This is a genomic window from Roseovarius salinarum, from assembly GCF_002834145.1.
GTDB classification, from domain to species: Bacteria; Pseudomonadota; Alphaproteobacteria; order Rhodobacterales; family Rhodobacteraceae; genus Roseovarius; species Roseovarius salinarum.
The window spans coordinates 56995-113170 of record NZ_PHNT01000010.1; the positions used below are offsets into that span (position 1 = coordinate 56995).

Here is a 56176-nt window from a genome sequence, read left to right on the forward strand (position 1 = left end):
TCGACGTGGCCCCCGGCGGGGCGGTCGCGCAGGGGCTGGCCGAAGACGCCGCGGGGGCCGACCTGGGGGCATTGATCGCGCGGGTCGAGAGGGTGCTTCAGCAGCCCCATTTCGCGGCGCTCGACCTGGTGGAAGCGCGCAACCTGACCCTGCGCTACGAGGACCGGCGCGCCGGCCGCGCCTGGACGGTCGACGGCGGACGGATGGAATTGACGCGCGATGGCGCCAGGGTGCGCCTGCATGGCGATTTCGCGCTGCTTGGCGCACGGGGCTATGCGACGACGCTGCAGATGGATTACGAAAGCCGCCTGGGCGAGCGTGCCGCGCGCTTCGGCTTCAGCTTCGAGGACATGCCGGCCGGCGACATCGCCGGCCAGTCGCCGGCGCTGGCCTGGCTGGGGGCGCTGCAGGCGCCGATCTCGGGGGGGCTGCGGGCGTCTGTCGACGAAAGCGGCGCGCTGGGGCCGCTCGAGGCGACGCTGCGGATCGGCGCCGGCGTGCTGCGCCCCACGCCCGCCACGAAGCCCGTCGCCTTCGACTCGGCCGAAAGCCGGTTCACCTACGACCCGCAAACGCAAAGCATGCATTTCGAGGAGGTCGCGCTCGAAAGCCCCTGGGTCAGAGCGCGGGCCGAGGGGCGCGCCGTACTGCGGGGCATGGAGGGCGGCTGGCCGGACGAACTGCTGGCGCAGATGAAAGTGTCGCGTATCCGCGCCAACCCGGACGATCTCTATCCGGCGCCGGTGGCGATCGAGGGGGCGAGCATGGACATGCGCCTGCAGCTCGATCCCTTCGTTCTCACGCTGGGCGAAATGAGCATTTCTGACCAGGGCGAGCGGCTGGTTCTCGACGGTCGTGTCGAGGCGCGCGAACAGGGCTGGAACCTGGCGCTCGATGGCCGGATGGGGGGACTCGATCCCGACCGGCTGCTCGACCTCTGGCCGCAGCGGCTGAAGACGAAAACCCGCTCCTGGATCGCCGAGAACGTGCGAGAGGGCCGCCTGGAGAACATCGAACTGGCCGTGCGGTCGCAACCGAAAAGCCGCCCCGACCTGTTCCTGACCTTCGACTACGCGGATCTGACCACGCGCTTCATGAAGAAGATGCCCCCCATCACCGGCGGCGCGGGCCACGCCGCCTTGATCAACGGGCGCTTTGTCATCACCGCGCGCGAAGGAGCGGTCACCGCGCCGCAGGGCGGTCGCGTGGACATCACCGGCACCAGTTTCATCGTGCCCGACGTGCGCATCAAGAAGGGGCCGGCCAAGGTGATGCTGAACACGCGGTCGACGATCACGGCCACGCTGTCGCTGCTCGATCACGACCCCTTCAATTTCCTGACGAAGGCCGGGCGCCCGGTCACGCTGGCCGACGGGCGCGCCGCGCTGACGGGGCGGCTGGATTTCATCCTCAAGCGCAAGATCCAGCCCCGCGAAGTCGCCTTCGACATCGCCGGAACGCTTTCGGATGTGCGCAGCGACAAGCTTGTCGATGGTCGCACCGTCGCTGCGCCCGAGATCGCGGTGCAGGCCGTCACCGACGAGTTGCGGCTCAGCGGCCGGGGGCGCGTGGGGGCGGTGCCGGTGCAGGCCGAGTGGTCGGCGCCGCTGCGGCAGGAGGGCGAGCGGCGCAGCACGCTGGAGGGCTGGATCGAGCTTTCGGACCGTTTCGTCGAGGAATTCCGTATCGGGCTGCCGCCCGGCAGCATGAAGGGTGCGGGCCGCGGTGATATCCGGCTGGACATGGCGCGTGGCGCGCCGCCCGAATTCACGCTGCGCTCCGATCTTTCCGGCCTTGAGCTCGAGCTCGAGCCGCTGGGCTGGCGCAAGGCCGCGGGGCGGACCGGCACGCTGGAGGTCGCCGGCCAACTCGGCGATGCGCCCCGCATCGACCGCCTGAGGCTGGAGGCGCCGGGGCTGGAGGCCACGGGCGGCCGCGTCACGCTGACGCAGGAGGGGCAACTGGAGCGTGCCAGCTTCGAGCGTGTGCAGGCGGGGCGTTGGCTGGATGCGCCGGTGCAGCTTGTCGGGCGCGGGGCGGGCGCCCCGCCGCAGGTGGTCCTGGACGGCGGCACCGCCGATCTGCGCTATCACACCCTGAACGCGGCGGGCGGCGAGAGCGGGACATCGCCGGAGGGCAGCGGCTCTCCGGTGACGCTTGCGCTCGACCGGCTGCAGATCTCTGAAAGCATCGCGCTGACCGACATGCGCGCCGAGCTCGAAACCGGCGGGGGCCTCGACGGCACCTTCTCGGGGCGCGTCAACGGCGGTGCGCGCGTCGCGGGCCGCGTGGTGCCGCGCACCGGCCGGAACGCGTTCCGCATCCGGTCGCAGGATGCGGGTGGAGTGTTCGCCGCCTCGGGGCTGCTGCAAAGCGCCGAGGGGGGCAGCATGGAGCTGGTGCTCGTGCCCGCCGGTGCGCCGGGCAGCTACAACGGTCAACTCGAGGCCGAGGACGTGCGCCTGCGCGATGCCCCGGCGCTGGCCGCGCTTCTCAACGCGCTGAGCATCGTGGGTCTGCTGGAACAGATGGTCAGCGGCGAGGGTATCCTGCTGGGCCAGGTGATGGCGCGGTTCGAACTCACGCCCGATCAGCTTCGCCTGCTGTCGTCCAGCGCCACCGGGCCGTCGCTGGGCATTTCCATGGACGGCTACTATGATATGGGAACGGGGATGATGAACATGCAGGGCGTGTTTTCGCCGCTGTATTTCGTCAACGCCATCGGCAGCATCTTCACCCGGCGTGGCGAGGGGCTGGTGGGCTTCAACTACAACCTGACCGGCCCGGCGGAATCGCCGCGGGTCGAGGTGAACCCGCTTTCCCTCTTTACCCCGGGGATGTTCCGCGAGATGTTCCGCCGCTCGCCACCCCAGCCCACGCAATAGACGCACCGGGAAATGAAGCTCAGCGATTTCGATTTCGATCTGCCGGAGGACCGGATCGCGACGCGGCCCGTTCGCCCGCGCAGCGCCGCGCGGCTTCTCGTGGCCGAGGGCGACACGATCACCGACGCGCATGTCGGTGATCTCGTCGACTGGCTGCGTCCGGGCGACCGGCTGGTTCTCAACGATACGCGGGTGATTCCCGCCCGGCTGGACGGGACGCGCACGCGCGTGGGCGCGCAGGGCGAAAGCCGCGCGCGGATCGAGGTGACGCTTCTGGAGCCCACGGCCGAGGGCGATTGGCGCGCACTGGTCAAGCCGCTGAAAAAGCTGCGCGACGGCGAGGTGGTGCGCTTCGCCGCGGGGCTGGAGGCCGAGCTTCTGCGCCGCGAGGACGGGCAGGGCGTGCTGCGGTTCAACTGCGCGGGCGATGATTTCCAGGCCGCGTTGGAGCAGGCCGGCGCGATGCCGTTGCCGCCCTACATCGCGGCACGCCGGGCGGCGGATGCACGGGACGCCACCGACTACCAGACCGTCTTTGCCCGCCGCCCCGGCGCCGTCGCCGCGCCCACGGCCTCGCTGCATTTCGACGAGGACCTGCTCACGGCGCTCGAGGCCAGGGGCGTGCAGTTCACCCATGTCACCCTGCACGTGGGCGCGGGCACCTTCCTGCCGGTGAAGGTGGACGACCCGCGCGAGCATCGCATGCACGCCGAATGGGGCGAGGTGCGCGAGGCGGCGGCGGCCCAGATGCGCGCCAGCCGTGCCGCCGGCGGGCGCGTCATCCCTGTTGGAACCACGGCGCTGCGGTTGATCGAGACGGCCGCGCGCGACACCGGCGAGATCGCGGCCTGGAAGGGGGCGACCGATATCTTCATCTACCCCGGGTTCGAGTTCCGCGTGGCCGACGCGTTGATGACGAATTTCCATCTGCCGCGTTCGACGCTGATGATGCTGGTCTCGGCCTTCATGGGGACCGAGCGGATCCGGCGGATCTATGCCCACGCGGTCGCGCAGCGGTACAGGTTCTTTTCCTACGGCGATGCCTCGCTGTTGATCCCGCGCTGAAAACACGGCATCGGGTGGAAAGCGACGCGCGGCATGTCGCGGACGCCGGCGCGGCCCCGTGCGGCCTGTGCGAAGGTGACACCGCGTACCTCGGGGACGGGCGATGATTCAAGTTCTTTCAGGCGCCTGGGCGCTTCTGTTGGGCATGATGCTGCTGCAGGTCGGCAACGGCATGCAGTCCACGCTGCTTGGCATCCGCGGCGAACTCGAGGGGTTCTCGGCCTTCGAGATGTCGCTGGTGATGGCCGGGTATTTCGTGGGGTTCCTGTTCGGATCGCGGATGGCGCCCGAGATGATCCGGCGCGTCGGCCACGTGCGGGTCTTTGCCGCGCTGGCCTCGCTGATCTCGGCGGTGATGATCCTTTATCCGGCGCTGCCCGACATCTGGGCCTGGGGCGCGGGGCGCGTGCTGATCGGGTTCTGCTTTTCCGGTGTCTATGTCACCGCCGAAAGCTGGCTCAACAACGCCGCCACCAACGAAACGCGCGGCAAGGCGCTGTCGCTTTACATGATCGTGCAGATGGTGGGCATCGTGTCGGCGCAGGCGCTGATGCTGGTGGCGGACCCGGCCGGGTTCATACTGTTCATCATCCCCTCGGTCCTGGTGTCTCTGTCCTTCGCACCGATCCTGCTGTCGATCAGTCCGACCCCGGCCTACGGCACGGCCAAGCCGATGTCGCTTGCGCAGATCATGCGCGTGTCTCCGCTGGGCTGCGTGGGCATGTTCCTGCTGGGCGGGGTGTTCTCGGCGCAGTTCGGCATGGCGCCGGTCTTCGGGGCCGAGGCCGGGCTGAGCGTCGCGCAGATCTCGACCTTCGTGGCGACCTTCTTCGTCGGCGCGGTGGTGTTGCAGTATCCCATCGGCTGGCTGTCCGATCGGCTGGACCGCCGCGTGCTGATCCTCGCCACCGCGGTGATCGCGGGGGGTGGTGCGCTGGTGGGGCTGCTGCTGGGCGGTTTCTTCTGGGCGCTACTGCTGGCCGGATTCATGATCGGCGGGATGTCGAACCCGCTTTACGCGCTGCTGATTGCCTATACCAACGATTTCCTGACGCATGACGACATGGCTGCCGCGTCGGGCGGCATGGTGTTCATCAACGGGCTGGGTGCCGTGGCCGGCCCGCTGGTGACGGGCTGGCTGATGGGCATGATCGGACCGCGCGGATTCTTCCTGTTCATCGCCGGGCTGATGCTGGCGATGGCGGGCTATGCCGCCTACAGGATGACCCAGCGCGCCGCGCCGGCGCCGGACGAAACCGAAAGCTACGCACCTGTCGTGCCCTCGGCATCGCCCGTTTCGGTTGAGCTCGCGCAGGAATATGCAACCTGGGCCGCGCAGGACGATCAGGATGACCCCGGACCCCGTGACGCAGGGTCAAGCACGGCGGTATAATATGTCGTTTTTGAAGCATTTTTTTACTGTTCATGACCGCTCGGATGTAATTAACATTTTTGTAACCATTAGGCGAAAGGCGAGGAGGTTTCGATGGTTGCGCCCGAGGAGGTGTTGAGGTTCTGGCTCGACGAGGTCGGGCCGAAAGGCTGGTATCAGCCGACCGATACACTCGACCAGACGATCCGCGAGCGGTTCGAGGCCGCCTGGCAGGACGCGCGTGAAGGCGCCTACGCCCTCTGGCTGACCTATCCCAGCGGAACGCTGGCCTACGTCATCCTGACGGACCAGTTCCCGCGCAACATGTTCCGCGGGCAGGGGCAGGCGTTCGAGACCGATGCCGCGGCCCTGGCCGCCGCCAAGGCCGCGATCCATCGCGGCTGGGACACGCGCATCGACGAACCGGCGCGCCAGTTCTTCTATCTGCCGCTCATGCACTCGGAAAACCTCTGCGACCAGGAACGCTGCGTGCGCCTGATCTGCGAACGGCTGCCCGAGACCGGCGGCGACACCCTGCTGCACGCGCGCGCCCACCGCGAGGTGATCCGCATGTTCGGCCGCTTCCCCTACCGCAACCCGGCGCTTGACCGGGCGACGACCGACGCCGAGCAGGTCTACGTCGACGGCGGGGGCTACGGTGCAACCGTGCGCAAGCTGCAGCGCGCCGCCGCCGCCTGACCACCGGTCACTCTCGTCGCCGGTTCGATGGGCCGGCGGGCTTGCCGCGCGGCACCGGCCGGGTCGCGTTGTGCCCTTCCCCGGGATAGTTTAATGTCAAACTAATTTCGGAATCGGAGGGGCACATGGCGGCGACAACCTATGACATGATCGTGATCGGGGCCGGGCCCGGCGGCTACGTGGCCGCGATCCGGGGCGCGCAGCTTGGGCTGAGCGTCGCCGTGGTCGAACGCGAGCACATGGGCGGCATCTGCCTCAACTGGGGGTGCATTCCCACCAAGGCCATGCTGCGCTCGGCCGAGGTCTTTCACCTGATGCACCGCGCAAAGGAATTCGGGCTCGAGGCCAGCGGGCTGGATTACGACCTCGACGCGGTGGTCAAGCGCTCGCGCGACGTGGCCGGGCAGCTCAACAAGGGCGTGGGGCACCTGCTGAAGAAGAACAAGGTCACCGCGATCATGGGCGAGGCCAGGCTGACCGGGCCGGGCAGGGTCAGCGTCACCACCGAGAAGGACACGCAGGAACTTGAGGCGAAGAACATCGTCGTGGCCACCGGCGCGCGCGCCCGGGAACTGCCGGGGCTGGAAGCCGACGGCGCCCGCGTCTGGACCTACAAGCATGCGCTCAAGCCGCCGCACATGCCGCAGAAACTCCTGGTCATCGGCTCGGGCGCGATCGGCATCGAGTTCGCGAGCTTCTACAACACGCTGGGCGCCGAGACGACCGTCGTGGAGGTGGTGGACCGCATACTGCCCGTCGAGGACGAGGAGATCAGCGGCATGGCCCGCAAGGCCTTCGAGAAGCAGGGCATGACCATCCGCGCGAATTCCACCGTCAAGCAGCTCGACCGCGGCAAGGACAAGGTCACCGCGCATATCGAGTCGGGCGGCAAGACCGAGACGATCGAGGTCGATACCGTGATCTCCGCCGTCGGCATTACCGCCAACACCGAGGGCCTGGGGCTGGAGGACATGGGCGTCAAGCTCGACCGCTCCTTCGCGGTGACGGACGCGTACTGCCGCACCGGCGTGGACGGCGTTTACGTCATCGGCGACGCCACGAACGGGCCTTGGCTGGCGCACAAGGCCAGCCACGAGGGCGTGATGGTGGCCGAGGCGATCGCCGGGGGGCATCCCCACCCGGTGTCGCCCGACAGCATCGCCGGCTGCACCTACTGCCACCCGCAGATCGCCAGCGTCGGCCTCACCGAGGCACAGGCCAGGGACGCGGGCCACGAGATCAACGTCGGTCGGTTTCCCTTCATCGGCAACGGCAAGGCGCTGGCGATGGGCGAGCCCGAGGGCATGATCAAGACCGTCTTCGACGCCACGACGGGCGCGCTGCTGGGGGCGCACATGATCGGCGCGGAGGTGACCGAACTGATCCAGGGCTACGTCGTGGGCCGTCAGCTCGAGACGACCGAGCAGGAACTGATGGACAGCGTGTTCCCCCATCCCACCCTGTCGGAAATGATGCACGAATCCGTGCTCGATGCCTACGGCCGCGTGATCCACATCTGACGCGGGCGCGGCGAGGGACGCACCAAGGGGACCGTGGCCAGCCCGAACCGGGTCAGCATGCGGCGCAGCACGCGCCGGTGGATTGCTCGCGCTGGTCCGCGCGCGGGCCGAAGAACCTGCTGGTCGAGGCCAAGTAATGGGGCAACCGGGCGGCGGCACTGCGCAACCTGGAACGCCCCTGACCGCCGCGGTTCGACCGCGCCACGGACGATCTGACCAACGATCCCGATTTCACGTTATGCGCGGCAATGGCGCGGACATGAGACGCGCGTGTCTCCCGGCACGCCTGTTCACGGTCCGTTCACAGATTTTTCTTGGAACTCCGCAGCCGCTCCATTATCTGTTGTGACGGCATGACCGGGGGGCTGATGGCCGAGCTCAAGACGATCGAGGTGCGCGGCGCGCGCGAGCACAATCTGGATTCGGTCGACGTGGACATCCCGCGTGACCGGCTGGTGGTGATCACCGGGCTTTCGGGGTCCGGAAAGTCCAGCCTGGCCTTCGACACGATCTATGCCGAGGGGCAGCGCCGCTACGTCGAATCGCTGTCGGCCTACGCGCGGCAGTTCCTCGACATGATGGAAAAGCCGGACATCGATCACATCAGCGGACTGAGCCCCGCGATCTCGATCGAACAGAAGACGACCAGCAAGAACCCGCGTTCCACCGTCGGCACGGTCACCGAAATCTACGACTACCTGCGCCTGCTCTTCGCGCGCGCGGGCACGCCTTATTCGCCGGCGACCGGCCTGCCCATCGAGGCGCAGCAGGTGCAGGACATGGTCGACCGTGTGATGGCGATGGCCGAGGGCACGCGCGCCTACCTGCTGGCGCCCGTCGTGCGCGACCGCAAGGGCGAATACCGCAAGGAGATGCTGGAGCTTCGCAAGCAGGGCTTCCAGCGGGTGAAGGTGGACGGGCAGTTCTTCGAGCTCGACGAGCCGCCCGAGCTTGACAAGAAATACCGCCACGACATCGACGTGGTGGTCGACCGCATCGTGGTCAAGGAGGGGCTCGAGACGCGCCTCGCCGATAGCTTCCGCACCGCGCTGGACCTTGCCGACGGCATCGCCGTTCTGGAAACCGCCCCGCGCGAAGGCGCGCCCGAACGCCACACGTTCTCCGAAAACTTTGCCTGCCCCGTGTCCGGTTTCACGATTTCCGAGATCGAGCCGCGGCTGTTTTCCTTCAACGCGCCCTTCGGCGCCTGCCCGGAGTGCGGCGGTCTGGGCGCGGAACTTTTCTTCGACGAGGCGCTCGTGGTGCCCGACGCCAACCTGTCGCTTCAGGGCGGCGCCATCGCGCCGTGGCGCAAGGGCCGCTCGCCCTATTTCACCCAGACGATCGAGGCCATCGCGCGGCATTACGGCGTGGACCCCAAGGCGCGCTGGAAGGATCTGCCCGAGATCGTGCAGCAGGTGTTCCTTCACGGCTCGGGCGACGAGGAAATCGCCTTCCGCTATGACGAGGGCGGGCGCGTCTACAACGTCACCCGCGGGTTCGAGGGCGTGATCCCCAACATGGCCCGCCGCTACCGCGAGACCGACTCGAGCTGGATCCGCGAGGAATTCGAGCGCTACCAGAACAACCGGCCCTGCGGCGCCTGCGGCGGCCACCGCCTGCGACCCGAGGCGCTGGCCGTGAAGATCGCCGGCCGCCACATCGGCGAGGTGGTGGCCATGTCCATCGGGCAGGCGCACGACTGGTGCGCCACCGTGCCCGACCACCTGACGCCGCAGAAGAACGAGATCGCCCGCGCCATCCTCAAGGAAATCCGCGAGCGTCTGGGGTTCCTCAACAACGTCGGGCTCGAATACCTGACGATGAGCCGCGCCGCCGGCACGCTGTCGGGCGGGGAAAGCCAGCGCATCCGCCTCGCGAGCCAGATCGGCTCCGGGCTCACGGGGGTGCTCTACGTGCTCGACGAGCCCTCGATCGGGTTGCACCAGCGCGACAACGGCCGGCTCCTGGACACCCTGAAGAACCTGCGCGACCAGGGCAACACGGTGATCGTCGTCGAACACGACGAGGAAGCGATCCGCAGCGCCGATCACGTGCTCGATATCGGCCCCGGCGCCGGGGTGCACGGTGGGCGGATCGTCAGCCAGGGCACGCCCGAGGAGATCGCGGCCGACGCGGGCTCGATCACCGGCCAGTACCTTGCCGGCACCCGCCAGGTCGCCGTGCCCGACGTGCGACGCGACGGCAACGGCAAGGCCGTGACGGTGGTCGGCGCCACCGGCAACAACCTTGACGGCACCACTGCCCGCTTTCCCCTGGGCAAGTTCGTCTGCGTGACCGGCGTTTCGGGCGGGGGCAAGTCCACGCTGACCATCGAGACGCTGTTCAAGACCGCCGCGGTGCGCCTGAACGGCGCGCGCCACACGCCCGCACCCTGCGAGACGATCAAGGGGCTGGAGCATCTCGACAAGGTCATCGACATCGACCAGCGGCCCATCGGGCGCACCCCGCGGTCCAACCCGGCCACCTATACAGGCGCCTTCACGCCGATCCGCGACTGGTTCGCGGGTCTGCCCGAGGCCAAGGCGCGCGGCTACAAGCCCGGGCGCTTTTCCTTCAACGTCAAGGGCGGGCGCTGCGAGGCCTGCCAGGGCGACGGGCTGATCAAGATCGAGATGCACTTCCTGCCGGACGTTTATGTCACCTGCGAGACCTGCAACGGCGCCCGCTACAACCGCGAGACGCTGGAAATAACGTGGAAAGGCAAGAGCATCGCGGACGTTCTTGACATGACGGTCGAGGACGCGCAGGAGTTCTTCAAGGCCGTGCCGGCGATCCGGGAAAAGATGGACGCGCTGATGCAGGTGGGGCTGGGATACATCAAGGTTGGCCAGCAGGCCACGACCCTGTCGGGGGGCGAAGCGCAGCGCGTGAAGCTGTCTCGCGAACTGGCCAAGCGGGCGACGGGGCGCACGCTGTATATCCTCGACGAGCCCACGACGGGGCTGCACTTCGAGGATGTCAGGCAGTTGCTGAAGGTGCTTCACGATCTGGTCGAGGCCGGCAACACGGTCGTTGTGATCGAGCACAACCTCGACGTCATAAAGACGGCCGACCACATCATCGACATCGGCCCCGAGGGCGGCGACGGCGGCGGCGAGATCGTGGCCGAGGGCACGCCAGAGCAGGTCGCCCGATCCACCCGCAGCCACACCGGCCGGTATCTCAAGGCGATGCTGCCGGCCGGCCGGGTCGCGGCGGAATAGCGCCGTGCGGATCGGGCTTGCACTCGGGGCAGGCGGCGCGCGCGGCTGGTGCCACATCGGCGTTTTGCGCGAACTGCAAGAGCAGGGGATCGTGCCCGACGTGGTCGCGGGCTGTTCGATGGGCGCGCTTGTCGGCGCGGCCTGGGCGTCGGAGCGGCTGAATGCGCTGGAAGACTGGGCGCGCGCCCTGACGCGGCAACGGTTCCTGACATACGTCGACCTGCGCCTGAGCGGTGGCGGGCTTGTGCGCGGCCGCACGGTCCTGGAACTGCTGGGCGATCTCGGCGTGGCCGAGGATTTCGAGGGGCTCGACCGTCCGTTCCTCGCCGTGGCCACCGACATGGCGACCGGGCACGAGGTGTGGCTGCGCGACGGGTCGGTGCGTGACGCGGTGCGCGCGTCGATCTCGATCCCGGGCGTGGTCGCGCCCCACCGCGTGAACGGCCGCTGGCTTCTGGACGGCGGGCTGATCAACCCGGTGCCGGTCTCGGCCTGCCGCGCGCTCGGCGCGGACCTGACCATCGCGGTGAACCCCAATGGCAAGCCCGGCCCGGTGCTGTGGCGGCCCCGGAAGGCCGAAAGCGGGTTCTGGGAAAAGCTGGGCCAGCCCGAGTTCATCTCCAAGCTGACCGACCCGGTGCGGGACATGCTGCCGCGGAACGGCGGCGACGATGCGCCCGAAGCGCCGCCGCCGCATTACCTCGATGTCGTCTCGACGGCGATGGACATCATGTCGGAATACCTGCGCAAGACGCGCGAGGCCGGCGATCCGCCGCACCTGTCGCTGTCGGCGAACCTGACGAACATGGCGGTTCTGGAGATGCACCGCGCCGAGGAGGCGATCGAGGAAGGACGCCGCATCGCCAAGGGCGCGGGGGCGCGGCTCGAGGAATTGCGCGCGATGATGTGATGGGCCGGCGTGCCGGCCCATGTGCTCAGCAGGTCACTTGGTCTTGTCGGAGGAACAGGTGTTCAGGCCGATGATGCTGTAGAGCGGGCAGGACGACATGAGTCCGGTCGCGAGGGGGATGATTCCCAGCAGGTAGAGCCAGCCGTAGGCTGCGCCCTGGTTGAGGAAGAAGCCTGCGATCAGGGCAAGCCCAACGACGATGCGCAGGACGCGGTCGATCGTGCCGATGTTCTTGGTCATGGTTTTCGTCCTTTCATGAATCGATCTGCGGCAGATCATACCGCCCCTGCAAGCGCCCGTCTGTGACCGCGTCACGTATCCGCGCGCGAAAGGCGTTCGAGGGCGTCACGATCCAGCAGCGTGACCGTGCCCCGGCCCGTGCGCACCCATCCCTTCTGGCCCCAGGCATCCAGCCGGCGCGAGATCACCTCGCGTGCGCTGCCCACCTGCGCGGCCAGGTCGGCCTGCGTGACGCGCACCGTGCCCGCGCCGTGATCGAGCATCAGAAGCCGTTCCGCCAGGCGGCATTCAACGCGCTGAAATGCAACGCGTTCAAGAAGTTGCATCATGGATTGCATGCGCTGCGCGAAGGCGTGAAAGACAGTGCCGCGGAACGTGGCGGAGCTGTCGATCAATTCAAGGAACATCGCGCGCGGCAGCATCACCAAACGGGTCTCGGCCACGGTGCGCGCCTCCGCGGTGTAGTCATCGCCGCCCAGCAGGCCCATGGTGCTCTGGATGCAGGACTGCCCCGGCTCCACGGCGTAAAGCAGGATGCCGCGGCCCGTGGCACCCGTCAGGGTCACGTCCACGCGCCCCGACAGGACCACCGCGTATCCCTGCACCGCGTCGCCGGGGCGGAACAGGGTGGTGCCGAGCGGCAGGCGTTGCGGACCAAGCGTTTCGAGTCGCGCGCGCGCCTCGAGCTCCAGACCGGCCAGGGACGGCGTCTCGTCGACCCAGCTCATGCCCCGCGGTGGCGTTTCTCGAAACGCGGCAGCATGGCGGAGAAATCCTTGCCCTTGCCGTCCTCGGCCTCGACGAAGCGTTCGTAGAGCTTCATCGCGGTCTCGCCCACGGGGGTGTCTGCGTCCGCCCCCTCGGCCGCCTGCATCGCGAGCCGCAGGTCCTTGAGCATCAGGTCCGCGGCGAAGCCGGGGGTGTAGTCGTTGTCGGACGGGCTCTCGGGGCCGATCCCCGGCGCGGGGCAGTAGGTGTTCATCGACCAGCTGGAGCCGGACGACGTCGAGACCACGTCGAACATCGCCTGCCGGTCCAGCCCCAGCCGGTCGGCCAGCGCGAAGGCCTCGCAGGTCACGATCATCGTGGCGCCGAGGATCATGTTGTTGCAGATCTTCGCGGCCTGCCCGTTGCCCGACGGGCCGCAGTGCACGGCCTTCCGCCCCATGATGTCGAACAGCGGTTTCGCCTTTTCAAAGCCGGCCTCGTCGCCGCCGACCATGAAGGTCAGCGTGCCGCCCTGCGCGCCGCCCACGCCACCCGACACGGGCGCGTCCAGCGCCGACAGCCCGGCGGCCCGTGCCTTTTCGGCGACGGCGCGCGCGCTGTCCACGTCCACCGTCGAGCAATCAAGGTGGACGGCGCCCGCCTCCATGGCCGGGATGATCTCCTCGGCCACCTTCTTCAGGATGTCGCCGTTGGGCAGCATGGTGATGACCACGTCCTTGCCCGTCGCGGCCTCGGCCGCGCCGGAGACCATCGTCACGCCCTCGATCTCCACGTCCGCGGTGTCGAAGCCCGTCACGTCGTGGCCGGCCTTGGCAAGGTTGGCGGCCATCGGGCCGCCCATGTTGCCCAGTCCGATGAACCCGATCTTCATGGCCTAGTCCTCCCTTTCGAATGTCAGTGCGCGCTCTCCCAGCGGCTCCAGCATCCGCGCGGCCGCCGCCATCGGGGGGGCGTCGAGCGTATGCTGCCAGCGCGGATTGCGGTCCTTGTCGATGATCGCCGCGCGTATCCCCTCGAGCAGGTCGCCGTGCTCCATCGCGCGGTGCGTGAAACGGTATTCGAGGCCGAGCGCCTCGCGGATCCCGGCATCCATGTCGCGCAGGCGGTGCTGCATCTCGATCGCGCAGGCCATCGACAGGGGCGAGTTGCGTGCCATCGCCGCCAGCGTTTCCTGCGCGAAGTCGCTGTCGTCGGCACGCAGCGACGCGACGATATCGCCAAGGGTGTCGCCCGCGAAATGCGCGGCCACATGCGGCTCCAGCGCCTCCAGCTTTCCCTGGGCCGGGGTTTGTGCGGCTTGCGTCACCGCGTCGGTACGCCCCGTGCGCGCCAGTTCGGCCTTGACCTCGGCCCAGCAGGCATCGGGCAGGTAGTGGTCGGCGAAGCCCACCCGGATCGCGTCGGCGGGCCCCATCCGGGTGCCGGTGGTGCCCAGGTATTCGCCCAGATGCCCGGGCGCGCGCGCCAGGATCCAAGAGCCGCCCACGTCCGGCACCAGCCCGATGGAGCACTCGGGCATGGCGATGCGGCTGGTATCGCAGACCACGCGGTGGCTGCCGTGGCACCCCAGCCCGACGCCGCCGCCCATGGTGAAGCCCTGCAGGAAGCTGACCACCGGCTTGGGGTATTCGTGCATCTTGGCGTTCATGCGGTATTCGTCGCGCCAGAACCGCTGGCCATAGGCGAAATCGCCCCTGGTTCCGGTCTCGTACAGTTCGGCGATGTCGCCGCCCGCGCAGAACGCCTTTTCGCCCTCGGCGTCGAGGATCACCAGGTCCACCGCGTCGTCGTGTGCCCAGGCGTCGATCGCATCCTCCACGGCAAGGCACATCCTGTAGGACAGCGCGTTGAGCGCCTTGGGCCGGGTCAGGGTGATGCGGCCCGCGCGGCCGTCGGTGCGTATGTCGATGTCGCTCATTTGTCCGCCAGCATCTGCCGCGCCACGATCAGGCGCATGATCTCGTTCGTGCCTTCGAGGATCTCGTGCACGCGCAGGTCGCGCACCAGTTTCTCGATCCCGTAGTCGGCCAGGTAGCCGTAGCCGCCGTGCAGTTGCAGGCACTGGTTGACGATCCTCGAGCCTGCCTCGGTCACGAACTTCTTGGCCATGGCGCAGAACTTGGTGGCGTCCGGTGCACCGGTGTCGAGCTTCCACGCCGCCTGCCGCAGGAAGGTGCGGGCCGCCTGAAGCTCGATCTCCATCTCGGCCAGCCTGAACTGCAGGCCCTGGAACTGGTCGATGCTCTGGCCGAAGGCCTTGCGTTCCCCCATGTAGGCCACGGTCATGTCCAGCGCCTGCTGCGCGGCGCCCAGGCTGCAGGCGGCGATGTTCAGCCGCCCGCCGTCCAGCCCGGCCATGGCGTAGGAAAAGCCGCGCCCCTCCTCGCCGACGAGGTTTTCGGCGGGCACCTGGCAATCGTCGAACTGCACCAGCCGCGTGGGCTGCGATCGCCAGCCCATCTTGTCCTCGAGCCCGCCGAAGGACAGCCCCGGGGTGCCGTCCTCGACGTAAAGGGTGGAAATGCCGCGCGGGCCCGCGTCGCCGGTGCGCACCATCACGACGTAGGCGTCGGAATACCCGCCGCCCGAGATGAACGCCTTGGTTCCGTTCAGGACATAGCCGTCGTTGGTGCGCGCGGCGCGGGTCTTGAGCGCGGCGGCGTCCGAGCCCGACCCCGGTTCGGTCAGGCAATACGACAGGACCGTCTTCATCGGGATCACGTCCGGCAGAACCCGCGCCTTCATCTCGTCACTGGCGAAGGTGTCGATCATCTTGGCGCACATGTTGTGGATCGACAGGAACGACGCGACGGATGGACAGGCCATGCTGAGCGCCTCGAAGACCAGCGTGGCATCGAGCCGCGACAGCCCCGCGCCGCCCGAGTCCTCCGATACGTAAAGCCCCCCGAAGCCCAGTTCGCCCACCTCGGGCCACAGCTCCCTGGGGATGGTGCCCTGCGCCTCCCAGTCGCGGGCGTTGGGCGCGATCCGGTCCTGCCCGAAGGCGTGGGCCATGTCGAAGATGGCCGTTTGTTCCTCGGTGAGGGCGAAATCCATGGGTCTCCTCCGCGCGGCGTGAAAATGAACGCTTGTTTAATTTCCAATCCTTGCAGGAATTTTGCAAGGGCCGGCGATGCCGATCAAAGGTCGGCGTGGAATTCCTCGATCAGGTGGCGGACCACCGCCTGCAACGCGTGATCGCGGTCGTCGCCGGCTTCCAGGGCCTCGACGAAGACACGTCTTTGCCGCCCGGCGCTGGTGCCGCTGCGCAGCATCTCGCGCGCGCGCTCGATCTCGGCGACCGAGGCGAAGAATTCGGCGTCCTGTTGCAGCAGCGCCAGCAATTCCTCCACCAGGTCGGCCATCGGCACGATCTCGCCACGGCCGAAGTCGATCAGCCCGCGGCCGACGCCGTAGCGCTGTGCGCGCCAGCGGTTCTCGGACACCAGGAACCGCTCGTAGAGGCGCCAGCGCTGGTTCTGGATCGCCAGCCGGAACAGCATCCGGGCCAGGGCCTGCATCAGCGCGGCCAGCGTCAGCGCGTGTTCCAGCCGCGGCTGGACGTCGAAGATCCGCGCCTCCAGCGTCGGGAACTTCGACGACGGCCGCAGATCCCACCAGATCTTGCTGGCGTCCTCGATCACCTCGAGGTCGGTCAGGATCTGCACCGAGCGTTCGAATTCGCCGTAGCTTTCCATGCGCGGCGGCAGACCGGTGCGTGGCAGGTTGTCGAACACCGTCAGCCGGTAGCACGACAGCCCCGTGTCCTGCCCCTGCCAGAAGGGCGAGGAACACGACAGCGCCAGAAGGTGCGGCAGGAAATAGGCCATCTGGTTCATCAGGTCGATGCGCCGGTCGGGCGGGTCGATGCCGACATGCACGTGCATCCCGCAGATCAGCAGCCGCCGCACCACGCCCGCAAGGTCGTCGGACAACGCGTTGTAGCGTTCCTTGTCGGTGTGTTCCTGCTCGCGCCAGTCCGAGAACGGGTGGCAGGATGCCGCGATCGGGGCGAGGCCCCAGCGCGCCGCGTTGCGGGCCACGGTGCTGCGCAGGCGCCTGAGGTCCTCGCGGGCCTGCGAGACGGTCGCGCAGGGGCGCGTGCCGATCTCGATCTGGCATTTCAGGAATTCCGGCGCGACCTGATCCTCGAGGTCGGCCTCGCAGGCGGCCATCAGCTCCGGCGGGGCTTCCGCCAGCGCCAGGCTGTCGAGATCGACCAGAAGGTATTCCTCTTCCACGCCGATGGTGAAGTCGGGATGTATCAGGGCCATCCGGCGCGCCCCCGTTGCAGAACCGTCACCGGCCAGATGAGCATGGCCGGGCCGCGCCGGGCAAGAACAAAGCCACGCGTTTTCAAGTCATGGCGCGGGCGGCATCCTCGATCAGCAGTCGAAAACGGACCTCGGCGGGCCCCTCCGGTGCGAGCGCCGCGGTCTGGCCGTAAAGCGAGAAATGGTGCCGGTCGGCATCGGCCGCCTGAAGCGGGGCGGTATAGTGATACATCAGCGGGAACGGCGCCGGTTCGACACGCGCCATCGCGTCCAGCCACGGCGTGCGGTGGGCGCGGGCCGGCCGCCCCGAGACGGCGCTGCTGATCCGCGTGCTGTCATCGGTGCCGGCGCGCGCGGCGTTCGCGTGGTGCGGCTTGGGCGTGGCCTCGGGCGCGGTCAGGAAGGCGGTGCCGATCTGGACCCCGGCTGCACCCAGTGCGAAGGCGGCGGCGATGCCGCGCCCGTCGGCGACCCCGCCGGCGGCGATCACGGGCACGTCGACGGCGTCAACCACCTGCGGCAGCAGCGCGAACAGGCCGATCTGTGCGTCGTGCGCGGGGTCAAGGAACACGCCACGGTGGCCGCCCGCCTCCCAGCCCTGCGCGATGATGGCGTCGGCCCCGCGCTCGGCCAGCCAGCGGGCCTCGGCCACGGTGGTGGCCGAGGACAGGATTCGGCAACCGCGTCCCTTGAGCGCCGCGATCGCTGCCGCGTCGGGCAGGCCGAAATGGAAACTGGCCACCGCCGGCGGTTGCTCGAGAAGGTAATCCAGGTGCGCCGCGCCGAACGGGGCGAAAGGCGCGCTCGGGGCGCCCTCTGGCGGGGCAACGCCGGACGCGGCGTAGTGCGGCGCGAGCGCATCCATCAGCGCCGCGTGCCGGTCCGCGTCCATCTTGGGTTCAGCGTGGCAGAAGAAGTTCAGGTTGACGGGGCGGTTGGTCCGCTCGGCCAGCGCGCGCATCTCATCGCGGAGGCGCTGCGGCGGCAGGGTGGCGCAGCCAAGCGAGCCCAGCCCGCCCGCGTTCGACACCGCCGCTGCCAGGGCGGGGCCCGACGTGCCCGCCATCGGCGCCTGGATGACCGGGTGATCGAGTCCGAGCAATTCGCAAAAGCGCATGTCGGGCCACATGGCATGGGTCTCCCTCGAGCGCGGCGCACAATCGCCGCCGGCGAGGGGGAGCCTACGGCCGGACCTGCGCCCCGTCCAGCGGCATGGTCGGCAAGCGCCCGAAGATGGTCACGACATCGCCGCGATTTCGACGCATCAGCTACATGCAAAGGTTGATTTCCCGGTCACAATGACCGGCAAGACCTCAATCAGGGGCAGACTCGGGAGCAGTACGCCAGAATGGCCCAGTCGGGGATCGCCGTCACGCCGTACGAGGGCGCGCTTCTGGCCACGGATCTGCTGGCCGGTTCGACCAATGTCGTGCTCGGAAACTTCGGGGCGTCCGAGACGGGCACGCTGGTGGACAACGACGGAACCCTGTCGACCGCGGACGACGGCAAGTCGACCTTCAACGGCGACCCGGTTACCTACATCGGCAGCGGGCAGGTCACGCCGGGGATCGAACAGCTCGGTATTTTCCTGCCCCTCGGGCCCTCGAAGGACGTGGTCGTCTTCGAGGCTGGCGGGCAGGCTTATTTCCACTATCCCGAAGGTCCGCCCTCGGCGACGGGGTCGATCGTGCTCAACGTCGACATCACGAGCGAGGCCCATAGCGTTTTCACGCCGCCGTGCTTTACCAGCGGCACGCGGATCCTGACACCGGCCGGCCCGCGCCCTGTGGAGGCGCTGGTGACCGGCGATACCGTGCTGGACGAACACGGCACCATTCAGGAAATCATCTGGACCGGCGCGCGGCGCCTGCGAATCCCGGAACTGCCGGCCTACGACAAGTGGCACCCGGTCCGCATCGCCCCCGGCGCCTTCGGGCCGGGCCGGCCAACCCGCACGACATGGCTGTCGCAACAGCATCGCGTGCTGGTCGAGGGCTGGAAGGCCGAGCTGCATTTCGGCGAGCCGCGCGTTCTGGTCGCGGCCAAGGCGCTGGTCAACGACCGCGACGTCGTGATCGACCGCACCCAGGTCGAGGTGGGTTATCATCACCTGATGTGCCGCGAGCATGCCGTGCTGCTGGCGGACGGGTTGCCGGCCGAAAGCCTCTTTCCCGGCTGCGTGGCGCTTGATGGACTTGCGGCCGAGGCACGTGACGAGATCCTCGAGATCTTCCCCGAGCTTGGCCGGGGCGAGATCCCGGCGGACATCGAAACCGTGCTTCCGGTGGTCACGCCCAAGGCGGGACAGGTCCTGGCCGGATGAGGCGCCGCATGGCGCCCTTTGCCAAACCGTGCACCGGGGGGCGTGAAATTTTCGCCGGGGCGCAAAGCACCACGATCCAGATCAATTCGGGAATCGGAATATCAGGGCAGGGTGGGCGCACCCGTTGACCGATCAAGGAGGATAGAATGCGGTTTGGACTACTCAAACTGGTGCTGGCGCTTGCGCTGGTGCTCGCCCCGATTGCGGCCAGTGCCGAAACGGACAAGCGCGGGCTTTTCGTTAACCTGACGACCGACGACACCTGGTCGGCGGCCAAGGCGATCATGTTCGCGCACGAACGATCCCTGAAGAACGGCCACGACACGGCGATCTGGCTGAACGTGCGGGCCGTCTACCTTGCCGACAAGGACCGGCCCAGCCACGTGCACGGGCTGATGGCCGACAGCGGCACGTCCGTGCAGGACATGCTGCGCGCCTTCATGGCCGACGGCGGAACCGTCATCATGTGCCAGGCGTGTTCGAAGGCCGCGGGGCTGGGCGAGGACGACTACATCGACGGTGTCGAGATGGGCAACTGGCCGCTGGTGGAAAGCTGGCTGTTCCGCGAGGGGATGCAGACGCTGGCCTGGTGAAACGTCGCGTCCAAAAGAAAAAAAGCCCCGGGCGCGGCCCGGGGCTTTCGCGGTGCCGGCGGCGGCGCCGTCAGTCCATCGCCTTGAAGTGGAACTCGCCGCCCTCCTTCAGGCCGCTGGGCCAGCGCGACGTCACCGTCTTGGTGCGCGTGTAGAACTTGAACGCGTCCGGCCCGTGCTGGTTGAGGTCGCCGAACATCGATTTCTTCCAGCCGCCGAAGGTGTGATAGGCCAACGGAACCGGGATCGGCACGTTGATGCCCACCATGCCGATGTTGATGCGGTTGGCGAAGTCGCGCGCGGCGTCGCCGTCGCGGGTGAAGATCGCCGTGCCGTTGCCGTATTCGTGGTCCATCGCGAGTTGCAGTGCCTCCTCGTAGGAGCCTGCCCGCACCTGGCTCAGCACCGGGCCGAAGATCTCCTGGCGGTAGATATCCATGTCGGGCGTCACACGGTCGAACAGGCAGGGCCCGACGAAGAAGCCGTCCTCGTAGCCCTGAAGCCTGAAGTCGCGGCCGTCGACCACCAGCTCGGCGCCCTGGTCCACGCCCGAGTTCACAAGCCCCAGCACCCGCTCGCGCGCCTCCGGCGTGACGAGGGGGCCGTAATCCACGTCGTCGCCGGCCGTGTAGGGGCCGACCTTCAGCTTCTCGATGCGCGGCACGAGCTTTTCCACCAGCCTGTCCGCGGTTTCGTCACCCACGGGCACGGCAACGGAAATCGCCATGCAGCGTTCGCCGGCCGCGCCGTAGCCCGCGCCGATCAGCGCGTCGGCGGCCTGGTCCATGTCCGCGTCGGGCATGACGATCATGTGGTTCTTGGCACCGCCGAAGCACTGCACGCGCTTGCCGTTGCTGCACCCGCGCCCGTAGATGTATTCGGCGATCGGGGTGGAGCCGACGAAGCCGATCGACTGGATCACGGGATGGTCGAGGATGGCGTCGACCGCTTCCTTGTCACCGTTGACGACCTGCAGCAGCCCCTCGGGCAGGCCCGCCTCTTCCATCAGCTCGGCCAGCATGATCGGCACCGACGGGTCGCGCTCGGAGGGTTTCAGGATGAAGGCGTTGCCGCAGGCCAGCGCGGGCGCGAACATCCACATCGGGATCATGGCCGGGAAGTTGAACGGCGTGATGCCGGCGGTCACGCCCAGCGGCTGCTTCATCGAGTACATGTCGATGCCCGGGCCCGCGCTGTCGGTGAATTCGCCCTTCAGAAGCTCGGGCGCGCCGATGCAGTATTCCACGACCTCCAGCCCGCGCTGCACGTCCCCCTTCGCGTCGGGGAATGTCTTGCCGTGCTCGGCCGACAGCGCCTCGGCCAGCTTGTCCATGTCGCGGTTGAGCAGGTCCACGAACTTCATCATCACCCGCGCGCGGCGCTGCGGGTTGGTCGCGGCCCATGCGGGCTGGGCGGCCTGCGCGACCTCGACCGCCTTGGCCAGCTCGTCGGCGCCGGCCAGCGGGCATTTCGCCTGCACCTCGCCGGTGGCCGGGTTGTAGACGTCCGAGAAGCGGCCCGAGGCGCCCTTGACGCGCGCGCCGCCGATGTAATGGGTGAGTTCGGTCATGGTCGTCTCCTCCTTGATCGCGCGCAGGATAGCCTTGCACATTTCGGGGCAAAAGAGGCAATGTTCCAAAAAGGTTTTGCACAATTGCAAAGGCGACCATGCCGGAAAACTGGGACGATCTGAAGGTGTTCCTGGCCGTGGCGCGCGGCGACAGCCTGTCGGCCGCGGGCCGTGCGCTGCGTCTGGATCCGGCCACGGTCGGGCGACGTGTCGCCCGCCTGGAAGAGGCGATAGGCGTCGCGCTGTTTGCCAAGTCGCCCTCGGGCTACGCGCTGACGGACGCGGGCCAGAGGCTGATGGACCACGCCGTGCGGGCCGAACAGGCGATGGCCGCCGCACAGGAGGACCTGACCGGGCAGGCCACCGGCCGGCTCAGTGGGCAGATCCGGCTGGGCGCGCCCGATGGCGCGGCGAATTTCCTGCTGCCGCAGGTCTGCACCGCGATCGCGGCCGAGAACCCGGATCTCGACATCCAGATCGTGGCATTGCCGCGGGTCTTCAACCTGTCCAGGCGCGAGGCCGACCTGGCAATCGGTGTCAGCCCGCCCGCGGCCGGGCGACTGGCCGTGCAGAAGCTGGCGGACTATCGCCTGCACCTGGTGGCCGCCGAAAGCTACTTGCGGGCGCATCCGCCGATCGAGACGCCGGGCGACCTGCGTGGCCACCGAATGATCGGCTACATCGCCGACATGATCTTCGACAAGGAACTCGATTACCTGCACGAGATCGGGGTCGAGCGCGTGGCGCTGGCCTCCAACTCCGTTTCGGTCCAGTTCAACTGGATCCGGCAGGGCGGGGGGCTGGGCGTGGTCCACGATTTCGCGATCCCTGCGGCGCCGGGGCTGGTCAAGGTTCTGGCCGACCGCATCGGACTGACGCGCAGCTTCTACCTGATCCGCCACGCCGACGATCGGCGGCTGGAACGGATGAACCGCTTTGCCGCGGCGCTTGCCGAGGGCCTGCGGCACGAGCTTGCGCGTCTTGAAGCGCTTACTTGACATGATCTTGCGCACGGGCAACGGTGAAGGTCATAAAAGTTCGCAATCGGAGGGCGGTGCATGCTGGTTCAACAGATCCTGAAAGCCAAGGGCGATGGCAAGGTCGTCACGGTCAAGCCGGGGACCAAGGTTTCGGAGGTGGCCCAGACACTGGCCGAGCGGCGCATCGGCGGGCTTGTCGTGTCGAACGACGGGGAAACGGTCGATGGCATCATTTCCGAACGCGACATCGTCCGCTCGATGGCGCTGCGCGGGGCGAACTGCCTGACCGAGACGATCGACGAGATGATGACGCGCAACCCGGTCTGCTGCACCCGGCAGGACAAGTCCGACGCCATCCTGGCCCGGATGACCGACGGGCGGTTCCGTCACATGCCGGTGGTCGAGGACGGCAAGCTGGTGGGAATCGTGACCATCGGTGACGTGGTCAAGGCCCGGCTGGAAGAACTGGCGATGGAGAAGGACGCGCTGGAGGGCATGATCGCCGGTTACTGACGCCGGCCCGCACGCCCTTGCAATCCGCGGTGCGATATTGTTGCGTGCGCCCGGGACGCAGCAACGGAGAGCCTCATGCGCATCGGCCTTTACCCCGGCACCTTCGACCCTGTCACGCTGGGCCACATGGACATCATCCGCCGCGCCACGGTGCTGGTCGACCGGCTCGTGATCGGTGTGGCGATCAACCGCGACAAGGGGCCGCTGTTCACGCTCGAGGAGCGGGTCGAGATGCTCGAGGCCGAATGCGCCAAGCTGTCCGAGGAAACCGGCACCGAGATCGTCGCGCACCCCTTCGACAACCTGCTGATCGACTGCGCCCGCGACGTGGGCGCCCGGATGATCGTGCGCGGGCTGCGCGCGGTGGGCGACTTCGAATACGAATTCCAGATGGTGGGCATGAACCGCGCGCTGGATGACAGCATCGAGACGGTGTTCCTGACGGCGGACGCCAGCCACCAGGCCATCGCCTCGAAGCTGGTCAAGGAGATCGCGCGGCTGGGCGGGGACGTGTCGAAGTTCGTCACCCCCGCCGTGCGCGAGGCATTGATTGCAAAGTTCGGCTGAGGCGCCTCAGCGCCAGAACGCCATCCACTCGATCAGCGCCATCAGCTTGCGTGCGAGAAACAGCGTGCCCTCGAGGCCGAAATACTGAAAATCCATCGCCAGCAGGATCAGGATGATCACGCCCAGGATGATGGCGAGCTTGTTGGTCATCCGTTTCGGAGTGTCCCCTGCAGCCGGTGGTCGGCCGAAGGTATGCCGAAAAGCCGGGCCCGGCGCAAGGTGCCGGGCGCGCGGCCCTGCGGGGCGGGTGCGATTGCGAACACCACGGCGCGCATGGCGCCGGGGCGGGTTGCCCGGGGCGGTGGCGGCGTTTACTGGAGCCGGCCCATCGCCACGGCCACGTCGGCCATGCGGCAGGAGAAGCCCCACTCGTTGTCATACCATGCCAGAACGCGCACCAGCTTGCCGCCGGTGACCCTGGTCTGCTCGGGCGCGAAGATCGAGCTTTCCTCGGTGTGGTTGAAATCGACGCTCACCTTCGGCTCGGGGTCATAGCCCAGAACACCCTTCATGGGGCCGGCGGCGGCTTCGGCCACCACCTCGTTCACGTCCCCCTCGGTCACGGATTTCGAGGCGACGAAGGTCAGGTCCACCGCCGAGACGTTCGGCGTCGGCACGCGGATCGCCGAGCCGTCGAGCCGCCCCTGAAGGTCGGGCAGCACCTCGCCGAGGGCCCTGGCCGCGCCGGTCGAGGTGGGGATCATCGACATCGCGGCCGCGCGCGCGCGATAAAGGTCGCCATGCCTGCGGTCCAGCGTGGGCTGGTCACCGGTGTAGGCGTGGATCGTGGTCATGATCCCCGACTCGATACCGATGCCCTCGTGCAGCACCTTGGCAACCGGCGCGAGGCAGTTGGTCGTGCAGGACCCGTTCGAGATCATGCGCTCGCCGGCCTGCAGCTGGGCGTCGTTGACGCCGTAGACCACGGTGCGATCCACGTTCTTGCCAGGCGCCGACAGCAGCACCTTGCCGGCCCCGCGATCGAGGTGCGCCCTGGCCTTTTTCCCGTCGTTGAACTTGCCGGTGCATTCCAGCACCACGTCGACGCCGTCCCAGTCCAGCTCGTTCAGGTCGTAGGTGGAAAACATCTCCATTGGGCCGCGCCCGAGATCCATGGTGTTTTCCCCCAGCGTGATCTCGCCCGGGAAGCGGCCGTGCACGCTGTCGTATTTCATCAGGTGCGCGCTGGTTTCCAGCGGGCCGGTGGCGTTGACCTTGACGACCTTGATGTCGTTGCGGGTGCTTTCCGCGATATGGGCGAGGGTGCAACGGCCGATGCGGCCGAAACCGTTGATGCCGACGGTGATGGTCATGCGCGGCGACTCCTGGATGGGAATTTTGGCTGCCATATATCTTCACCACGCTTGTCAGGAAAGGCAAAAATTGCCTCATACCAATATGTTAGCGATAACCGGGGCCGGGTGCCCGGTGGTGGCGCTAACGCAGCCGTGCCAAGCGGGTGGGGCCGGGCGCCGTGCAAAGACAGGGGCAGACGCATGGCCGATCTCGGCGTTCTCGCGGGCCGCATCCTGATGGCTGCGCCGTTTCTGGCCGGTACGGTCGGAAAGGCCGTCAATCCCGGTGCCGCGACCGGGTTGCTGACCGGGATGGGGCTGCCCGCCTGGACGCCCACGGCGCGCGGCGGCGGTCGCCGCGCGCCGCCGCGGTCACAGCAGCGCCTTCACCTCGTCGGCCACCGCCTGCGGCGTGATGCCGAACTTCTCGAACAGCGTCGGCGCCGGGGCGGAGGCGCCGAAACCCTCCATGCCCACGAAGCCCGCCTTCGCCTCGCGCCCGCGTTCGCCGCAAAGCCAGCGGTCCCAGCCGGTGCGCACCGCGGCCTCGACGCCCACGCGCACGGCCGCGCCGCCGGGCAGCACGCGCTTGCGATAGGCCTCGTCCTGCTGCGCGAAGAGTTCCCAGCAGGGCATGGAGACCACGCGGGTGCCGATGCCCTCGGCCTCGAGCATCTCGCGCGCCTGCATCGCCACGGACACCTCGGACCCGGTGGCCAGCAGGATCGCCTGCCGCTTCGCCCCGGCCTCGGCCAGCACGTAGGCGCCCTGCGCGGTCAGGTTCTTCGTCCGGTGCTCGGTCCGCAGGGTGGGGACACCCTGCCGCGTCAGCGACAGCACCGAGGGCGTTTCCGTCGCCTGCAGCGCCAGCTCCCAGCTTTCCGCGGTCTCCACGGTGTCGCAGGGGCGGAACACCAGCGTGTTGGGCGTCGCGCGCGATATCGCGAGATGCTCGACCGGCTGGTGGGTGGGGCCGTCCTCGCCCAGCCCGATGCTGTCGTGGGTCATCACGAAGACCGTGGGCTGGCGCATCAGCGCCGCCAGCCGCATCGCCGGGCGCGCATAATCGGTAAAGCACATGAAGGTGCCACCGTAGGGGCGCAGCCCGCCGTGCAGCGCCATGCCGTTCATTGCCGCCGCCATGCCGTGCTCGCGGATGCCGTAGTGGACGTAGCGCCCCTTGCGGTTGCCCTCGTCGAACACCGACAGGTCGGACGTGCGGGTGTTGTTGGAGCCCGACAGGTCGGCGGAGCCGCCCACAGTCTCGGGCATGACCGGGTTGATGACCTCGAGAACCATTTCGCTGGACTTGCGGGTCGCGACCTTGGGCCGCTCTTCCGCGATCCGCTTCTTCAGCGCCTTGATGCGCGCCGACAGCTTGTCGGGCAGGTCGCGGGCGAAACGGCGGTGGAATTCCTTCTGCCGCTGGGCGGAGGCGTCGGCCAGCCGTGCTTCCCACTCGGTGCGGGCGGCGGCGCCGCGGCGGCCGATCTCTTCCCACTGCGCCTTGATCTCGGCGGGCACCTCGAAGGGCGCGACCGTCCAGCCGTAGGCGGCCTTGGTGTCGGCGATGAGCTGCGGGTCCGTCAGGGCGCCGTGGGCCTTGGCGGTGTCCTGCGCCGACGATCCCAGGCCGATGTGCGTGCGGCAGGCGATCATCGTGGGCTTGCGGGCGGCGCGCGCCCTCGTGATGGCGGCATCTATCTGGTCGGGATCGTGGCCGTCGATGTCGATCACCTGCCAGCCCGAGGCGCGGAACCGCTGCAACTGGTCGGTGCGGTCGGCCAGCCCGACCTGCCCGTCGATGGTGATGTTGTTGTTGTCCCAGAACACGATCAGCTTGCCCAGCCGCTGGCGCCCGGCAAGGCTGATCGCCTCCTGGCTGACGCCCTCCATCAGGCAGCCATCGCCGGCGAAGACATAGGTGTGATGATCCACCAGCTTGCGGCCGAACCGGGCGCGCAGCATCTCCTCGGCCATGGCGAAACCCACCGCATTGGCCAGCCCCTGTCCCAGCGGGCCGGTGGTGGTCTCGATGCCCTTGGCCAGGAAGTTCTCGGGGTGACCGGCGGTGATCGCGCCCCACTGGCGGAAGTTGCGGATCTGGTCGATGGTCATCTCCGCGTCGCCGGTCAGGTGCAGCAGCGCGTAAAGCAGCATCGAGCCATGGCCGGCCGACAGGATGAAGCGGTCGCGGTCGGGCCAGTCGGGGGCGGCGGCGTCGAATTTCATGTGCTTTTCGAACAGCACGGTTGCGACGTCGGCCATACCCATCGGCATGCCGGAGTGGCCCGAGTTGGCGGCATGAACCGCGTCAAGCGCGAGCGTGCGGATGGCTGCGGCCTTGAACCAGTGCTCGGGGTTTGCGGTGCGCAGGGCGGCGATATCCAAGGGGCGTATCCTTCGGGTCTGAGGGCGTGGCTTGACGGCTCAATACCAGTCCCGCCCCAAAGATCAAGCGCCCCGGCCAACCCCGCCGGGGGGCGCATTTTCCCCGGCCATTCTGTAGACTTGGCGCCAACCGGACGACGCCGGCGATTCGCGGGCGCCAGGAAACAATCAACGAGGGCCGGGAAAATGAGCGAGATCGAAGAGCTGCAGCGGCGCATCACGGCTGCTCTGGACCGCATCGGGCAGGGCCTGGAAAGGCGGCAGGCCGCCACCGCACCGGAACCCGACACCGCGGCGGCCGCGCGCACCGTCGATGCAAGCGCCGACACCGAGGACGTCGAGACGCTCAAGCAGTTGCTCGATGACGAGCGCCTCGTGACGGCGCAGCTCGAGGCGCGCATCGAGAAACTGCACCGCGACCTCGAGGCGGCCGAGGCGACATCTGGCGACAGCGCCCCGGCAGGGGAAAGCGACGGCAAGGCCGGGGAGGACGCTGCCGGCGAGCAGCCCGCCGTCGCGGCGCTCGAGTCGCGCCTTCAGGGCTTGCAGGCGGCCAACGAGAAACTGCGCGAGAACAATCGTGCCCTGCGCGAGGCCAATGCCGCCGGCCTGGCCGACCCCGAGCTGATCGACACCGCGATGCGCGCCGAGCTCGAGGGCCTGAACGCCGCGCGCGAGACCGACCGCGCCGAGATCGAGGCGGTCTTTGCCACGCTGGGGCAGGCCGTCAACGGAACGCCGCAGGGCAAACAGACCAAACCGGAGGGTGAGTGATGCCTGACGTGGAGATCCAGATCGGCGGCCGCAGCTTCGATGTCGCCTGCCAGGAGGGCGAGGAACACTACCTGCACGCCGCCGCCGCCATGCTCGACGAGGAAGCGCAGGTGCTGGCCGGGCAGGTCGGCCGCATCCCCGAGGCACGGATGCTCCTGATGGCGGGGTTGATGCTGGCCGACAAGACGGCAGGGCTGCAGGACAGGCTGCAGGAGACCCAGGACAAGCTGGACCAGGCCGAGGACAAGCTCAAGGAGAAGGAGGCCGAGCTCGCGCAGCTGCGCGACGCGCCCCCGCCCGAACCAAGGAAGATCGAGGTTCCGGTCGTGCCCGACCAGGTGACCGACGCGCTGGCCGAGATCGCCGCGCGGGCCGAGGCGCTTGCCGAGACCGTCGACGGTGCGGACGGCACGCAATCGGGTGACCCGCCGGCCGACGGCTGACGGTGACCGGCGGAGGATCCCAGGGGCGCTGCCCCTCTTGGCGCGTCGCGCCAATTCACCCCGGAGTATTTCGGGCAAGATGAAGGCCGCCCGGGCGGCAAATCGTTCCGGAGGGGGTGGACATTTCCCGCCCGCGCCGCACCCTTCCCGGAATATCGGGCAGGCAGGTGAGGGCCGCGTGTTTCTCGACGTTTCCGATCTTTGCAAGAGTTTCCCGACCGCGACGGGCCGCTTGGACGTGCTGCGCGGCGTATCCTTCGGGCTGCAGCGCGGCGAGGCGCTGGCGCTGACAGGGGAATCCGGCAGCGGAAAGAGCACGCTCATGCACCTCGTGGGCGCGCTCGACACCCCCGATTCCGGGCACATCCGGCTCGACGGGCAGCCGGTGCCCGGACGGGACGACCGTGCCGCGGCAGCGCTGCGCCGGGACCGGATCGGGCTGGTGTTCCAGCAGTTCAACCTGATCCCCTCGCTTGACGCGGGCGCCAACCTGGCCTTCCAGGCCCGGCTGGCGGGCCGCCACCAGGCGGGTCGTTGTGCGGAGCTGGCGCAGGCGTTGGGTTTGTCGGACTGCCTCGAGCGGTATCCCGAGCAACTGTCGGGCGGCCAGCAGCAGCGCGTGGCGATCGGGCGGGCGCTCGCCGCCGGGCCGGATCTTCTGCTCGCGGACGAGCCCACCGGCAACCTGGACGAGGACAGCAGCGAGACGGTCCTCGACCTCATGCTGGCGCTGGCCCGTGACACGGGCGCCGCGGTGATGATGGTCACCCATTCCGGGCGCCTGGCCGCGCGGCTGGACCGGCGGCTGCACCTGTCGCACGGAAAACTGGCATGACGGCGCCGGCCCTTGGCGCGATCCTGTCGCACTGGCGCCGTGCGCCGGGCCAGCTTGCGGCGCTGGTGCTGGGGCTGGCGCTGGCCACCGCCCTGTGGTCGGCGGTGCAGGCGATCAACAGCGAGGCGCGCGCGAATTACGCCCGGGCCGCGGGCATGCTTGGCGGCAGCCAGCTGGCCAGCCTCACGGCGCCTACAGGCCCGATCTCGACCGAGACCTTCGTGCGGCTGCGCCGCGCCGGCTGGCTGGTGTCGCCGGTGCTGGAGGGCGACCTGCGGGTGGACGGCCGCCGCATCACGGTCACGGGCGTGGATTTTCTGACCCTGCCTTCCGGCGGGGCCGGCCTGCAGACGGGCAGCGGGGAAGGCGACCCGGCGCCGCTGCTGCGCGGCGCCGTCGCGCTGGCCGCCCCCGGGACGGCCGAGGCGGTGCGCGGGGCGGGGATCACCGGGCTGCCACGGCTTGTCCCTTCGCAGACCGTGGCCCCCGGCACGCTGCTGATGGATATCGGTGCGGCGCACGAACTGCTTGGCCGGCCCGGAGAGATCACGCGGCTGACGGTGCTGGCCGATCAACCGGTGCGGCGTGCGCCGCTCGAGGAGCTCGCGCCAAACCTGCGCCGCGTCGCCCCGGGGGCCGGGATGGACCCCGTGCAGCTGACACGCAGCTTTCATCTCAACCTGGCCGCGTTCGGGCTGTTGTCCTTCGCGGTGGGTCTTTTCATCGTCTACGGCACCATCGGCCTGGCCTTCGAGCAGCGCCGGCCGCTGTTTCGCACGCTGCGCGCGCTGGGGCTGCCGCTGCGGTCCCTGTTGACGCTGGTTCTGGCGGAGCTTCTGGCCCTGGCGCTGCTGGCCGGCGGGATCGGGCTGGTGCTGGGCTATCTCGTCGCGGCCGCGCTGCTGCCCGACGTCGCCGCAACGCTGCGCGGGCTTTACGGTGCCGAGGTGTCGGGCCAGCTGACGTTCCGCCCCGGCTGGGCGGCCGCCGGTATGGGCATGGCCGTGGGCGGCACGCTGGTCGCGGCGGCACAGGCGTTGTGGCGGACCGCGCGGTTGCCGGTTCTGGCCGCCGCGCACCCCCGCGCCTGGGCCCTGGGCACGGTGCGGCGCCTGTGGAGCCAGGGCGCCGCGGGCGGCGCGCTGCTGGCAACGGCGGCGGCGCTGTCGGTCGCGGGGAGCGGGCTGATCACGGGGTTCGTGCTGCTTGGCGCGCTTCTGCTGGGGGCGGCGCTTTTGCTGCCGCCGGTCCTGTCGCTGCTGGTGGCCGTCGGCCGCCGTGCCGCGCGCGGCCCGGTGGGGCAGTGGTTCTGGGCGGATGCGCAGCAGCAGATCCCGGGGCTGTCGATGGCGCTGATGGCGCTTCTGCTGGCGCTGGCGGCAAACGTGGGCGTGGGCACGATGGTCGCGTCCTTCCGGGTGACCTTCCTGGGCTGGCTGGACCAGCGGCTCGCGGCCGAGCTCTACGTCACCGTGCAGGACGCCGCGCAGGCAGATCGCCTGCGCCGGTTCCTCGACGGTCGCGCACGCGCCGTGCTGCCGATCTGGGAGGTGGAGGGGCGCATCGCCGGCCGCCCGGTCGCGGTGAACGGCATGGCCGACGATCGCACCTTTCGCGAGAACTGGCCGTTGCTCGACGCCGCGCCGGGGGCATGGGACCGCCTGGCCGATGGCACCGGCATCCTGATCAACGAGCAACTCCACTACCGCAGCGGTCTGGGGGTCGGCGACCGCGTGGCCCCCTTCGACGGGTGGCGCCCCGAGATCGTCGGCATCTATTCCGACTACGGCAATCCGCGCGGCGAGGCGATTGCCGGGAACGCCAAGCTTACCGCGCTGTTTCCGGCGGTGGAAAAGACGCGCTTCGCCCTGCGGGTGCCGCAACGTGACACGGACGGGCTGCGCCGGGCCCTGACCGAGGCAACCGGCGTGCCCGCGGCGGCGGTGACCGACCGCGCGGCGGTCAAGGCGGCCTCCGTGCGTGTCTTCGACCGCACCTTTGCAGTTACCGGCGCGCTGAACATCCTCACGCTGGGGGTGGCGGCGCTGGCGATCCTGATCGCGCACGCCACGCTGGCCGCGCTGCGCCTGCCCCAGCTCGCGCCGGTCTGGGCGCTGGGGCTGACACGGCGGCGACTGGCCAGGCTGGAGGTTGCGCGCACCGTGGCGCTGGCGGCCTTCACGGCGGTGCTGGCGCTGCCGGTGGGGTTGCTTCTGGCCTGGGCGCTGCTGGCGGTGGTCAACGTGCAGGCCTTCGGCTGGCGCCTGCCGATGCAGGTCTTCCCGCTGGACTGGCTGCGGCTTCTGGGGCTGGCGTTTATGGCCGCGGCGCTGGCGGCGGCCGGCCCGGCCCGGCGGCTCGCGCGGATGACCCCGGCGCGGTTCCTGGAGGTTTTCGCGAATGAACGCTGAGAGGTGGATCTTGCGTGCGGTGCGGCGGGCGCTGACGGTGTGCGCCTTGGTGGCGGGGCTTGCCGCGGGGGCGGCCGCGCAGGGGTTCGCCGGGCTGGGCACCGAGGCCGAGGGGTTTGCCCTGCCGGACCCCGACAGGACGCTCGAATTTCCGCGCGATCACGGCGCCCATCCCGCCTTCCGGATCGAGTGGTGGTACCTGACGGCCAACCTCGAAGGCGCGGACGGGCGTCAATACGGGGTGCAGTGGACACTGTTCCGCTCGGCCCTGGCGCCGGGCGCGAAGGAGGGATGGACCAGCCCTCAAGTCTGGATCGGTCATGTCGGCCTCACGACGCCCGACGCGCATTTCCACGGCGAGCGCATGGCGCGCGGTGGCATCGGGCAGGCCGGCGTGGCGCTCGACCCGTTCCGCGCGTGGATCGACGAATGGGAGATGACGGCCGAGGGGCAGGGCGCACCGCCGGAGGCCGATGCGCTCGACCGGCTGCGCCTCTCGGCCACGACGCCCCGGATCGGCTATGACCTGACCCTGCGTGCCGAGGGGCCGCTGGTGTTTCACGGCCGGGACGGCTACTCGGTCAAGTCGGAGGACGGGCAGGCGAGCCACTATTATTCCCAGCCCTTCTACCGGGCCGAGGGGACACTGGCCCTGCCCGGTGGCGACGTCGGCGTCACGGGCCGCGCCTGGCTGGACCGCGAATGGTCCTCGCAACCGCTGTCCGAAAGCCAGAGCGGCTGGGACTGGATCTCGCTGCATCTGGAGGACGGGGCAAAGCTGATGGCCTTCCGCCTGCGCGACCGCGACGGGCCGCCCTTCCTGTCGGGCACATGGATCGCGCCCGACGGCACGGCCACGCCGATGCACGGCCCGGACATCGCCATGACGCCGCGTGGGACGGCGCGGGTCGCGGGGCGGACGGTGCCGGTCGCGTGGCGCGTGGAGGCGCCGGCCCGCGACCTTGACGTGACGCTTCGCGCGCGCAACCCGGACGCCTGGATGGACCTGAATTTCGCCTACTGGGAAGGGCCGGTGGCGGTGTCCGGAACGCACACGGGCGCAGGGTACCTGGAGATGACGGGCTACTGACAGCGCGTCCGGGCGGGCGTCAGGCCGCGTGGCGGCAGGCCTCGAGCTCGGCGCGCGTGGCCGCCCAGACGGGGGGCACGCGCATCAGTGCCGCGCGCACCTCCGCGGTGGTGTCCTTGGTCAGCGCGGCTTCCGCCCGCGCCAGCGCATCCCGCAGCGCGAGCGCGCCGAACACGGCCGCGCTGCCCGCAAGATCGTGCAGCCGGCGCGCCATTTCCGGATCGGCAGCCGCGCCGACGTTGCGCAACGTCTGCACCAGCGCCTCGCCCTCTTCGATGAACTGCGCCAGGCGCAGCGAAAACCCGTCGGCGGCGCCGGCGGTGCGCAACTGGTCAAGCACACCGAAATCCACCGGGCCGCCGCTTTCGACGACCGGGTCGTCGGGTCTTTGCCCCGCCAGCACCGCGCGCAGGCCGCACAGGCGCACCGGCTTGGCCTGAACGGCGTCGAAATCCGATGCGCGGATCTCCTCGGGGCGGAAGTGTGCCGTCATCGCCACGATCCGGGCGTGCGCCGATGCACCGCCGCTGGCACGGATGCGCCGCGCGGCATCGGCCCCGTCAAGACCGGGCATCGAGATGTCCATGAGGATGACGTCGAAACTTTGCGCGGCCGCCCGTGCCACGCCCGCCGTGCCGTCCGCGGTGACGGTGACACGGTGGCCGTCCTTGTGCAGCATCTCTTCCAGCACGAAGCGGTTGGCGGCGTTGTCCTCGACGATGAGCACGTCCATCGGGGCGCCGCCTTCAGCGGCAACCGGCCCTGCCGGCGTGCCGGCCACGGCGGCGCCGGCGGCCGGCAGAGGCAGGCGGACCCAGAACAGGCTGCCTTCGCCCGGTTCACTCTCGGCGCCGATCTCGCCGTCCATCAACTCCGTCAGGTGGCGCACGATGCCGAGGCCGAGACCGCTGCCCTGGGCCTGCGCGGCCTCGCCGAGCCGCACGTAATCGTCGAAGATACGGTCGAGTTCGTCGCGGCGGATACCGACGCCCGTGTCGCCGATACGGATTTCCACCCGGTCGTCGGGGGCGTCAGGCGGGCCAAGGCGTTGCACCTCGATCGTGATCTCGCCGTCCTGCGTGAACTTGACCGCGTTCGACAACAGGTTGAGCAGGATCTGCTGAAGGCGGTCGCGGTCCCCGCGCACGGGGCCGACCGATGCGTTCGGTGTCAGCAGCGCGATGCGGTTGCCGCGCTCCTCGGCTGCGGGGCGCTGCTCTTCGATCACCCCGGACACCACAGTGCCGAGGTCGAAGTCGGTCTCGGTCAGGCTCAGGCGGTCGTGGTCATCGCGCGCCACCTGCAGCGCGTCATCGATGCGGCCCAGCAAAAGCTGGCCCGAGGATTGCATAAGGCGCGCATAGCGGCGCTGTTCGCCCGTCAGCCGGGTTTCGCCCAGCAGGTCGAGGCACCCGAGAAGCCCGTTGAGGGGCGTGCGCATTTCGTGGCTGATCATGCCAAGAAAACGGGCCTTGGCCCGTTCGCCGGCGCGAGCGCGGTCGCGGGCCGCTTGCATCTCGGCCTCGGCGTCGAGCCGTTGCGAGATGTCGCGGATGAAGCACACGCACACGGCCTCGCCGCCCCGGGCCGTGCGGTTCGCCGAAAGCTCCGCGGGGAACATGCACCCGTCGCGTCCCAGGGCCGTCAGGTTCGTGCAACGGTTCGGCCCGGCGTCACAGGCGGCGAAGAGTTGCGCGCCGGTGACCGGCGCGACGGTTCCGTCGGCGGCCCGTCGTGCGAGGATCTGACCGACATCCCCGCGCGTGCCGTCCGCGGAGGCCGTGGCGAGGCAGAAAAGCGCGCGCGCCGCCCCGTTCACGTCCCGGATGCGCCCCGCCGCGTCGACGACGAGGATCGCGTCCTGCGAGGTGTCAAGGATCGTGGCGAGCCGGTTGAGGGTCACGCGGTTCTCGAACGCGCGGCGGCGGTAGACCTTGTAAAGCTGCCACAGCAGCGCGAGCAGCGCCAGGAATGCCACCAGCATCAGACCGCTGATCGCGGTCAGCCGGACAAGCGCCGATGTAAGCCCGGCGCGTTCGGCGTCGGTGCGCGCCGCGTAGAGGCCGATGCCCGCGCTGGAGAGTTGCCTGATCTCGTCGGTCAGTTCCGCGACGGCGGTGCGCAACGCATCCCGGTTGGCGATCACCGTGGAGGCGTCCGCGTCCACGATCGCCGCGATCCGGGGCAGGGTTTGCCATATGTCTTTGAGCTGCGCATCCGCGGGCGTGCCGGCAAGGACCTGGCGGTAGGTGCGGCCGTTGCGCAGCGTGTCCAGACGGCTGTAGAAGATGTCGAAGCGCACGCGCACCGCGTCGATCGCTTCTGCGTCGGGCGTGTCGAGGCGATCTATGGCGTTGATCAGCCGCGCCTGCTCGACCTCGAGCTGCGCCATCGTCCACTGGATGTTGTCGGTGTCGGTGCTGCCGTAGGTGTCGAGCCGCGAAAAGACCTGAAGGGTCAGGACGGTCGTGATCACCAGCGAGACAAGCGCAACCCCGCCGAACAGGGCCAACTGCACCCGCCGACGGGCCAGCCACCGCATCGCCCTGTTCCTTCTTTTCACGCCGTGTCGTCCCGAGTGTTCTTCACGACCAGCGTGCTAGCGCGAAACCGTCATGGCGTCCAGTTGCCAGATACTGCGCGAATAGACCGTTTCGGTGCGCAGGGCCGGGTCGGAGTCGTAGTCGAACACCAGCCAGAGCGGCCCCTTCTCGCGGGGCGTCATAGGCGTGCCGTTGCGCAGGTACGCGATAAGTGCCCCGTCGCGGGTCAGGGCGTTCGCCGGTGCCTCCACGCGGTAGCCGTTGAGAGCGCGCAAGGCGATTGTCGCTTCCGGTCCGACACCGAGGTCCTCGAGCAGGGCCCGCAACGGCACGCCGGTGAACCGCTGCGGGCCGTCTGTCCAGTTGGTGGTCGTGCGGAAACTGCGCGTGGGCAGGGCGTGCAGATCGGCGCGGGTCAAATGGCGCGGCGCGGCGTCCCCCGGCAGCGCGACGCGCAGCAGCGTGCGGGTATTCTCTCGGGGTTGGCCGTCGTCGGCACACGCCGGTGCCCCGGCGAGGCAAAGCGCGAGAACGCCGCGCCGCAACGCGCGTAAGGAACGGTGCCACGCGCGCACGATCGGTGGGGCACACGGTGGACGAACATGTGCGGTGGACCCGGTTGGCATCGGCTGTCCCTTAACGCAATCGCAACGCGCCGCCGAAACGCCGGCGGGCACCGCGGGGCTCTTGCAAAGCGAGCGTATTGAGCCATCTATCGGCTTGCAAGCGCGCGCGGGATGTTCTTTGTTGCGTCTCGCGCTGCCGCAGGCCCGCGGCGACGGAATGCCAAAATGCACGACACCATGACCAGGCTATTGCTGGCGGACGACCACGATCTCGTCCGAGAAACCATCGCGCAATATCTGGAACACCAGGGCAAATTCGATGTGGTCCGCGCCGACACGCTCGACGCGGCGCTGGCGGTCTGCGAGTCGCGCGGGCCCTTCGACCTCGTGTTGCTGGACTACGCGATGCCGGGGATGGATTCGCTTCGAGGGCTCGCACGGATGCAGGAAAGGGTCGCGTGCCCCGTGGCCGTGATCTCGGGGACGACGACAAGCGAGATCGCCGCGCGCGTCCACGCGGCCGGCGCGGCAGGTTTTCTGCCCAAGACCCTTGACCCTGCGTCGCTTCTGCGGGCGGTGCGCCGGATGCTGGTCGGACAAAGCTACATGCCCGATGCCGAACTGCTGGGCCCCGGCCCGGCAGGCGAGGGGGTGACGCTGACCCCGCGCGAATCGGACGTGTTGCGCGGCCTCGCCGAAGGCAAGTCGAACAAGGAAATCGCGCGCGATCTCGATATCCGGGAAGTCACGGTCAAATTGCACGTCAAGACGCTGTCGCGCAAACTGGGTGCGCGCAACCGCACCCACGCGGCAATGCTGGCGCGCGACATCGGGCTGGCCTGAATCGCGCTTCGCCGGAACGGAAACGCCCCGCCGGGGTGGCGGGGCGCTGGTCATCGAAGGGTGGCCGATCAGGCGCTGCGGCGGCGCCGGCGCGCGGCCGCGCGGCCACCGCGCCCGCCGGCGGCTTCCTCGCCCGGTTTGGGCGGCGCCTTGTTGAACTTGATCCACTCGCCGCCGTGGGGGTCGTTGTTGGTCAGGAAGTTCGCGGCGCGGATCGCTTCCATCTCGGAGCCCGGCCGCGGCCTGGTGGAGCCGAGGTTGAACAGCCGGCAGAAAGTTTCGTCGTCGATGTCCTCGGGGACCGCGATGCCGGCGGCGGCGGCCTCGGCCTTCTTGGCCTCGATCTCCGATTGCTTCACGGGCAGCTTGAGGGGGTTCATGATGGCGCTGGTCATGCCCGCGCCCATCGCCATCGGCAGGAAGGCGTTGTTGATGCCGTGCCGGTTGGGCAGGCCGAAGCTGATGTTCGAGGCCCCGCAGGTGGTGTTCACGCCCAGTTCCTCGCGCAGGCGGCGCACCAGCGTGAACACCTGCTGGCCGGCGCTGCCCATCGCGCCGATCGGCATCACCAGCGGGTCGACGACGATGTCATGCGCGGGGATGCCGAAATCGGCCGCGCGTTCGACGATCTTGCGCGCGACGGCGAAACGCACCTCGGGATCCTCGGAGATGCCGGTATCGTCGTTGGAGATCGCCACCACGGGCACGTTGTATTTCTTGACCAGCGGCAGGATCGCCTCCAGCCGCTCCTCCTCGCCCGTGACCGAGTTCAGCAGCGGGCGGCCGTGTGCGGCCTGCAGGCCGGCCTCCAGCGCCTCGGGCACCGAACTGTCGATGCACAACGGCAGGTCCACGAGCCCCTGTACCAGCTCGATCATCCGGGTCATGAGCGGCGGCTCGGTCTCGTTGGGGTTGGGGTTGGAGTTGTAGACGACACCCGCGTTGACATCGAGCACGTTGGCCCCGGCCGCGGCCTGTGCGACGGCATCGGCCTCGACGGTGGAGAAATCGCCCGCCTCAAGCTCGGCGGCGAGCTTCTTGCGCCCGGTCGGGTTGATCCGCTCACCGATCACGCAGAACGGTTCGTCGAACCCGAGGACGGCGGTCTTGGTCTTGCTCTCGACGACAGTGCGGGTCATTGTCCCTCCTTCAGGATGCGTTGGCGGGCACGCCTGCGCGGCCGCCGTTCTCGATCGCCCAGTTGGCGTTTGTCTTGATGCCGCCCAGCGGGAAGAAGTGGACGTGCTCGATGTTGAAATCGGGGTTCGCGGCCTTGTGCTCGGCCAGCGCGGTCACCACTTCCGTCGGCTCGTAGGGCAGCAGCAGCTTGGAGACATCCATCGCGCGTTTCTGCAGCACTTTCAAGGACGGGCCCACGCCGCAGGCGATGGCGAACTTGATCAGCGTCTGAAGCTTGGCCGGCCCCGCGATGCCGATGTGGACGGGCAGGGTGATGCCGTTCGCCTTCAGCCGGTCGGCCCATTCGATGATCGGGTCGGCGTCAAAGGCGAACTGCGTCGCGATGGCCATCTCGGCGTCGGTCTGCTGCGAAAACCTCTGTTTCCATTGCAGCGCCTCGTCCACCGTCGCGGTGCCGCCGTCGGGGTCGATGTCGCGGTTGCCCTCGGGGTGGCCGGCGACATGCAGCCGCTTGAAGCCCGCCTCGTCGAACAGGCCGGTTTCCAGAAGCTGCATCGAGCTGTGGAATTCCCCGTGAGGCTTGCTCACGCCACCGGCGATGACCAGCGCCTGCTCGACGCCCGCCTCGCCCTTGTACCGGTCGATCCAGTCCTTGAGCGTCGCGCGGTCCTTGATGATGCGCGCGGGGAAATGCGGCATCGCCGGGTAGCCCTCGTCGGTCAGCCGCTTGGCGGTGGCGACCATGTCCTCGATCGGGGTGCCCTCGATGTGGGCGATGTAGACGCGCGTGCCCTCGGGCAGCAGGTCGCGGAAGCTTTCCACCTTCTCGGCGGTCCGCGGCATCACCTCGATGGAATAGCCTTCGAGGAAGGCCTCGACCTGAGGATTCAGCGGCTTCGGCGCCGAGGCGACGGCCGTGTCACGCTTCTTGAAATTGAGCAAAGCCATCGCGGCCTCCCATAGTCTGGCGGGGGTCATGCCCAACCGTCGTTGTCGATAAGGGTCTTGAGGCGGGTCTGGTCGTACTCGGCATCCAGGCGCGCGGCTTCGGCCTCGGCCACGTCGGCGGCGTCACCCTCGACCGGGTAGGGGGCGGCCTTGCGCCATTCGGCCAGGTACGCGTCGGTGTCGCCGGCGCCGACCTTCATTGCGGCGCGGTCGATGGCCTGCTCGAAACGTTCGGGCAGCTGTTTCTTGGCGCCACGACGTCCCTTGCCGACGATCACCTGCGCCGGGATGTCCCGCCAGTACACGATTGTCACGTCAACCATCGCTGATTCCTCTTGTCCCGCGCCCTCTCTAATCCAGCAACCTGCGCCTGCAGGGTCGATTTTCGACAGAAAGGACTCGTCATGCGACGAATTGCGACGTGATGGCGCAGTTCCGGCTCTGCAACCCCCGTCCCGGCCCGCCGCGGCGTCACGATGCCGTGCGCGTGGGGTGCTTGCGCATGACCGGTCGAGGCCCTACCTTCGTGGTAACTCGAAATGGAGGGCGTGAGCTCATGGCGCCCAAGCGTCCTGGCGGTGCCGGCGCTCTCCCCAAGGCGGTCGAGAGCCCCGTATCGCAATCGCCCCGTCCGGCCGACCTGTTCGCGGCGCTGGACCTGGGGACAAACAGTTGTCGCATGCTGATTGCCCGGCCCGAGGGCAGTCAGTTCCAGGTCGTGGACAGCTTCACCAAGTCGGTGCAGCTGGGCGCCGGCCTGGAACGCAGCGGGCGGTTGTCGCGCGCTTCGATCGGGCGGACGATCCACGCGCTGCAGGTGTGCCGGCAGAAGCTGCGCCGGCACAACGTCAAGCGGATGCACCTGGTGGCGACAGAGGCCTGCCGGCGCGCCGCCAACGGGGCGTCCTTCCTCGATCGCGTCCGGCGTGAAACGGGGCTCAAGCTCGATCTCATCACCCCGCAGGAGGAAGCACAGCTGGCGGTCGTTTCCTGTGCGCCGCTGGTGAGCCGCAAGACCGACCAGCTGCTGGTGGTCGATATCGGCGGCGGCTCGACCGAACTGGTCTGGATCGACCTGACCGGTGTGCCGCGCCGCGAGCGCGCCCGCGCGATCATGCGGCTGCACGCTGGGTTCTACGCCGATACCGGCGGGCTGCCCACGGCGCGGGTCGTGGACTGGATCAGCGTGCCGCTCGGGGTGGCCACCCTGCGCGACCAGTTCCACGACGTGGAGGACGACGCGGCGCGCTTCGCGCTGATGAGCTGGTTCTTCGAGGAGAACCTCGCCGAGTTCGCACCCTACAAGGACGAACCCCCGCGCGACGGGTTCCAGATCATCGGCACCAGCGGGACCGTCACCACAGTGGCGGCCAGCCACCTTGGCCTGCGGCGCTACGACCGCAACAAGGTGGACGGGTTGCGCATGACGTCCGACCAGATCGACAAGGTGATCCGGTCCTACCTCGCGCTGGGGCCCGCGGGGCGGCGGCGCGACCCGCGGATCGGCACGGACCGCCACGCGCTGATCATGTCGGGGGCGGCGATCCTGCAGGCCCTGCTGCGGTGCTGGCCGACCGACCGGCTGTCGGTGGCCGACCGCGGCTTGCGCGAGGGCATGCTCTATGCGCAGATGACCGCCGCCGGCGTTCTGGACAACGAGGACTGAGACATGGCGGGCGGACGCAAGAGCGGCAATACCTCGGGGCGCGGCCGGCGCGATCTGACCGTGAAGGTCCGCACCGCCCGGGGGCGCAAGCCGTCCTCGACACGCTGGCTGCAGCGCCAGCTCAACGATCCCTACGTCAAGCGCGCCAGGGAGGAGGGGTATCGCGGCCGGGCCGCCTTCAAGATCCTCGAACTCGACGACAAGTACCGGTTTCTCGTCCCCGGTGCGCGCGTCGTGGACCTGGGCTGTGCGCCCGGTGGCTGGTGCCAGGTCGCGGCCGCGCGCGTGAACGCCCTTGGCGAGAAGCCCGGCAAGGCGCAGGGCCGGGTTCTGGGCATCGACCTGCAGGCGGTCGAGCCGATCGCGGGCTGCGAGATCCACCAGCTGGATTTCATGGACGAGGGCGCCGACGACCGCGTGAAGGCGTGGCTGGACGGGCACGCCGACGTGGTGATGTCCGACATGGCCGCCGCCAGCACCGGGCACAAGCAGACCGATCACCTGCGCATCGTCGCGCTGTGCGAGGCCGCGGCGGACTTCGCCTTCGACGTGCTCGACGAGGGCGGCACCTTCGTTTCCAAGGTCCTCGAGGGCGGGGCCGACAGCACGCTGCAGGCCCGGCTGAAGCGCGCCTTCACGCGCGTCGTCAACGTCAAGCCGCCCGCGTCGCGTGCCGACAGTTCCGAGAAATTCGTGGTGGCCACCGGGTTTCGCGGGCGCCAGTAGGCGCGTGCCGCTCAGCGCGCCGTCTCACGGGGGCGTGCGTCGAACGACCGGGCCGCCTGTCGCGCGAAAGCGCGGAGGTCCTGCGGGTCCGGCGCGGGCCTGTCGGCCGTGCGGCTCGCGATGCGCTCGGCCTCGTCGCGCTGGCGGATCAGTTCGAACAGCCGCGCGTGGCGCGGCGCGGTTTCCCCCATTGCGTCCACAGACATTCCCGCATCCCGTTCCTGCGGCCCCCTGGCAAGCAGATTGGCCCCGGAATCGGGCAGCGTGATGGCGCGTTCGTGGCGATGCGCGGGCGTTGGACGGTGGCCTGGCTGACGCGGTTCAACCGCCCCGCACCAGCTTGCCGTTCTCGAAGTGAATGCCGCACTCGGTCTTTTCGCTGTCCGCCCAGCGGCCGGCACGGGCGTCTTCGCCGGGGGCGACGGCCCGTGTGCAGGGCGCGCAGCCCACCGACGGGTAGCCCTGCGCCTTCAACGGGTGTGCGGGCAGGTCATGCGTTTGATAGTAGTCCGCCACGTCCCCGGACGTCCAGTCGAGCAGCGGATTGACCTTGATCCAGCGATCCTGTGCCTCGAACAGGGAAAGCTCGGTCCGGGTGGCCGCCTGGTAGCGCTTGCGCCCCGTGATCCAGCAGTCGAGCGCGCGCAGCGCCTGCAGCATGGGCAGCGTCTTGCGGACGTGGCAGCACAGGTCGGGGTTGCGCGCGTGCAGGTCGCCGTCGGGGTCGTCGGCCTGCAGTCCCGCCGGCCGCGGCGTCACGTTCTGGATGTTGCACAGGCCCAGCTGTTCCACGAGCTGGTCGCGATAGGCGAGCGTCTCCGGGAAGTGCTTCCAGGTGTCGAGGAAGATGACCGGCGTATAGGGATCGATCTGCGCCACCATGTGCAGAAGCACGGCCGCTTCCGTCCCGAAGGAAGAGACGAGCCCCACCCGGCCGGGGAAATCCTGCCGCAGGACGCCGTTCAGCGTGCCCTCGGCCGTTTCCCCGTCGTACCGGGCGCACAAGCCGTGCGCCCGGTCCTGCAGTTCGATGCGGGAGTTGGTTTCGAACGTCGTCATGGTCCCCCGCGGCCCGGGTCCCGCGTTACCGCCAGAGCGACACGCAGGGAATCTTGGTCGTGTCGCAGCGGTCCGAGTACTTCTCGGCGATGTCCTTGACCTCTTCCATCAACCCGTCGTCGAGCTTGATCGGTTCCAGCCCGAGGCCGAGGAACCGGTCGTTGGCAACGTGCAGGTCGTTCTCGTCGGCCTCGTTGCGCGGGTTTTCCAGATAGGCGATCTCGGCGCCCATCTTGTCATGGATCATCTGCGCGAGTTCCCGCACGCGGTGCGTTTCGGTCATCTGGTTGAGGATGTTCACGCGCTCGCCCGATTGCGGCGGGTTCTCCAGCGCCAGTTCGATGCACCGGCAGGTGTCCTGGATGTGGATGAAGGCGCGGGTCTGGCCGCCCGTGCCGTGGACGGTCATCGGGTAATCCACGGCCGCCTGCATGATGAACCGGTTGAGCACGGTGCCGTAGTCGCCGTCGTAGTCGAACCGGTTGATCAGGCGCTCGTCCATGCGGGTCTCGTCCGTCTGGGTGCCCCAGACGATGCCCTGATGCAGGTCGGTGATCTTCACGCCGTCGTTCTTGTTGTAGAAGTGGAAGAACAGCTGATCCTGCGTCTTGGTCATGTGGTAGATCGAGCCGGGGTTGGCCGGATACAGGATTTCCTGCTCGGTCGGGCCGTGCTCGGTGTCGACGGTGACCTTCAGATAACCCTCGGGGATCTTCATGCCTGCCGTGCCGTAGCCGTAAACGCCCATGGTCCCGAGGTGGACGAGGTGGACGTCCTGCCCAGATTCCACGATCGCGGCGAGCACGTCGTTGGTGGCGTTGAGGTTGTTGTTCACGGTGTAGCGCTTGTGGGCGGGCGACTTCATCGAGTAGGGCGCGGCGCGCTGCTCGGCGAAGTGGATGATGGCGTCGGGCTTCTCGTCCTGGATGAGCGTGAGCAGCCGGTGGTAATGCTCGCCCACCGTGAAGTTGTGGAACTTGATCTCGTTGCCGGTCAGTTCCTTCCAGACGCGCAGCCGTTCGCCGATCGGGCGGATCGGGGTCAGGCTGTCGACCTCCAGCTCGAGGTCGATCTCGCGGCGCGAAAGGTTGTCGACAATGATTACGTCATGGCCGCGCTTGGACAGGTACAGGGCGTTGGGCCACCCGCAAAATCCGTCCCCGCCCAGAATTATGATCTTCATGCTCACCAGCTCCTTGGCAGTCGTTCAATCGAGCGGCCTTATACGCGGCGATTATTCGCAAGGCAAACGCTTTACGACGCATCCGCGGCCCGGTTCCGGCGATCGCAGCGTTCCCGTTGCACACAAGGGGCTGACAGGGGGCGTCCGCCAGGTGCGGGCCCCGGGATGAGCGGGAGTCCGCCAACCCGGGCTCGGGCCCGCGCACGCAGCTTCGACGGGCCGGCGCGACCAGCACGGCGCGGTGTCGGCCAACTGATTGACAATGCGCAGACCCCCTTGCTATCGGACAGCTCCGTCGGTTCGCGCATTTCCATGAAAAAAGGTTGCACAGTGCAAGCCACGCTTTACACGGCCTATCACAAGCCGGCGTCTTTGCTCAAAAGCGCGTCCGTGCAGCCCATCCAGGTCGGCCGGGCCGGAGCGTCCGAGGTTCTCGAGGGGATGATCGGGGACGACACGGGCGACAACATCTCGGACACCAATCCTCGCTACTGCGAGCTGACCGCGCTCTACTGGGCGTGGAGGAACGATCGCGAAAGCACGCACATCGGCCTGATGCATTACCGGCGGGTGCTGGATTTCACGGGTCAGTGGGCCGCCGCGCAGGCCGAGGTTTTCGCCGAAAGGTTCGTCATCGACGACTACCTCGCGGCGACGGAAGACTGGCTGGCGCAGGCCGAAGACGTCGACATGGTGCTGCCGCCCGAACACGTCATGGGCATGAGCGTGCGCGACAACTACGCCAAGCGTCACCAGCCCCAGGATCTGGACATCGCGCGAGAGGTGATCGCGCGGGACCATCCCGAGATGCTGAAGGATTTCGACGCCGTCGTCGAGGGCAGGGCTCTGCTGCTGGGCAACATGTTCCTGATGCGGCGCGACCTGTTCGATCGGTATTGCGCGTGGCTGTTCGACATTCTCGGCAAGGTCGAGGCGGCAGACGTGGAACGCGACAATTACAACCCGTACCAGTGCCGCTACCTGGGCTTCGTCGCGGAGCGGCTTCTCACCGTCTTTGTCCGCCGGGTGCAGCGTGAGGAAACCGGCTTGAAGGTGCGCCGGGCGAACATCGTAAACACAGGCGGCGCGCTGACCTTTCCGTATACCGTGAACGAGCGTCTGAACGGTGCGGCGCAGGTCAACATCGCGTTTTCGGCTGACGCGGCCTACGTGCCCCACGCGGCGGCCATGCTGCGTACGCTGCTCGATCACGCGGACCCGGTGCGCCGGTACAACTTCTTCTTCCTGCATTCCGACGTGCCGGCCTACGAGCTGGAGATCCTGCGCACTGTCCTCGACGGGCATCCCAACACGACCTGGCACGAGATCAACGCCGGCCGCCATTTCGAGGGCAGCTACCGGTCGGCGACGCGCGCGCCCTCCAATGCCACCTACAACCGGTTCCTTCTGTTCGAACTGCTGCCCCGGCTGGACCGCCTGCTTTACCTGGATGTCGACATCATCGTGCGCGGCGATGTGGCCGAGATCTTCGACACCGATATCGGCGACGCGCAGGTCGCAGCCGTGCCCGACTACATCATGACGCGCACGCTGACCGGCCCGACGCCGACGATCGATCCGAAGGTGCCCGACCTCTATCGTTACCAGCGGGACGTGCTGGGCCTGCAGGACCGGCACATCGCCCGGTATTTCAACGCCGGCGTCCTCCTTCTGAATTTCAAGGCAATGGATGCGGCCGCGACCGGACGGCAGCTGACCGAGATGGCGCAACGGGCGCGTTACCTGTTCCGCGACCAGGATCTGCTCAACAGCTTTTTCAAGGACAGCTATTACAAGCTGCCCGCGCGCTACAACGTGTTCAACACCGCCGCCGCCGGGTACGCCCGCGTGCCCAGGCAGAACCATGCCGAGGCCATGGCCGCGAAAGCCGACCCGTTCATCATCCATTACGCCGCGGGCGACTACAAGCCGTGGCAGGACACGGCGGTGCCCTTCGCGCATCATTACTGGCAGGCGCTCGCGCGCACGCCGTTCTACGGATCGGTCGTGGCCGGGCTCCAGGCGGGCAAGCCGCGCCGCCGCCGGGCACGCGAACGTCTCCGCGCGGCGGGCAAGTCGCTTGCGCTGAGCCACCCGCGCCTGCGCACGCCCTTGCTTTACCTCTACCGGAACATGAAATTCATCTCGGAGAAAGGATGACGCCCCAGCCGACGGCATACGTGCAGCACGGACGGATCACGCGCCCGGTGCATATCGCGGCCTCGATCTACAAGACGGGGACGACCTCTCTGGGCGAGGCCCTCGTGATGTTGGGCGTGGGTGAGCGCGACATGAAGTATCGCCCCGGCCTGATGAAACGTTTCAGGCCGCTTTTCACGCGCATGAACCGCTCGGTCGGCCGCGAGGTCGGCGCCAGGCAGTTCCTGGCCGAAAACGGCGACCGCGTGCGTGAGGCGATGCTGGAGTTCACCCAAGAGATCGCCGCCTTCGACGTCTTTTCCGACGCGCCGATGGGACACGCGCACATTCATCCCTTCATCCGCAAGGCGATCGCGCCCGAGGCGCGGTTCATCTGGGTCAAGCGGCGATTCAAGGACTGGGCCGCCAGCGTGCGCCACTGGGAGGTCACCCACCCGGAGACCTACACCAGCCACCACATGTGGGAAACGGACCCGGAAAACAAACTCAACCAGCTGCGCAAGCGTCGCCGCCGCAAGTACCAGCAGTTCCGCCGCCTGGCCGAGGATTTCCCCGACCATTGCCTGGAACTCGACATGGAAGAACTCGACAACTTCGGCCCGTTGTGTGCCTTCTACGGCGTTCCGGACCCCGGCGTGGCGTTCCCCGTCAGCAACGTGGCACGACAGGCCTGAGCCGAACGCGCGTGTCGGTTCAGGCGGTTTCGGCCTTGGCCGCACCCAGGAATTGACCGTACACCTCGTAGTCGCGGCTGTAATAGTCCGTAAGAAAGCTGATTTCGTCGCCTGTCAATTCGTCGCGGGGTATCTTCTCGCCTCCCGTCTGGTGGCGCCCGATCTGCGCATTGCCGCCTGTCATACTGCAAACAGTGCTGCGGAAATCCTCGATCTCGGAGATATCGAATATCTTCGTGTAGTACTCCGGATCGGTCCCGAGGATGTCGACCATGGGTCGACAATGCCACCAGACAGGCCGGCTCACCGATAGATAATCCTCGAGCCTTTCAATGAAGGTATGAACGTCAGGGTTGGGCTTCAGCCCCAGATCGCGTCCCTTCTCCCCCAACCATTTCTTGTTGAGTTCACGGTGAAAGCCGACACGGTTGCCGTAGCAGGACAAGAAGCGAGCAATCGGGTCACGCACGACCGTGAAGCGTTGCAGCGGCGCCAGCTGCCGTGCTGGCAGTGCATCGAAGGACTTTCCCGGGTATAGTTTGTGAATGTTGTAATTCTTCCCGTTGGCACGAAAACCTTGGAAAGGACGACCGTTCTCGATCTCGAAGAAGAAGCGCTTGATCGAGGTGCAGGCCACCTTCGGGACGGAAATGTAGGCAAGACCGTGTTTGGCGAGAATCGCGGTCATAAGGATCTCCTTGCGTTGATTTCCGCTACCCTATCGCGGCACCGGCATCAAGACGGCCCGAGAAGGCGGTTGGCAAGGCTTGTTCCCCACGGCGACGCCGTGACCGAGGCTCCGGTTGCCGAAGAAACCCCTACACATTCGCCGGGCATTGGGGTAGGTCACGCCGGCGGCGGACGCGCCGCTGCGTCCGCAAAAACCGCCATTACCGTTCTTGGAATTTCGACATGACCAGATCCGCCGATTTTGTTGCAATGGGCAAGCGGATTGCCCTCGGCCTTGATCGCAGGGGCCGTGCGCTCGTCGGGCTGCCGCCCCGGTCCGGGGGCGCCAGCATCGCCGAGGCGTTCGCGCGGATCATGGCCGGGGGCGAAGGCGGCGATGCCCGCCATTACGGCGCGACGCTCGATGCGCTGGTCCGTGCGGCCGAAGATGCGCCTGGGCCCAGGCGCAATCGCGAGATCTACGACGCGATCAAGCCCGAGTTCGACGCCGCCTTCTATTTCAGCCGGTATCCCGATATCGCGCATCACAAATTCGATCCCGTCGCCCACTATATCCGGGCCGGTGCGGCCGAGGGCCGCGACCCGTCACCGGTGTTTTCCACCCGCGCGTACAGCGAACGCTACGCCGAGGTGGAGAAGCGCGGCATCAACCCCTTCTATCACTATGTCACCGAAGGGCGCGCGAAGGGATATCACGGATTTCCCATGCCGGATTTCGAGGCGTTGAGCGACATGCTGGGCGCCAGGCCGGCCGAGACGCGCGATGCGCTGGTGGCTACGCATGATGACCTGCGCCACCGCCTGGAGCACGGCGAACTCGGGCGGATGGCCGCGAAGGCCGCCGAGATCGACCCGCTTGTGGCGCAGTCCTGGACGCAGGCGTTGCGCGTGCGCGTGCCGCCCTTCAACAACCCGCTGTCGGTCGGCCGGATCGCTTTCCTGCACGCCCTTCAGGAAAAGGCCGGCCTGCGCCGCGCCAGGGCCGTGGTGGTGACGGATCGCTTCGGAACACACCAGGCGCGCCGCATGGACCGCCACCTCGCCGAGGCACTTGCAGCGCGCATGGGCGGCGAGGAAATCGTTGTCATCAGCACCCAGCCGGGCGGACGGGTGCCCAAGGGGAAACTGCCCGAGGGTGTCCGGCACATCGATTTCGGCGCGATGATACCCGATTATCCAGAACATGCCGGGCGATTTCCCGATTGGGCCAGCCAGCGTGTTCTTCTGGAATTCGTCCGCTCGCTGCAGCCGCGGATGATCTTCAACGCCGACAGCCGCAGCTTCGACGAACTGCTGGTCAGCCACGGCAGGGCCCTGGCGGCGAGTTCCGCCATCGTGACCTGCCTCGTGCCGGCCGGCCGCACCTACCTGGGCCGGGAAACCGGCGCCGCGCTGACGAATTTCTACAGGCACATGGAATTCGTTTCCTGGGTGTGCAGCGACTGCCGGCACCTGACGCGCAGCCTGCTCGACCGTTTCCGGATACCGGACGCGTGGCGCGAGCAGGTGATCTTCCTGCCGTCGTGGCCCGATCCGGCCCTCGCGCGTGCCGCGGACGACCGGCAGGAGCCGGCCGGCCGGCCGCGCGTGCTCTGGGCCGGGCCGGTGACCACGCCCCGGCAAGTCAACGTCGCGCTGGCGGTGGCGCGCGCCATGCCACAGGCCGATTTCCGCTTGTTCGCCACCGACGCGCCCGAGGCGCCCGAACCGCCGGGCCCCCTGCCGGAAAATGTGGCGTGGGCCGGGTCTGTCGACGACCTGTCGGCGCGCGATCTGGCCGCGGCGACCGCGCTTTTGCACACCGGTCCCCGCGAGGACGTGCCGCCGCACCTGATCGACGCCGCGGCCGCGGCCGTGCCGATCGCCGCGCGTACCGGGGCCTCCGACAGCGTGCTTCTGGCGGACGGGTTCTATTGGGCTGCCGAAGGGACGGGTGACGCCGTCGCGCCGGCCGCCGATGATTTTGCCAACGCCCTTGCGGCGCTGGTCGCCGATCGGGACGAGGCCAGGGCCCGCGCGCGCAAGCTGCGCGACTCGGTTCTCGCCGCGCGCAACCCGGATGCCTTTCACGTCGCGCTGCAACCGATCCTCGAAAAGGAGGGATGCTGATGCCGGGGACCGACCTTTCGCTGGTGGTGACCGCCCACAACGAGACGACCGTCTGCGGGCCCACCATGCGCTCCGCCGACCTGGCCGTCGCGGCGGCGCGGGACGCAGGCTTCACCGTCGAGTGCATCATCGCCCTCGACAACGCGACGGACGCGTGCCGGGAGTATTTCCACCAGTCCGCATTCGACCACTGGGACCGGTGGGACATCGCGCAGGGGGATCTCGGGCGCACCCGCAACGAGGTCGTGCCGAAATGCGCCGGCCGTCACATCGCGTTCCTCGATTCCGACGACCTGTTCAGCGAGAACTGGCTGCGCGAGGGCCTAAGGCTGCTGGTCGACGCCGAGACGACCGGCGACAGGTTGATCGTGCATCCGGAACTGAACTGGCTGTTCGACGGCGAGAATTCCGTTTTCGTCAAGATCGATCAGGACTCGCCGCTGTTCTCGCCGCATCACTTCGCTTTCACCAACTACTACGACTCGCTGTGCATGGCGCCGCGCGAGGCGCACCTGGATATCCCCTATGTGCACCGCGACATCCCCAACGGCCTGTCATTCCAGGACTGGCAGTTCAGCGTGGAAACGATGGCAGCCGGGTGGCGCCACGTCTCGGCGCGCGACACGATCATCTTCAAGCGCCGGCGCGATGCCTCCCTGGTGACCGAAAGCCGCGGGCGAAAGTCGATCCTGCGCTCGATCGAGCCCTTGGCCATAGACCGCATCGGCGCGCTTGGCCGCGAACAATGACGGACGGTCCCGGCGCCGGCGCGATGCATTGACTATTCGCGCCGCGATGCTTAAGCGATGTCCGACTTGTAAATTCCTGGCTATTCCGGTTTCTCCATGCAGAACAAGACCCCCCTGATCCTCGTCGGCGGCCTGGGCTTCGTCGGCCGCAACATCCTCGAGAACGTGATGGAAAACGAGGCGTTCGCCGACCTGGCGCCGGCGGTGATCGACGACCTGTCGAATGCCGCGCCGGGGCACGAGGCGCTGGACGTGCCGCGGTTCGAAGGCTCCTACGACACGCCCGAGGCACTGGCGTTTCTCGACGGCCTCGAAGACGGCGGGGCAGGGCGCACCTTCGTTTTCCTGGCGGGCGAAACCCGCGTGGCCGAATCCGGCGACCGGCCGATGGACTTCATCGAGGCCAACATCACCGCGCCCTCGCGCTTCGTGATGAACGCGGTGAACCCGGGCGACCGGTTCATCCTCGTCTCGACCGCCGGTGCGCTGTTCGACGGCTCCTTCGAGGTCAGCGTGACCAGCCCCTATTGTCCGAAGAACTTCTACGGATCGACCAAGGCGGCCGAGGAGATGATCCTCGAGAAGCTGGTGGCGATGCGCGGCGGAACCTTCCGGGTCGTCCGGTTGACGAACGTCTATGGCCGTTTCTCGGAAAAGAAGAAAAGCGCGATCCACGCCTTCACGCGCGCCGCCATCGCCGGCGACCGCGTGACGGTCAACGGCGACGGGCAGCAGTCGCGCGACTTCATCTATGCGGGGGATGTGGGCTTCGGCATCGCCACGCTGGCGCGCCGCCTGTGCGCGGGAGAGCCGACCGAGCCGGTGAACATGCTGGGCAGCGGCGTCTCGACCACGCTGATGGACGTGGTGCGCGCCGTCGAGGCGGCGTCGGGCAAGCCCTTGCCCTACGACCAGGTTCCGGCGACCGAGCTGCTCAAGACCGAACCGCGCGATGTCATCGCTTCGCAGCGGGACGTGCGCGTGCTTCTGGGCGACAAGATAACGCCCTTCGATGAAGGCATTCGGCAGACTTACGCGTTCTACGCGGGCTAGCTTGTCCGGGCAGGGCGCGTCAGGGCGAGACCGCCGTTTCGGCCTTTCTGCGCCCGGGTCGGTCCGCGAACGGCATGGCCCGCGTGGGTGGCCTGGTTTCAACGGCAAGGCACAATGTTCGGCGTGGTGCAGCACCACGCGCCCACCTCGTGACGACGGAAAAATGGACCGATGCATGGGCCGCCGAATGCGGCCTGTGCTGGCGGAGGGAGAGGGATTCGAACCCTCGGAGCCCGTGAAGGCTCAACGGTTTTCGAGACCGCCCCGTTCGACCACTCCGGCACCCCTCCGCATGGTCTGGAGGCGGCGTGTAATAGCCTTTGGACGGGAAAACAAGGGGGGTTACATTACCCTTCGAAAGAAAATCCGAACTTGTCCGAACTGACCGGGAAAGGCCTCATGATGCCAACACCACTGCATGCCCCTCTCGCCTCCATCTCGCGCCTGCGCCCGCTGGCCGTGACGCTGCTGATGCTCGCTGCGATCCCCGTCGCGGCGGCCGACCGCGACCGGCTGGACGCCTTCCTGGAGGTAACCGGCTTCGGCGTGGCGCTGGACAGCATCGCGCTATCGGCGGCCGACGCGCCGAAGATGCTGGGCATGTCGGCCAGCGATTTCGGCTCCGACTGGGCGCGCACCGCCGAGGAGGTCTTCGATACCGAGGAGATGCGTGCCACGGCGCTGGACATCCTTGCGCAGACGCTGTCGCAGGAGGACCTGACGCATGCCGCGACCTTCTATGCCTCGGACCTGGGCCAGCGGCTGGTGGAGGCCGAGAACGCCTCGCACATGGTCGAGGACACCGAAGCGAAGGAACGCAAGGGCCGTGCGCTGGTGGCCGACATGGTGGAACAGGGCAGCGATCGCCTTGGAATCCTGAAACGGCTTAACGCGGCCGTTGACGCCTCCGACACATCGGTGCGCGCCGTGCAGGAAATCCAGATCCGGTTCCTTCTGGCGGCGTCGGCCGCCGGCGTGACCGAGCGGCGCCTCGACGAGGGCATGCTGCGGGCCATGATGGAAGAAAACCGAGATGAATTGCGCCTGCGCATGAAGAAATCGGCGCTGGCCAATGCCGCCTACACCTATCGCGGGTTCTCCGATGCAGATCTGGAGAGCTATGCCGAGGCGCTTGAGCACCCGCGTATGAAGCGCGTCTACGAGCTGATGAACGCGGTGCAATACGAGATCATGGCACGCCGGTTCGAGATGCTCGCCGCGCGGATGGCCGAAATGCACCCGGGTCAGGAGCTTTAAGGCCCTCGTGGCCGCCGGCCCGACGGTGCGCCCCTTGACTTCGCGGAGCGTCTGCCCGATAACCGCGGTCTCTGCCGGGGATGGCCCGGAATCGTCAAGCAAGTCACGCCCCGCCAGGGGCGCGCTGTTCGCGGCGGCCATATGGCCGGAACGCCCGGGCGACCGGGGGCCAAAGAACGCGGCAACGTGAAGGAAGAAACCATGTTTGCGGTCCTCAAGACCGGTGGCAAGCAGTACAAGGTGCAGTCGGGTGACACGCTGCGCGTGGAAAAGCTTGCCGCGGAAGCCGGTGAAAAGGTTCAGTTCAACGACGTGCTCATGCTGGGCGGCGACAAGACCGTCGTCGGCACGCCCTACGTCGACGGTGCGGCCGTGCAGGCCGAGGTGGTCGACCAGGTGAAGGGCGACAAGGTCATCAAGTTCGTCAAGCGCCGGCGCAAGCACGGCTCGAAGCGCACGGTGGGGCACCGCCAGCAATTGACGCTTCTCCGGGTGACCGAGATCCTCGACAAGGGCGCCGACAAGAGCGGTGTGAAGGCTGCCGTCGGGGCAGGCGCCTTGGCCGGCGCGGCCGCTGCCGAAACCGGTGCGAAGGCCCCGGCGAAGAAAGCCGCGCCCAAGGCGGACGCGAAGGCCGGATCCGGGGCCGCCCCGGAATCCGGGGGCGCTGACGATCTCAAGCAGCTTTCCGGCGTGGGCCCCGCGCTCGAGAAGAAGCTGGTCGAGGCCGGTGTCACCACCTTCGCCCAGATCGCGGCATGGACGGAAGAGGACATCGCTGTCATGGACGAGAAACTGTCGTTCAAGGGCCGGATCGAGCGTGAAGGCTGGGTCGAACAGGCCAAGGAACTGGCCAAGGGCTAAAGGAGAGACGAGATGGCACACAAGAAAGCAGGTGGCTCCTCGCGCAACGGGCGCGATTCCGTCGGTCGCCGCCTTGGCGTGAAGAAATACGGCGGCCAAGCCGTCGTTCCCGGCAACATCATCGCGCGCCAGCGCGGCAACAAGTTCTGGCCGGGCCAGGGCGTCGGGCAGGGCAAGGATCACACCATCTTCGCGACGGTGGAAGGCGCCGTGAAATTCCACAAGGGTCTGAAAGGCCGCACGTTCATTTCCGTGCTGCCAGTGCCCGAGGCCGCCGAGTAAGCCGACCGCAGGACATGCACACCATTTCGGGGATCGGCGCGGGCGCCGGTCCCCGTTTTCGTTTCGGGGGTGTTCCGGGCAGGCAACACCGCATCGGCCGGGGCCACGCCGCCATTCCGCGCCCTCGGGCACCCCGCATGCGAGTTGGAGGAGACCGCGTGAAACATGACCCCATACCGGACCAGCCGGTGATCGAGACCGACCGCTTCGTGCTGCGCCCGTTGCGGCCCTCGGACGCCGGGTTGATCGAGTTCTACGCCAGCGACGCGCGCGTGGCGCGGATGACCACATCGATTCCGCACCCGCTTCCGCCGGGCACCATAGAGGCGTTCATCGAGCGCGCCATCGACCCTGCGCGCGACGCCGATGTCTGGGCGATCGACGGCACACGTCACGGCGCGCCCGAGGTCATGGGGTTGATCGAACTGGCGCGGCTGGACCGCGGCCAGTCCGAGGTGAGTTTCTGGGTCGCGCCGGCGCACTGGAACACGGGCGTCGCCTCGCAGGCGCTGGCGGCGCTGATTGCCGAGAACCCGCAGGACAGCCGCACCTTCTTCGCCAGCGTCTTTCAGGACAACGCGGCCTCAGCGCGTTTGCTGACGAACACCGGGTTCCGGTACCTTGGCGACGCCGAAAGCTACTGCCCGGCGCGCGGCGCGACGGTGCCCATCTGGACCTATAGCCGAAATCGCGATTGAGCCGCGCGCGGCCATCACCTAAGGGGACACCATGAAATTCCTCGATCTGGCCAAGGTGCATATCCGCTCGGGCGCGGGCGGGGCCGGCTGCACGAGCTTCCGGCGCGAGAAATACGTCGAGTTCGGCGGCCCCGATGGCGGCGACGGCGGCCGTGGCGGCGATGTCTGGGCCGAGGCCGTGGACGGGCTGAATACCCTGATCGACTTCCGCTACCAGCAGCATTTCTTCGCCAAGAACGGCCAGCACGGCATGGGCAAGCAGCGCAACGGGCGCGACGGCGACGACATCGTGCTGCATGTGCCCGCGGGCACCGAGATCCTGGACGAGGACCAGGAGACGGTGATCGCCGATCTCAGGCGCGTGGGCGACCGCGTGCTTCTGGCCAAGGGCGGCAACGGCGGCTGGGGCAACCTGCATTTCAAGAGCTCCACCAACCAGGCGCCGCGCCGCGCCAACCCCGGCCAGCCGGGGGTGGAGCGCACGCTGTGGCTGCGCCTCAAGCTGATCGCCGACGCCGGGCTCGTGGGGCTGCCCAACGCGGGCAAGTCCACCTTCCTTGCCGCGACATCGAACGCGCGACCGAAGATCGCCGATTACCCCTTCACCACGCTGCACCCGAATCTCGGGGTGGTGAGCGTGGACGACGCCGAATTCGTCGTGGCCGACATCCCGGGGCTGATCGACGGCGCGCACGAGGGCCGCGGCCTCGGCGACCAGTTTCTCGGCCATGTCGAGCGCTGCGCGGTTCTTCTGCACCTGGTCGATGCCACATCGGACACGGTGGAGGATGACTGGCGCACGATCGTGGACGAACTCGGGGCCTACGGCAGCGCGCTGGCCGACAAGCCGCGGGTGACCGCGCTCAACAAGGTCGACGCCCTGGACGATGACGCCCGCGCCGCGGTGCGCGCGACGCTGGAGGCGGTATCGGGCGGGCCGGTCATGATGATGTCCGGCGTGACCGGCGCCGGCGTGACCGAGGTGCTGCGTGCCCTGCGGGCGGTGATCGACGCCGAGCGCGCGGCGCAGGCCGCGGCGGAAGAGGAGGACGTGCCGTGGCATCCCTGAACGCGGCGCGGCGCGTGGTGGTCAAGATCGGCTCGGCGCTGCTGGTCGACCGTCAAACCGGCGCGTTGCGCGACGCGTGGCTCGGGGCGCTGGCCGCCGACGTGGCGCGGATGCGCGCGGATGGCACGGACGTGATCCTCGTGTCCTCGGGTTCCATCGCGCTGGGACGGGCGCAACTGGGCCTTCCCGGGCGCGAGTTGACGCTGGAACAATCGCAGGCCGCCGCGGCGGTGGGGCAGATCCGGCTGGCGCGCGCCTATGACGGCGCGCTGGCCGATCACGGGCTGCGTGCCGCGCAGGTGCTCGTCACGCTGGAGGACAGCGCCGACCGCCGCCGCTACCTCAACTCGCGGGCCACGTTGCAGCAGCTTCTGCGGCTGGGCGCGGTGCCCATCGTCAACGAGAACGACACCGTCGCCACCGACGAGATCCGCTATGGTGACAACGACAGGCTGGCGGCACAGGTGGCGGTGACGGCAGGGGCCGACAGGCTGATCCTTCTGTCGGACGTCGACGGGTTCTATTCCGCGCCGCCCGGGACGGCGGGCGCGCACCGCTTCGACGTGATCGAGGCGATCACGCCCGAGATCGAGGCGATGGCCGGCGACGCGGGCACGGGGCTGTCCAAGGGCGGGATGAAAACCAAGCTTCTGGCGGCCAAGATGGCGACCGCAGCGGGCTGCGAGATGGTGATCGCCGAAGGCTCCGCGCTGCACCCCGTCCGTGCACTGGAGGAGGGCGCGGCGCATACCCGCTTCCTCGCCCAGGGCAGCCCACAGCAACAGCGCAAGGCGTGGATCGCGGCGATGAAACCGCGCGGGCGCGTGACCATCGATGCCGGGGCGGCGCGCGCGCTGGGGCAGGGCAGCAGCCTGCTGCCGGCGGGCGTCACCGCGGTGACGGGCCGGTTCCGGCGCGGCGACCCGGTGGCGGTGGTGGATGCCGACGGCCGCCACCTGTGCCAGGGTCTGACGCGTTACGACGCCGACGACGCGGGCCGGATACGCGGACTGCGCACCGAGCAGCTGGCCGGGGTTCTGGGCTATCCCGCCCGCGGGCCGCTGGTGCATCGCGACGATATGGCGTTCTGACGCGCCGCAGTGCTACACCCCCGAACGGGCCGACGACACAGGAGCCGTGACCGATGAAGGACATTGACGACATCCCCGCCCTGATGGCCGCGATCGGCGC

At 68.3% G+C, this 56176-nt stretch carries 52 protein-coding genes and 1 tRNA gene (2 of these 53 running past the window's edge); 32 read left to right on the plus strand and 21 right to left on the minus strand.

Annotation, left to right across the window (positions count from 1 at the left end; translation table 11 throughout):
* The 7 genes from CEF10_RS10500 to CEF10_RS10535 form a co-directional block, all read left to right on the plus strand.
* Positions 1-2885, plus strand: the 3' portion of a protein-coding gene (locus CEF10_RS10500) for an AsmA-like C-terminal region-containing protein (protein WP_101068129.1). The gene continues 418 nt to the left of window position 1, outside the view; 2885 of the gene's 3303 nt are visible here — the last part of the coding sequence; the start codon falls outside the window, past its left edge; the stop codon is at positions 2883-2885.
* 12 nt (positions 2886-2897) lie between these two features.
* Positions 2898-3950 (plus strand): tRNA preQ1(34) S-adenosylmethionine ribosyltransferase-isomerase QueA, encoded by a 1053-nt coding sequence (gene queA / locus CEF10_RS10505; RefSeq protein ID WP_101068130.1) that lies wholly within the window; start codon positions 2898-2900, stop codon positions 3948-3950.
* Positions 3951-4053: 103 nt separating this feature from the next.
* Positions 4054-5343, plus strand: a complete 1290-nt coding sequence (locus CEF10_RS10510) for an MFS transporter (RefSeq protein WP_101068131.1) — start codon at positions 4054-4056, stop codon at positions 5341-5343.
* 93 nt (positions 5344-5436) lie between these two features.
* Positions 5437-6021 carry a DUF924 family protein gene (locus tag CEF10_RS10515; protein WP_101068132.1) on the plus strand — a complete coding sequence of 195 codons (585 nt, stop codon included), beginning with the start codon at positions 5437-5439 and terminating at the stop codon, positions 6019-6021.
* 125 nt (positions 6022-6146) lie between these two features.
* A complete protein-coding gene (gene lpdA, locus CEF10_RS10520) occupies positions 6147-7541 on the plus strand; it encodes a dihydrolipoyl dehydrogenase (RefSeq protein WP_101068133.1) in 1395 nt (464 codons plus the stop codon).
* Positions 7542-7909: 368 nt separating this feature from the next.
* Positions 7910-10768, plus strand: coding sequence for an excinuclease ABC subunit UvrA (gene uvrA / locus CEF10_RS10530; protein ID WP_101068197.1), 2859 nt, complete (start codon positions 7910-7912; stop codon positions 10766-10768).
* Positions 10769-10772: 4 nt separating this feature from the next.
* Positions 10773-11678 (plus strand): patatin-like phospholipase family protein, encoded by a 906-nt coding sequence (locus CEF10_RS10535; protein WP_157933005.1) that lies wholly within the window; start codon positions 10773-10775, stop codon positions 11676-11678.
* A 33-nt stretch (positions 11679-11711) separates the two neighbouring features.
* On the opposite strand, the gene CEF10_RS10540 is transcribed toward CEF10_RS10535, so the two are convergent.
* From CEF10_RS10540 to CEF10_RS10570, 7 genes are all read right to left on the minus strand, one after another.
* Entirely contained in the window at positions 11712-11918 is a 207-nt protein-coding gene (locus tag CEF10_RS10540; protein ID WP_101068135.1) for a YgaP family membrane protein, read from the minus strand.
* 71 nt (positions 11919-11989) lie between these two features.
* Positions 11990-12646, minus strand: a complete 657-nt coding sequence (locus CEF10_RS10545) for a Crp/Fnr family transcriptional regulator (RefSeq protein ID WP_101068136.1) — start codon at positions 12644-12646, stop codon at positions 11990-11992.
* On the minus strand, positions 12643-13518 hold the full coding sequence (gene mmsB / locus CEF10_RS10550; RefSeq protein WP_101068137.1) for a 3-hydroxyisobutyrate dehydrogenase: 876 nt from the start codon (positions 13516-13518) through the stop codon (positions 12643-12645). Before mmsB ends, CEF10_RS10545 begins: the two co-directional genes overlap by 4 nt.
* 3 nt (positions 13519-13521) lie before the next feature.
* A complete protein-coding gene (locus CEF10_RS10555; RefSeq protein ID WP_101068138.1) occupies positions 13522-14565 on the minus strand; it encodes an enoyl-CoA hydratase/isomerase family protein in 1044 nt (347 codons plus the stop codon).
* A complete protein-coding gene (locus tag CEF10_RS10560; RefSeq protein WP_101068139.1) occupies positions 14562-15704 on the minus strand; it encodes an acyl-CoA dehydrogenase family protein in 1143 nt (380 codons plus the stop codon). The genes CEF10_RS10555 and CEF10_RS10560 overlap by 4 nt, the downstream gene beginning before the upstream one ends.
* Positions 15705-15787: 83 nt before the next feature.
* The gene (locus CEF10_RS10565; protein ID WP_198586182.1) at positions 15788-16921 is read right to left on the minus strand and encodes a carboxylate-amine ligase; all 1134 of its coding nucleotides are present in this window, start codon (positions 16919-16921) and stop codon (positions 15788-15790) included.
* Between the two features lie 82 nt (positions 16922-17003).
* Positions 17004-18050, minus strand: coding sequence for an NAD(P)H-dependent flavin oxidoreductase (locus CEF10_RS10570; RefSeq protein WP_101068140.1), 1047 nt, complete (start codon positions 18048-18050; stop codon positions 17004-17006).
* Positions 18051-18269: 219 nt separating this feature from the next.
* On the opposite strand from CEF10_RS10570, the gene CEF10_RS10575 reads away from it, so the two are divergent.
* Both CEF10_RS10575 and CEF10_RS10580 read left to right on the plus strand, forming a co-directional pair.
* Positions 18270-19244: a Hint domain-containing protein gene (locus CEF10_RS10575; RefSeq protein WP_101068141.1), complete on the plus strand. Its 975-nt coding sequence runs from the start codon at positions 18270-18272 to the stop codon at positions 19242-19244.
* Positions 19245-19390: 146 nt separating this feature from the next.
* Positions 19391-19837, plus strand: coding sequence for a DsrE family protein (locus CEF10_RS10580; RefSeq protein WP_101068142.1), 447 nt, complete (start codon positions 19391-19393; stop codon positions 19835-19837).
* A 70-nt stretch (positions 19838-19907) separates the two neighbouring features.
* Here CEF10_RS10580 and CEF10_RS10585 read toward each other — a convergent pair whose 3' ends face one another.
* The gene (locus CEF10_RS10585) at positions 19908-21407 is read right to left on the minus strand and encodes a CoA-acylating methylmalonate-semialdehyde dehydrogenase (protein ID WP_101068199.1); all 1500 of its coding nucleotides are present in this window, start codon (positions 21405-21407) and stop codon (positions 19908-19910) included.
* Positions 21408-21505: 98 nt separating this feature from the next.
* On the opposite strand from CEF10_RS10585, the gene CEF10_RS10590 reads away from it, so the two are divergent.
* The 3 genes from CEF10_RS10590 to coaD all read left to right on the plus strand — a co-directional run bounded on the left by CEF10_RS10590 (position 21506) and on the right by coaD (position 23467).
* Positions 21506-22405 (plus strand): LysR family transcriptional regulator, encoded by a 900-nt coding sequence (locus tag CEF10_RS10590; protein ID WP_101068143.1) that lies wholly within the window; start codon positions 21506-21508, stop codon positions 22403-22405.
* A gap of 60 nt (positions 22406-22465) precedes the next feature.
* Positions 22466-22900 (plus strand): CBS domain-containing protein, encoded by a 435-nt coding sequence (locus CEF10_RS10595; protein ID WP_101068144.1) that lies wholly within the window; start codon positions 22466-22468, stop codon positions 22898-22900.
* 75 nt (positions 22901-22975) lie between these two features.
* Positions 22976-23467: a pantetheine-phosphate adenylyltransferase gene (gene coaD, locus CEF10_RS10600; RefSeq protein ID WP_101068145.1), complete on the plus strand. Its 492-nt coding sequence runs from the start codon at positions 22976-22978 to the stop codon at positions 23465-23467.
* A gap of 6 nt (positions 23468-23473) precedes the next feature.
* On the opposite strand, the gene CEF10_RS17075 is transcribed toward coaD, so the two are convergent.
* From CEF10_RS17075 to tkt, 3 genes are all read right to left on the minus strand, one after another.
* Positions 23474-23617: a hypothetical protein gene (locus CEF10_RS17075; protein WP_198586183.1), complete on the minus strand. Its 144-nt coding sequence runs from the start codon at positions 23615-23617 to the stop codon at positions 23474-23476.
* 161 nt (positions 23618-23778) lie between these two features.
* Entirely contained in the window at positions 23779-24780 is a 1002-nt protein-coding gene (gene gap / locus CEF10_RS10605; protein WP_101068200.1) for a type I glyceraldehyde-3-phosphate dehydrogenase, read from the minus strand.
* Between the two features lie 354 nt (positions 24781-25134).
* Entirely contained in the window at positions 25135-27153 is a 2019-nt protein-coding gene (gene tkt / locus CEF10_RS10610) for a transketolase (protein WP_101068146.1), read from the minus strand.
* A gap of 186 nt (positions 27154-27339) precedes the next feature.
* Here tkt and CEF10_RS10615 point away from each other — a divergent pair, with 186 nt between their 5' ends.
* The 5 genes from CEF10_RS10615 (at position 27340) to CEF10_RS10635 (ending at position 32706) form a co-directional block, all read left to right on the plus strand.
* The gene (locus tag CEF10_RS10615; RefSeq protein WP_101068147.1) at positions 27340-27927 is read left to right on the plus strand and encodes a hypothetical protein; all 588 of its coding nucleotides are present in this window, start codon (positions 27340-27342) and stop codon (positions 27925-27927) included.
* Positions 27927-28370, plus strand: coding sequence for a cell division protein ZapA (locus CEF10_RS10620; protein ID WP_101068148.1), 444 nt, complete (start codon positions 27927-27929; stop codon positions 28368-28370). Before CEF10_RS10615 ends, CEF10_RS10620 begins: the two co-directional genes overlap by 1 nt.
* A gap of 178 nt (positions 28371-28548) precedes the next feature.
* Positions 28549-29205: an ABC transporter ATP-binding protein gene (locus tag CEF10_RS10625; protein ID WP_232796471.1), complete on the plus strand. Its 657-nt coding sequence runs from the start codon at positions 28549-28551 to the stop codon at positions 29203-29205.
* A complete protein-coding gene (locus CEF10_RS10630) occupies positions 29202-31616 on the plus strand; it encodes an FtsX-like permease family protein (protein ID WP_101068150.1) in 2415 nt (804 codons plus the stop codon). The genes CEF10_RS10625 and CEF10_RS10630 overlap by 4 nt, the downstream gene beginning before the upstream one ends.
* The gene (locus tag CEF10_RS10635; protein ID WP_101068151.1) at positions 31606-32706 is read left to right on the plus strand and encodes a lipocalin-like domain-containing protein; all 1101 of its coding nucleotides are present in this window, start codon (positions 31606-31608) and stop codon (positions 32704-32706) included. Before CEF10_RS10630 ends, CEF10_RS10635 begins: the two co-directional genes overlap by 11 nt.
* A gap of 19 nt (positions 32707-32725) precedes the next feature.
* Here the strand turns inward: CEF10_RS10635 and CEF10_RS10640 are convergent, their stop codons facing one another.
* Both CEF10_RS10640 and CEF10_RS10645 read right to left on the minus strand, forming a co-directional pair.
* On the minus strand, positions 32726-35248 hold the full coding sequence (locus CEF10_RS10640; protein WP_101068152.1) for an ATP-binding protein: 2523 nt from the start codon (positions 35246-35248) through the stop codon (positions 32726-32728).
* Between the two features lie 57 nt (positions 35249-35305).
* The gene (locus CEF10_RS10645) at positions 35306-35824 is read right to left on the minus strand and encodes a molybdopterin-dependent oxidoreductase (RefSeq protein WP_232796472.1); all 519 of its coding nucleotides are present in this window, start codon (positions 35822-35824) and stop codon (positions 35306-35308) included.
* Positions 35825-36052: 228 nt separating this feature from the next.
* Between CEF10_RS10645 and CEF10_RS10650 the strand changes: the two genes are divergently transcribed.
* On the plus strand, positions 36053-36658 hold the full coding sequence (locus CEF10_RS10650; RefSeq protein WP_101068201.1) for a response regulator transcription factor: 606 nt from the start codon (positions 36053-36055) through the stop codon (positions 36656-36658).
* 68 nt (positions 36659-36726) lie between these two features.
* Here the strand turns inward: CEF10_RS10650 and CEF10_RS10655 are convergent, their stop codons facing one another.
* From CEF10_RS10655 to CEF10_RS10665, 3 genes are read right to left on the minus strand one after another with little or no spacing between them, the layout of a single operon-like run.
* Positions 36727-37797, minus strand: coding sequence for a methyltetrahydrofolate cobalamin methyltransferase (locus CEF10_RS10655; protein ID WP_101068154.1), 1071 nt, complete (start codon positions 37795-37797; stop codon positions 36727-36729).
* A gap of 10 nt (positions 37798-37807) precedes the next feature.
* On the minus strand, positions 37808-38746 hold the full coding sequence (locus tag CEF10_RS10660) for a methylenetetrahydrofolate reductase (protein ID WP_101068155.1): 939 nt from the start codon (positions 38744-38746) through the stop codon (positions 37808-37810).
* 26 nt (positions 38747-38772) lie between these two features.
* Positions 38773-39069 carry a virulence factor gene (locus CEF10_RS10665; protein ID WP_101068156.1) on the minus strand — a complete coding sequence of 99 codons (297 nt, stop codon included), beginning with the start codon at positions 39067-39069 and terminating at the stop codon, positions 38773-38775.
* Between the two features lie 233 nt (positions 39070-39302).
* On the opposite strand from CEF10_RS10665, the gene CEF10_RS10670 reads away from it, so the two are divergent.
* Positions 39303-40412, plus strand: a complete 1110-nt coding sequence (locus tag CEF10_RS10670) for a Ppx/GppA phosphatase family protein (RefSeq protein WP_101068157.1) — start codon at positions 39303-39305, stop codon at positions 40410-40412.
* Between the two features lie 3 nt (positions 40413-40415).
* On the plus strand, positions 40416-41138 hold the full coding sequence (locus CEF10_RS10675) for an RlmE family RNA methyltransferase (RefSeq protein WP_101068158.1): 723 nt from the start codon (positions 40416-40418) through the stop codon (positions 41136-41138).
* An 11-nt stretch (positions 41139-41149) separates the two neighbouring features.
* Here the strand turns inward: CEF10_RS10675 and CEF10_RS10680 are convergent, their stop codons facing one another.
* The 3 genes from CEF10_RS10680 to CEF10_RS10690 all read right to left on the minus strand — a co-directional run bounded on the left by CEF10_RS10680 (position 41150) and on the right by CEF10_RS10690 (position 43380).
* A complete protein-coding gene (locus CEF10_RS10680) occupies positions 41150-41344 on the minus strand; it encodes a hypothetical protein (RefSeq protein WP_101068159.1) in 195 nt (64 codons plus the stop codon).
* Positions 41345-41459: 115 nt separating this feature from the next.
* On the minus strand, positions 41460-42197 hold the full coding sequence (locus tag CEF10_RS10685; RefSeq protein ID WP_101068160.1) for a phosphoadenylyl-sulfate reductase: 738 nt from the start codon (positions 42195-42197) through the stop codon (positions 41460-41462).
* A 25-nt stretch (positions 42198-42222) separates the two neighbouring features.
* On the minus strand, positions 42223-43380 hold the full coding sequence (locus CEF10_RS10690) for an NAD-dependent epimerase/dehydratase family protein (protein WP_101068161.1): 1158 nt from the start codon (positions 43378-43380) through the stop codon (positions 42223-42225).
* 330 nt (positions 43381-43710) lie between these two features.
* Between CEF10_RS10690 and CEF10_RS10695 the strand changes: the two genes are divergently transcribed.
* Positions 43711-45540: a DUF4422 domain-containing protein gene (locus CEF10_RS10695; RefSeq protein WP_198586184.1), complete on the plus strand. Its 1830-nt coding sequence runs from the start codon at positions 43711-43713 to the stop codon at positions 45538-45540.
* Positions 45537-46214 (plus strand): sulfotransferase, encoded by a 678-nt coding sequence (locus CEF10_RS10700; protein WP_101068163.1) that lies wholly within the window; start codon positions 45537-45539, stop codon positions 46212-46214. The genes CEF10_RS10695 and CEF10_RS10700 overlap by 4 nt, the downstream gene beginning before the upstream one ends.
* A 19-nt stretch (positions 46215-46233) precedes the next feature.
* Here CEF10_RS10700 and CEF10_RS10705 read toward each other — a convergent pair whose 3' ends face one another.
* On the minus strand, positions 46234-46902 hold the full coding sequence (locus CEF10_RS10705) for a sulfotransferase family 2 domain-containing protein (protein ID WP_101068164.1): 669 nt from the start codon (positions 46900-46902) through the stop codon (positions 46234-46236).
* 224 nt (positions 46903-47126) lie between these two features.
* Here CEF10_RS10705 and CEF10_RS10710 point away from each other — a divergent pair, with 224 nt between their 5' ends.
* The 3 genes from CEF10_RS10710 (at position 47127) to CEF10_RS10720 (ending at position 50815) form a co-directional block, all read left to right on the plus strand.
* Positions 47127-49013: a hypothetical protein gene (locus tag CEF10_RS10710; protein ID WP_157933006.1), complete on the plus strand. Its 1887-nt coding sequence runs from the start codon at positions 47127-47129 to the stop codon at positions 49011-49013.
* The gene (locus CEF10_RS10715) at positions 49013-49762 is read left to right on the plus strand and encodes a glycosyltransferase (RefSeq protein WP_157933007.1); all 750 of its coding nucleotides are present in this window, start codon (positions 49013-49015) and stop codon (positions 49760-49762) included. Before CEF10_RS10710 ends, CEF10_RS10715 begins: the two co-directional genes overlap by 1 nt.
* A 96-nt stretch (positions 49763-49858) precedes the next feature.
* Positions 49859-50815, plus strand: coding sequence for an NAD-dependent epimerase/dehydratase family protein (locus tag CEF10_RS10720; protein ID WP_101068167.1), 957 nt, complete (start codon positions 49859-49861; stop codon positions 50813-50815).
* 200 nt (positions 50816-51015) lie between these two features.
* Here the strand turns inward: CEF10_RS10720 and CEF10_RS10725 are convergent.
* A tRNA-Ser gene (locus tag CEF10_RS10725) sits at positions 51016-51105 on the minus strand.
* A gap of 112 nt (positions 51106-51217) precedes the next feature.
* On the opposite strand from CEF10_RS10725, the gene CEF10_RS10730 reads away from it, so the two are divergent.
* The 7 genes from CEF10_RS10730 to CEF10_RS10760 all read left to right on the plus strand — a co-directional run.
* Positions 51218-52072 carry a DUF2059 domain-containing protein gene (locus CEF10_RS10730; protein WP_101068202.1) on the plus strand — a complete coding sequence of 285 codons (855 nt, stop codon included), beginning with the start codon at positions 51218-51220 and terminating at the stop codon, positions 52070-52072.
* 201 nt (positions 52073-52273) lie between these two features.
* Complete coding sequence (locus CEF10_RS10735) at positions 52274-52936, plus strand: 50S ribosomal protein L21 (RefSeq protein ID WP_101068203.1); 663 nt, start codon at positions 52274-52276, stop codon at positions 52934-52936.
* Positions 52937-52948: 12 nt separating this feature from the next.
* Positions 52949-53218: a 50S ribosomal protein L27 gene (rpmA, locus tag CEF10_RS10740; RefSeq protein WP_101068168.1), complete on the plus strand. Its 270-nt coding sequence runs from the start codon at positions 52949-52951 to the stop codon at positions 53216-53218.
* 158 nt (positions 53219-53376) lie between these two features.
* On the plus strand, positions 53377-53916 hold the full coding sequence (locus CEF10_RS10745; RefSeq protein WP_198586185.1) for a GNAT family N-acetyltransferase: 540 nt from the start codon (positions 53377-53379) through the stop codon (positions 53914-53916).
* 31 nt (positions 53917-53947) lie between these two features.
* The gene (obgE, locus tag CEF10_RS10750; RefSeq protein ID WP_101068170.1) at positions 53948-54985 is read left to right on the plus strand and encodes a GTPase ObgE; all 1038 of its coding nucleotides are present in this window, start codon (positions 53948-53950) and stop codon (positions 54983-54985) included.
* The gene (gene proB, locus CEF10_RS10755) at positions 54973-56076 is read left to right on the plus strand and encodes a glutamate 5-kinase (RefSeq protein ID WP_101068171.1); all 1104 of its coding nucleotides are present in this window, start codon (positions 54973-54975) and stop codon (positions 56074-56076) included. Before obgE ends, proB begins: the two co-directional genes overlap by 13 nt.
* A gap of 53 nt (positions 56077-56129) precedes the next feature.
* Positions 56130-56176, plus strand: partial view of a glutamate-5-semialdehyde dehydrogenase gene (locus CEF10_RS10760; protein WP_101068172.1) — the 5' end (the start) only. 1219 nt of this gene lie beyond the right edge of the window; the window shows 47 of its 1266 coding nt (coding positions 1-47); the start codon lies at positions 56130-56132; the stop codon falls past the right edge of the window.

What these genes read in the sequence shown, in the direction of transcription:
- CEF10_RS10640 (WP_101068152.1), bottom strand. Translation starts at nt 35,248, where the DNA reads ATGCGGTGGCTGGCCCGTCGGCGGGTGCAGTTGGCCCTGTTCGGCGGG.
- CEF10_RS10670 (WP_101068157.1), top strand. Translation starts at nt 39,303, where the DNA reads ATGGCGCCCAAGCGTCCTGGCGGTGCCGGCGCTCTCCCCAAGGCGGTC.
- CEF10_RS17075 (WP_198586183.1), bottom strand. Translation starts at nt 23,617, where the DNA reads ATGACCAACAAGCTCGCCATCATCCTGGGCGTGATCATCCTGATCCTG.
- CEF10_RS10585 (WP_101068199.1), bottom strand. Translation starts at nt 21,407, where the DNA reads ATGACCGAACTCACCCATTACATCGGCGGCGCGCGCGTCAAGGGCGCC.
- CEF10_RS10575 (WP_101068141.1), top strand. Translation starts at nt 18,270, where the DNA reads ATGGCCCAGTCGGGGATCGCCGTCACGCCGTACGAGGGCGCGCTTCTG.
- CEF10_RS10665 (WP_101068156.1), bottom strand. Translation starts at nt 39,069, where the DNA reads ATGGTTGACGTGACAATCGTGTACTGGCGGGACATCCCGGCGCAGGTG.
- CEF10_RS10580 (WP_101068142.1), top strand. Translation starts at nt 19,391, where the DNA reads ATGCGGTTTGGACTACTCAAACTGGTGCTGGCGCTTGCGCTGGTGCTC.
- CEF10_RS10630 (WP_101068150.1), top strand. Translation starts at nt 29,202, where the DNA reads ATGACGGCGCCGGCCCTTGGCGCGATCCTGTCGCACTGGCGCCGTGCG.
- CEF10_RS10615 (WP_101068147.1), top strand. Translation starts at nt 27,340, where the DNA reads ATGAGCGAGATCGAAGAGCTGCAGCGGCGCATCACGGCTGCTCTGGAC.
- coaD (WP_101068145.1), top strand. Translation starts at nt 22,976, where the DNA reads ATGCGCATCGGCCTTTACCCCGGCACCTTCGACCCTGTCACGCTGGGC.
- CEF10_RS10700 (WP_101068163.1), top strand. Translation starts at nt 45,537, where the DNA reads ATGACGCCCCAGCCGACGGCATACGTGCAGCACGGACGGATCACGCGC.
- obgE (WP_101068170.1), top strand. Translation starts at nt 53,948, where the DNA reads ATGAAATTCCTCGATCTGGCCAAGGTGCATATCCGCTCGGGCGCGGGC.
- CEF10_RS10595 (WP_101068144.1), top strand. Translation starts at nt 22,466, where the DNA reads ATGCTGGTTCAACAGATCCTGAAAGCCAAGGGCGATGGCAAGGTCGTC.
- CEF10_RS10660 (WP_101068155.1), bottom strand. Translation starts at nt 38,746, where the DNA reads ATGGCTTTGCTCAATTTCAAGAAGCGTGACACGGCCGTCGCCTCGGCG.
- CEF10_RS10540 (WP_101068135.1), bottom strand. Translation starts at nt 11,918, where the DNA reads ATGACCAAGAACATCGGCACGATCGACCGCGTCCTGCGCATCGTCGTT.
- CEF10_RS10690 (WP_101068161.1), bottom strand. Translation starts at nt 43,380, where the DNA reads ATGAAGATCATAATTCTGGGCGGGGACGGATTTTGCGGGTGGCCCAAC.
- CEF10_RS10565 (WP_198586182.1), bottom strand. Translation starts at nt 16,921, where the DNA reads ATGGCCCTGATACATCCCGACTTCACCATCGGCGTGGAAGAGGAATAC.
- CEF10_RS10555 (WP_101068138.1), bottom strand. Translation starts at nt 14,565, where the DNA reads ATGAGCGACATCGACATACGCACCGACGGCCGCGCGGGCCGCATCACC.
- CEF10_RS10715 (WP_157933007.1), top strand. Translation starts at nt 49,013, where the DNA reads ATGCCGGGGACCGACCTTTCGCTGGTGGTGACCGCCCACAACGAGACG.
- CEF10_RS10735 (WP_101068203.1), top strand. Translation starts at nt 52,274, where the DNA reads ATGTTTGCGGTCCTCAAGACCGGTGGCAAGCAGTACAAGGTGCAGTCG.
- CEF10_RS10675 (WP_101068158.1), top strand. Translation starts at nt 40,416, where the DNA reads ATGGCGGGCGGACGCAAGAGCGGCAATACCTCGGGGCGCGGCCGGCGC.
- rpmA (WP_101068168.1), top strand. Translation starts at nt 52,949, where the DNA reads ATGGCACACAAGAAAGCAGGTGGCTCCTCGCGCAACGGGCGCGATTCC.
- CEF10_RS10685 (WP_101068160.1), bottom strand. Translation starts at nt 42,197, where the DNA reads ATGACGACGTTCGAAACCAACTCCCGCATCGAACTGCAGGACCGGGCG.
- CEF10_RS10710 (WP_157933006.1), top strand. Translation starts at nt 47,127, where the DNA reads ATGACCAGATCCGCCGATTTTGTTGCAATGGGCAAGCGGATTGCCCTC.
- CEF10_RS10545 (WP_101068136.1), bottom strand. Translation starts at nt 12,646, where the DNA reads ATGAGCTGGGTCGACGAGACGCCGTCCCTGGCCGGTCTGGAGCTCGAG.
- CEF10_RS10570 (WP_101068140.1), bottom strand. Translation starts at nt 18,050, where the DNA reads ATGTGGCCCGACATGCGCTTTTGCGAATTGCTCGGACTCGATCACCCG.
- uvrA (WP_101068197.1), top strand. Translation starts at nt 7,910, where the DNA reads ATGGCCGAGCTCAAGACGATCGAGGTGCGCGGCGCGCGCGAGCACAAT.
- CEF10_RS10730 (WP_101068202.1), top strand. Translation starts at nt 51,218, where the DNA reads ATGCCAACACCACTGCATGCCCCTCTCGCCTCCATCTCGCGCCTGCGC.
- CEF10_RS10590 (WP_101068143.1), top strand. Translation starts at nt 21,506, where the DNA reads ATGCCGGAAAACTGGGACGATCTGAAGGTGTTCCTGGCCGTGGCGCGC.
- CEF10_RS10655 (WP_101068154.1), bottom strand. Translation starts at nt 37,797, where the DNA reads ATGACCCGCACTGTCGTCGAGAGCAAGACCAAGACCGCCGTCCTCGGG.
- CEF10_RS10635 (WP_101068151.1), top strand. Translation starts at nt 31,606, where the DNA reads ATGAACGCTGAGAGGTGGATCTTGCGTGCGGTGCGGCGGGCGCTGACG.
- lpdA (WP_101068133.1), top strand. Translation starts at nt 6,147, where the DNA reads ATGGCGGCGACAACCTATGACATGATCGTGATCGGGGCCGGGCCCGGC.
- CEF10_RS10705 (WP_101068164.1), bottom strand. Translation starts at nt 46,902, where the DNA reads ATGACCGCGATTCTCGCCAAACACGGTCTTGCCTACATTTCCGTCCCG.
- CEF10_RS10680 (WP_101068159.1), bottom strand. Translation starts at nt 41,344, where the DNA reads ATGTCTGTGGACGCAATGGGGGAAACCGCGCCGCGCCACGCGCGGCTG.
- CEF10_RS10650 (WP_101068201.1), top strand. Translation starts at nt 36,053, where the DNA reads ATGACCAGGCTATTGCTGGCGGACGACCACGATCTCGTCCGAGAAACC.
- mmsB (WP_101068137.1), bottom strand. Translation starts at nt 13,518, where the DNA reads ATGAAGATCGGGTTCATCGGACTGGGCAACATGGGCGGCCCGATGGCC.
- CEF10_RS10720 (WP_101068167.1), top strand. Translation starts at nt 49,859, where the DNA reads ATGCAGAACAAGACCCCCCTGATCCTCGTCGGCGGCCTGGGCTTCGTC.
- CEF10_RS10510 (WP_101068131.1), top strand. Translation starts at nt 4,054, where the DNA reads ATGATTCAAGTTCTTTCAGGCGCCTGGGCGCTTCTGTTGGGCATGATG.
- queA (WP_101068130.1), top strand. Translation starts at nt 2,898, where the DNA reads ATGAAGCTCAGCGATTTCGATTTCGATCTGCCGGAGGACCGGATCGCG.
- CEF10_RS10620 (WP_101068148.1), top strand. Translation starts at nt 27,927, where the DNA reads ATGCCTGACGTGGAGATCCAGATCGGCGGCCGCAGCTTCGATGTCGCC.
- CEF10_RS10515 (WP_101068132.1), top strand. Translation starts at nt 5,437, where the DNA reads ATGGTTGCGCCCGAGGAGGTGTTGAGGTTCTGGCTCGACGAGGTCGGG.
- gap (WP_101068200.1), bottom strand. Translation starts at nt 24,780, where the DNA reads ATGACCATCACCGTCGGCATCAACGGTTTCGGCCGCATCGGCCGTTGC.
- CEF10_RS10560 (WP_101068139.1), bottom strand. Translation starts at nt 15,704, where the DNA reads ATGGATTTCGCCCTCACCGAGGAACAAACGGCCATCTTCGACATGGCC.